A 57,671-nucleotide genomic window follows, 5' to 3' on the forward strand; every position below is an offset into this window, starting at 1 on the left:
AGTCAACTTTATTTTTTAGCATTCTGAATCAGCAAAAATCCACACAAGTTGTTCTTTAGTTATGCTTTTAAATAGTGCTCAATCACTGTCGTCCAGTAACTGATATATAGGGTATTGCTTTCACTGTTTGTCTTAAACCGTTGCCAGTTAAGCCATCTAGCGAGCCGACTATCTTATCATAATGATTTGAATTGTCAAGCTTTTTTATAATTTGTTTCTTCAAGTTAACTGCGTTATTTATGTGTAATCTACACACCAATCACTGCCAGCTCGTCTTGTGTGGGCGTATTATAGACGCTTTAAATCTTGAGTCAACCGCTTTTTAAAAGGTTTTTTGATTTATTTTAGTGCGCATAAAAAACTGTATTTTTTTCAATGGGTTAGGTTTCTGTTGCTTTAGCAGGTCTAGAGAGGGAATAGAAGTATGCTCTTCATTATATTTTATCCTAGCAAAAATATTTAGTTCCAGTAGGTATGTGTTCTTTACTATCTTTTAGCTTTATTCCTTATTACTACAGTCCCCTCTATACTTGTACTTTATAACTTACCCATTTTTTCAAAGAACGCTTTATACGCAGCGACTTTTTTATCTAAGGCTAAAGGATAAGCACGTGAGGTCGAAGGCAACCTATATAAAGTGAGATTATTCACATCTGCATTTTGATTATTATCATTTTGCCATTGGTAGGGATAATCCATACTTTGATTGGTTTTAGGGTATTTTGACTTAGCTGGTGGCTTAGCTAGTAAGTTGAGTAATACCTCAGTTGCCTTACCGCCCGTGGTAAATAAGGTTTGAACTTTGGGTACTTGTGACAAGATATTATCTAGATCAACTGGTGTGACGACTGTTAAGTTTTTATCTGAGGCATTACCGGTTTCACGAATCGCTTGTTTTACTGTCGGACAAGAAGCTATACCACGCTCAAACATAAAGGTGCGAATATGCTCAGGATCAAAGCGCTTTTCTTCCCCTACCCGAAAGTAATTTACATCGTCAAAAAATACACTGCCATAAATACGCCACATATCATTATAAAAATTTGGGTAGTGAAATGGCATTGCCCATTTATCAGCGGTCGGTGGAAAAGTGCCCATCATCATTACCGTAGCATTAGGCGGTAAAACTGGGGCAAACGGATGAGTTTCTACTGCTTGGACTTCGGATAATACTAAGCTGTTATCCGTTTTATGAGTATTATTATGGGTGTAAGATGGTTGTGTAGTCATAAGATTCTTCATCAGAAAAGCGGTTTTTTTGCTATCATAGCAAGCCTAAACACGACTTCATTTATTAGAACGCTATTATAGTCAAACATAGTCGGCTTAAATAAAACTAACCCTGTTATAAATATATTTGGCTTACTTTATTATCAAAGCATTAAGCTTACTATTTGTGAGATAGATATAGGGTTGAAGTGCAGTAAGTGTTTGTAACTTTTATACTAATGGCAACCGCAGTAACTGCGCAAGCATCAGACAAAAAACCAAGAGAATATTTATGAGCGACTTAAAAATTACCGTCATCGACCACCCGTTAGTCCGTCATAAACTCAGCCTCATGCGCGAAAAAGACTGTAGCACTTATAAGTTTCGCACCTTGACCAAAGAGCTTGCACGCTTGATGGCATATGAAGCAAGTCGCGATTTCGAAATCGAAACCTTCCCAATGCAAGGCTGGTGTGGTGAAATCACTGGTGAGCAAATCATCGGTAAGACCGCAACGATTGTACCTATTTTACGGGCAGGTATTGGCATGTTAGACGGGGTACTCGATTTGATTCCTACAGCAAAAATCTCTGTCGTGGGTTTGCAACGTGATGAAGAAACCTTACAACCTGTGCCGTTCTTTGAAAAGTTTGTTAGCCACATGGACAAACGCCCAGCCCTTATCATTGACCCAATGTTAGCCACTGGCGGTTCTATGGTTGCGACCATCGAGATGCTAAAGAAAAATGGCTGTACCAATATTAAAGCATTGGTATTGGTTGCCGCACCTGAAGGCGTCCGTGTCGTTAATGAAGCACATCCTGATGTGACTATCTATACTGCCGCACTAGACAGCCATTTGGATGAGCACGGCTATATCATCCCAGGTCTTGGCGATGCGGGCGATAAAATCTTTGGTAAGCAATTATTAAACAAGTAAGAAAAAGCAGATAAATCAAGACAAGCCTTCGTCGTCGTAAAACCCATGACACATGTACAAAACATCAATGATAAGGATATAAGATGAACGTATTGATTACAGGAGCAAGCGCTGGTTTCGGTAAAGCGCTAGCCGAGCGTTTGGTTGCCAACGGTCATCAAGTGATTGGTTGTGCCAGACGCCTCGATAAGCTCAATGCTTTGGCAGAAACTTTGGGCGAGGCATTTTTGCCCGTGGTTATGGATGTGAGTGACACGGCGGCGATCCCGCAAATCATTGCGGACTTGCCTGACAACTTTAAGCAAATCGATGTCTTGGTAAATAATGCTGGATTGGCACTCGGTACAGAACCTGCGCACAAGGCCAATCTTGATGACTGGATGCGTATGACTGATACCAATGTGAAAGGGCTGATGGCGCTAACCCATGCGGTCTTGCCAGCGATGGTGGCGCGCGATAGCGGTTATGTCATCAACGTTGGTTCGATTGCTGGCAGTTGGCCTTACTACGGTGGTAACGTTTACGGTGCGACCAAGGCCTTTGTAAAACAATTTAGCTTAAATCTACGCGCGGATCTCATCGGTACGCAAGTGCGCGTGACTAATTTAGAACCGGGTAATGTCGCGGGTACTGAGTTTTCAAACGTGCGTTATCATGGCGATGACGATAAAGCCGCCAAAGTTTACGACGGCTTTAAAACCATGACCGGCGATGATATTGGCGATATTTTATTATGGCTGATTGAGTCGCCTGCTCATATTAACGTCAATCGTTTGGAGGTTATGCCGGTTGCGCAAACTTATAACGGGTTGACGATTGCTAAGCAAGATTCGTAGATGTTTATTAGCTTATTAACGTAACTCATAAAACCGAAGCAATATAGTCTCATCTATATTGCTTCTTTTTTTGCTTTTAACATGCATCTCATTGACCAAGCGCAAATCCTGAAAGTCCAAAATCAATACTTCATTACGCAAACGCTCGCTGGTACGTTTATTGTGACGTATCGGAAATCCTAAAACTTGCTTACCCCTAATCACTATCTGATTAATAATCATAGTCGGATTATTAGTGGTAGATTTTACACTTAATTTTTGAGCATTAATGATTACGGTTGCAGGATTAATAGTTGTGCTTAAAACCTTTGTTTGACGCACGCTTTTTAGTAAATCGCCTGCAAAAAACAATACTTGCTCTAGCGGTAAATACTGGGCATGACGCATTAACTCCTGACGAAATAATGCTGGCATATCACTATTAAAACTGTCTTCTGTTTGCTGAGAGAACGCCGTAAAGTTACGATGTAAGTAACGTCCAAACACGCTGCTATTAATCCATTCTTGATAAATATCATTAGCTAGTAACTGCCTAGTGAAAGCATCGGCATCTGGCGTAATATCTGCTATCAGCATTGCCATCAATAGCGCCTGCGGATTGGTAAATGTTTGCTGCTGCCAAAGTTGTGGATATAGGCTGCTATCAAGCAGTGGTAACGTCAGCTTGCCCATAGACTGATATCCTTATATTTTATCTACTTGCCAGTAAATCTAATGGTTACAGCGCATCATAGTAGATAGTCTTACTGCTACGCTACTTTCACCGCTAAGCAAATTCTATGCTATGTTCAATTACCTACTTTAATATAGTAGGCTTTTATTATTGAAATATAAACTTTTGCTACGATGCGTTTTGGCTAAATCGACTTTATAAAACCGCTTGATAAAAACAAGGGACATCACTTCATGCAGTCAAACTTACTTGCTTTGCTTGCTAACTACCAGTTGAAAACGATTGATATTGCTTTAACTGACGGTACGCTGCTACCAGTGTCAGTCATAGGCAGCGGCAAGCCTGTAATATTACTGCATGCTTATGGCATGGATGCGCGTGAGTTTTTGCCATTTATTTTACCCTTGGTTGGCAAATATGCATTTTACCTGCCGCACTTACGAGGATTTGGCGCCGCAAAAGATATCGACCTCACCCAGTTTGATTTTGTGCGCCAGTATGCCGATGATATCAGCGTCGTTATTGAGCAAATTTGCTTGGCGCGTAATATATCATCGTTGCCAGTTGCTGCTATTTCGATGGGGGCGCAAGTGATGTGGGCGTATTTTGAGCGTTATGGCTGCACGAAAGTCAGCCGTTATTTGAATATTGACCAAAGTCCTGCTATCCATAATCAGGCTAATTGGCAAGGTGGATTGTTTGGTGCGCGGCAGCAAGAAGTATTCGATATCTTTCACGACGTAATTAATAGGACTTTGCCTTACGCTGAAACAAAAAGCTTTGCCCACCTGCCCTTTTATCTTAAACGTCATGCAACGGATGTTGAACGACTGTTTTCTCTCTTATCCGTCAATCGCACGCGCTCGAAAGCGTTTATACAAGTGATGACTTATAAAAATGACCCCAAACTTGCGCTTTATAAACACAGTATTTGGCATCATAAAATGCGCTGCTTACAAGCCTATTTGACATTACCCTATGACTTTCGCGGCGCGATAGAGCATGTCACTATTCCAGTGGTCAATCTGATTGGCGGGCGCTCCAAACTCTACGATGCTAAGTGGCAGCAACAAGTCACCCAAATACTACCCAATGCTCGCGAAGTTGTGTTGCCGCGTTCAGGTCATGCGGTACCAATGGATGAGCCAATTGGGTTTTATAAAGTATTAAAAGGGTTTTTGCAGAGTTAGTTGTTCATTTATATAAAAAAAGCGACCCGTTGAGGTCGCTTTTTATTTGAGCAAAAAATTTTAAGCATTTTAAGCATTTTAAGCATTAATCAGCTAATGCTTTGGTCAGCTCAAATCGTGGCACTTGCTTACCCTCAACTTCAACCGTTTCAGAAAACATAGATAACGGTCGTACCCATACGCCATACTCACCGTATAGACAACGGTAAACGACTAGCATTTCTTCCGTTTCGGAGTGCTGCGCGGTATGCAAAACTTGGTATAGGTTGCCTTTATAATGGCGGTAAATACCTTGAGGGATGTTTTTTTCTGTCATGATTCACTCCTAATTTATACCTTAAGTACATAAGCTAAATGCTGTCTTGCTGTATTCAAATAACAGAAATAAATAAGGTCGACCATCAATGTCGACCCTATTTTTATTCTCGATAGCTTATCCCAATAACCTATTAAGCTATCGTCACTTTTGCATAAGCCTTCTTACCTGCTTGGATAACGACAGTCTGACCAGAACTTAAGCTAAAGCCCGCATCGACTACTTCTCCATCTACTTTGACCGCGCCACGCTTGATCATATCTTTAGCAGATGAGCTGTTTTTGGCAAGCTCTGCTTGGTTTAAGATTTGGGTGATAAATAACGCATCAGCGCCTTCTAAATCTAGCGTCACTTCTGGTAAATCGACTGGTAATTCGCCATCGGCTAATACGTTGCCTGCTGATTTGTGCGCATTGGCGGCAGCATCAGCATCGTGAAAACGCTCAATTAATTCTTCAGCAAGGATACGTTTGATTTCTTGTGGATTGCGACCGTTTTCCATCTCGGCCATTAACGCTTCGACTTCTTCCATCGGCTTAAAGCTTAGAAACTCAAAGTAGCGACGGATTAAGGTATCAGGCATCGACAATAATTTTTGGTACATAGTGCCCGGTGCATCATAAATACCAACATAGTTATTCAGCGATTTAGACATTTTATTAACGCCATCTAAACCTTCCAAAATCGGCACAGTGATACAAACTTGTGGCTCTTGACCGTAGCGACCTTGTAGGGTGCGACCCATCAATAAGTTAAAAGTTTGATCCGTACCGCCAAGCTCGACGTCAGCTTTTAGCGCGATAGAGTCATAGCCTTGCACCAATGGGTAGAGAAACTCATGGATAGCAATTGGCGTTTGCGCCGCGTAGCGTTTAGAGAAATCATCGCGCTCAAGCATACGTGAGACAGTCAATTGGCTAGAAAGCTGAATCATATCGCCCGCTGACATATCTTTAAACCATTCAGAGTTAAAGACGATGCGGGTTTTTTCTTTATCCAAAATTTTAAATACTTGCTCAGCATACGTTTGAGCGTTGACTTTGATTTGCTCATCGGTCAATGGCGGACGCGTGCTATTTTTGCCAGAAGGATCACCAATCTTGGCAGTATAGTCGCCGATTAGAAAATAAATCTCATGACCCAAATCTTGAAAATGCTTCAGCTTATTAATCAGCACAGTATGACCCAAATGCAAGTCAGGCGCAGTGGGATCAAAGCCTGCCTTGATACGTAGCGGGCGATTCAGTTTTAACTTCTTAACCAAATCTTCTTCAGATAGGATTTCTTGCGTACCGCGTTGGATCAGAGCAAGCTGTTCTTCTAGGGTGTAGGTTTGCGTGGTCATGATGATCTCTTTATTGTCTTTATTAAAAGGGTAATACGTTTGGACTATTTATCCCAAGCCCCAAAATACAATTAGCGGCGTCAAACTCGTTTAGTCTACTAGATGTAATACTTGCTCTATCTAGTACTTGCACTCGTTTTCCTTGCTACTCTGATTTTTGGGAACGGGATTAAAGTTTCGTAGCCAGTAAAAGATGTTAGAATTTGAGAGATATACTAGCGTTTTTTAAGGTAAATTGCCATGACCAAGCCCGTATCGATTGACGATATTCAGAATAATCCTGACTCAGATTTAAGTTTAGATATGAGCTTAGATAGCCGTCTAGATAATATTGACGATTTAAACTATGCCACCTTGACCGATGCGCTGGAGCAAACCGTGTTTGAAAACTTCGATGATGGTTTATATATCGGCATGATGTCTGGCACCAGCTTAGACGGGATGGATGCGGTTCTTTGTCAATTCGCTGGTGAAGAAGATAACCAACAACCGATGCGACTGTTAGCGACTCATAGCCAAGAGTTCCCGCCACGACTACGTAAAGTGTTATTAGCCTTATGTCAGCCTAATGGTGTTCAAGAATTAGTACCCGAAGAGGGTGAACCAAATAGTGAGCTAGACTGGTTCGGTTGGGCAAGTAAAGAGTATGCTGAATTTGCCAGCGACGTGGTCAATAATTTATTACAGCAATCACATACTGATGTAGAATCGGTGTTGGCGATTGGCTGTCACGGTCAAACGGTACGCCATCGTCCGCAAATGGGTTTTAGCTTGCAATTAGTCGATGCCAATATCATTGCTGAACGTACTGGCATTAGCGTCGTCAGCGATTTTCGCCGCCGCGATATGGCCGTTGGTGGTCAAGGAGCGCCTTTGGTTCCTGCTTTTCATCAAGCATTATTTGCCACCCCTGATAGCACACGCATATTATTAAACTTGGGCGGTATTGCCAATATCACTGTCTTGCCAGCCAATGATAGTCCTGTGATTGGTTATGATACCGGTCCTGCCAATTTATTGTTAGATGCGTGGACGGCATTACATACTGATAAAGATTATGACGCTGGTGGCACTTGGGCGCAGTCTGGACAAGTGGTTGAGCCGCTATTGAATCAGCTGATAGAACATCCGTTTTTTGCGCGAACGTATCCAAAAAGCACAGGGCGTGAAGATTTTAATTTAGCATGGCTACAGGATGAGCTGCAAAAGTTCGATCAGGCATCTGCCCATATCCGCTATTCGTCAGCGGGTGTGCAGGCAACGCTCACTGAACTGACAGCGATGAGTGCAAGTATGCAAATTAATATGTTTATTAATCCTCATGAAAATAGCTCGGTTTACGTCTGCGGTGGCGGTGCATTAAACGATTATTTAATGACACGCTTGCAAGCCCATCTGCCCCATTGCACGGTAGAAACCACCGCCAGTTTAGGACTGAATCCAGCGTGGGTCGAAGCCGTCGCCTTTGCATGGTTAGCAAGACAAACATTAATAGGTAAAACGGGTAATTTGCCAGCTGTAACTGGCGCTAATAAAGGCGTAGTCTTGGGTCAGGTTTGTTTTGCCTGACTGGTCAAATTTTAGTTTACACACGTGCACTTATGTGTTTTATAATGAATTCTGAAATACCCTCCTCTTAGGACTCGTAAGTATAGGATCTATCGCATGAGCCAACACAGCAGTTCACTTACTGATCAAGCTACCAATGATGCTAGCGCAATACCAAAGCATCAACCGCGTCAGAAACCACCGCACTATGAGCGTACTGATGATATGCGCGTCGTAGTTACAGGTATGGGTGCTATTACACCACTTGGTTTAGACGTTGATAGCTCATGGACAAGCCTACTTAATGGTGAGAGCGGTATCGCAACTATCAATCATTTTGATGCTTCGGACTATCGTGCTCAAATTGCAGGCGTTGTCAAAAATTTCGATGCCAAACAATACATGAGTGCCAAAGACGCACGCCGCTATGATGAATTCATTCATTATGGTATTGCTGCCTCTGCCATGGCATTAAAGGACGCCGGCTTTATCGATGAGGTAAATGCTGCTGACGCGCCTGTGCAAGGTGTCGACCAAGAGCGCTTTGGTATTATTTTGGGTTCAGGTATTGGCGGTATTCAGACCATTGAAAACAGCCGCGATATGCTGCGTGAAAAAGGCGCTACAAAAGTTTCTCCTTTTATTATCCCAGGTTCTATTGTAAATATGGCGGCAGGACTGGTGGCGATTAAACATACCTTAAAAGGTCCAAACCTCGCGACATCGACTGCCTGTACCACTTCTACACATGCTATGGGTCTAGCCGCACGTTTGATTGCTTATGGTGACGCCGATGTCATGCTGGCTGGGGGTAGTGAAAAAGGTTCAAGCCCACTTGGCATGTCAGGTTTCGGTGCCATGCACGCACTCTCAACTCGTAATGACGAGCCAACCAAAGCCTCGCGTCCATTTGACAAAGACCGTGATGGTTTTGTACTCGGTGATGGCGCTGGGATGGTGGTACTAGAAAGCCTCGCTCATGCCAAAGCACGCGGTGCAACCATACTCGCTGAACTGGTTGGCTTTGGCATGAGTGATGATGCCAGCCACATCACGGCACCGCCTGAAGATGGCAGCGGGGCGGCACGAGCGATGCGTAATGCACTAAATGATGCAGGCATTGAGCCATCGAGTGTTGGTTATGTCAATGCTCATGGCACCAGCACCCCTGCGGGTGATGTCGCTGAATCGATTGCTATTGAGACCGTTTTTGCGCCAGTCAAAGACCGCATTTTGGTCAGCTCAACCAAATCCATGACTGGCCATTTGCTTGGTGCCGCGGGTGGTGTTGAAGCCATATTCACCGTCCTTGCCCTACAGCATCAGCATGTGCCACCCACCATTAACTTAGATAATGTGGAAGACAACTGTAACCTAGACTATGTCGCCAACCAATCGCGCAAAGTTGAGAATCTACAGTATGCGGCATCCAATAGCTTTGGCTTTGGTGGTACTAATGGCTCGTTAATATTCGCGCGGTGGCCAGTGAATCGTTAAGGGCCACAACTCAGCACATCGGTCGTTGTAACCTTGGTGTCAGATTTGCTACGTTTGTCCACTTGCAGCCCCTTATCGTATTTGCGTATGATAAGGGGTAATTTTTGGAACATTTATGGACGATACCATGTCAAGCTACTCATTTTCTCATCAGTTTTATCAGCGCTGGACGTGTGCGCCTGAACCTATTCGCGCAGCAATTACCCAAGAGCTAAAAGACATCACCACCTTACTGCAAAACGATACACCGTTTGAAAGCTTTGTGTTTAATACTCATGACTTGGATGCCCATATCGATGAGCTCTATGAAAACCATGAAGCGGAGCAAGCCATCGCTAAAGCCATTACTGACAAAAAAGCCGAAGAGCAAGCAACTGCCGAAAAACAGCATCGAGAAGAACAGCAAAGAGTAAAAGCGGCAGAGGATGCCAGATTAAAAGAAGAAGCCAAACTTCGTGAAGCATCAGATACCGCGCAAAAAGAACAACAGAAAAATGAGCAAATAGCCACTGAGAAGAATAATCTTGCCGATAAAGTGACCGCTATGAATGCCAATGATGCGAACGATTCAGCATCACTAGGTATTGATAACAGTGTTGAAAAAAATCAAAGCGTTGAAAAATCAGCTGCTACACAACCTAATGCTGATAACAACTTTGTCACCAGCTCTGAGAACAAAACCATCAGTGAGCATGCTCATGTCGCTAATGACAAAAATAGCAATGATGAGCACAGCGTAAAAGCAGTCAACGACAAAGCCAGCGCCGCCATCAAACTGGCCCTGAAAGACGCAAAACTGAGTACCACGCATCAAGAGCTGATCCGTGAGCTGGAAATGCAAATTGATGATTATCTCAGTGAGCAAATGATGCTGATGTCTGAGAATTTAAAATCTTGGTTACGTGCTGAAGTGACCCAGAATCTAAGCGAAGATAAAGCAGGAACTAACAAAGAGTCGCAAAAAAGCTAAACGCTGCTTCCTTAGGAATAAGTTCTTAGTAATAAAAAATCCCCGTAAAGTTTACGGGGATTTTTTATTTTAGATTCGCAGATATAAGCATTTACTTTAGATAGCCTTAGTACGCTCAGTCAACCAGTCAAGTGCCGCGCCTTCAACACGGTCTTTTAGCTCCGCATAGACTTGGCTATGATAATCATTAAGCCAATCAATCTCGACTTGAGTTAATAATGCAGGCTCAATTAAACGGGTATCAATTGGGCAATAAGTGATGGTTTCAAAGTTTAAGAATTGACCGAATTCCGTCTCAGTAGGATTGGCAACTGGTGTGTTAACCACCAAATTCTCGATACGAATACCCCATTTGCCTTCGCGGTATAAACCTGGCTCATTACTGGATATCATACCTACTTTCATCGCGCGCTCTTTCGGCGTGCTGGCACTATAAGCAATCACTTGTGGACCTTCATGGACGTTCAAGAAATAACCAACGCCATGACCTGTACCATGACCATAATCCATCTGAGCTTGCCACAATGGCGCACGGCATATCGCATCGATTAACGGTGAGGCGATACCATCAGGGAAATGCGCTTTGGCCAACGCAATATGGGCTTTTAGCACGGTGGTGAAGTCACGCTTGTGCTCGCTGCTTACGTGTCCAATACCGACCACGCGCGTGATGTCGGTCGTACCGTTTTGGTACTGAGCGCCTGAGTCAATGAGTAGTAAACCACCTTCACCTTCGTTGACATCTAAGTAGCTAAACTTCTCTGGCGTTGCGCGGTAATGCGGTAATGCACCATTTTCATTAAAGCCTGCAATCGTTGGAAAACTTGGTGAGACATAATGCGGCTGCTGACTGCGCACGTCGATGAGCATACTATCGACGTCCAGCTCACTTAAGCGTTCACCGTCTGCTAAGCGCTGCTCAAATGCGGCAAAAAACTCACTTAATGCAGCACCATCTTGACGCATGGCTTCACGTACATGATCAATATCAGCATCAGATTTAACCGATTTTAACAAAGTGCTTGGCGCCATTTGCTCAATAAAACCTATTCCGTCTGCCATTTTAGATAGCGTACCCACTGCAACTTTACTAGGATCTAATAGCAATAAGTCATCAGCAGTCAATGTCCCCAATGCATCTTGCACAGCGTCATAATCAGCAAGGGTGATACCGCTGTCTTTCAAGCTTTGTACAATATCTGCGCTAACCTTATTATTATCGACAAACAAAGTCGCTATTTCAGCATCAATCAGCATATGTGCCAAAAATACAGGATTATAGTCAACATCAGCGCCGCGTAAATTGGTCAGCCAAGCAATATCGTCTAAGCTTGAAAGCAAGTGATGGGTTGCGCCTGCCTCAACCATACCTGCGCGTACAGCGGCAAGTTTTGAAGTAGCAGATTGCGCGACAAACTGCGCATCGTGTTGATATAAACTGGCAGTTGGTAGCGCTGGACGATCGCTCCATATTTCTGTCAATACGTCACGCTCAGTGATTAACGTAATGTCATTGGCATCAAAGGCATTTAACAATCTATCTTGTTCAGAGATAGACAATACATTGCCATCGACTGCCACGCTATCGCCCTCCGCCAAATGCTCGGCGAGCCAATCAATATGATTCGGCTGACCCGGTGCAAGCTTCTCTAAGCTAATACCTGTACCTTCTAATTGGTCAGCGGCGTGTACCCAATAGCGGCTGTCCGTCCATAACCCAGCAAAATCAGCGGTAACAACGAGCGTACCGACTGAGCCTGTGAATCCTGATAACCATAAACGCGCTTGCCAATATTCTGGCAGATACTCAGATAGATGAGGATCAGCAGACGGTACGATAATCGCGGTCAGGTCTTGTGCTACTAATGCCTGACGTAAACTGTCGATACGATCGTGGATGCTTTGTTTATTCATAAAAAGTGTCCTTATTGATTTTAAAAAAATGAGATTTGAAAAAATCATATTGTGAGGCGACTATGGATAGTCGTCTTATTTGAGCAAGTAAAACTGTTTTAAGCGTTTGTTATTTACCATTCATTGAATGCTCAGTATCTAAACCTAAGTAAGCGGTTCAATGTCTTAAAAACTAAAATGTTGTCAATGAGCAGATAAATGAGGCTAGCTATTTTTAATAGCCTTATAGGATTACAGCAGAGCATCATTAGATGTTTGGGCGGAAAGCGGACTTTCAATAGCGTGGGGGCAATAACTTACTAAGTACAACCATCAACGTGCCACCGATGAGGGTAACACGTCTCGCCATCTAACATTTTTGCTGGTATTAGTGTTGATACCAAATCATTTTAACCCTGTGTTTCAATTAGCTCAGCGTATCTGCATGCTCGCTTTTTTGTAGCATATTATTGATCGGTTTGGCTAATGCCAATAAGATAACGGCTGTGACCACCAAAAAGGTTGTCATCATCGTAAATAAGCCCGGTAACCCTTCGATTTTATCAGCAGAGACATGACCACCAAAGAAAGCCGCGACCAAGTTACCCATGGCGATAGAGGCAAAGAAAAGCCCCATCATCTGACCTTGCATGCCTTTTGGCGCAAGCTTAGTCATTGCAGAAAGACCAACAGGACTGAGCGCTAACTCACCAAGCGTCAGCAATAATAAACTACCGACTAACCATAAAGGTGAAGCCAAACCGCCATCGCTAGTCAAAATACTTTTTGAGGCAAAAATCATCAATGCAAAGCCTGCGGCAGCGAGCAACATACCAAGCGCAAACTTTACCATACTATTCGGCTCAAGGCCTCGATTTGCAAGCTTGACCCATACAATGCTGATGATCGGCGCTAATATGAGAATAAACAAAGGATTGAGCGACTGAAACCAAATACTAGGCACTTCAAAGCCTAAAACGTTAAGATCTGTATAGCGATCGGCGAATAAGTTAAACGACGTTGGCTGCTGCTCAAAACTCGACCAAAATAGCGTCGAGCCAATGATTAAGATAAAACAAATCAACAAACGCAGCTTATCGGTTTTGTCCAATCGCGGTGAAATAAACATGACAGCAAAGTACAGTATCACTACTGCTGCAATGATGTACGTCATATATTGGGCAACCATCTCAGGGTTAAATGGCATAATACCAGTCGCCACCAACAAAGTAATGACGACAAGTAACGCCAGAAACCCTGCCACCCAGCGACCTACATTTTTGAAAAGCCCAGTCGTTTGCTCCCATTCAGGAGTGATGTTTTTGGCACGAGCATAGCGATTTAACGTTTTTTTAGCTGAAAAACGATAAATCAATAATGAAGCCAGCATGCCTAGACCACCGACACCAAAGCCTACATGCCACATACCTTTTTCTTTAAATACGCCAACGATAAGGGCGGCCAATAGCGCACCGATATTGATACCCATATAGAATAAAGTAAAGCCGCTATCACGGCGTGCATCACCTTTGGGATACAAAGCTCCGACCATTACTGAAATACAAGTTTTAAATAAGCCTGAACCGAGAACGATACACATCAGGCCAACAAAAAATAGCGTCATACCAAACATAGCGGATAGCGCGATACACAAGTGACCTAGGGCGATAATAATACTGCCCCACCACAGTGCTCGCTCTTGTCCCAGCCAATTATCTGCCAGCCAACCACCCGGTACGGCCGCTAAATACAATGAGCCTGCAAAAATACCATAGATAGCAGAAGCTGTGACCTCATCGAAGCCAAAACCGCCACTACTGACCGTCGCTACCATAAATAATACTAATAGCGGACGAATACTATAATAAGAAAACCGTTCCCACATTTCTGTAAAAAACAACGGACGTAACGGTTTAGGATGCCCCATAAAACCATTATCTAGCGCTTCTAATTCAGCAGCACTAGCCTGCGATTGTGTTTCTGTGCCCATAACTTTATTCCTTTAAAGATCATATTTGTCATGACCAAAGCCCTGATAATTCAGACGAACGGTCATATAGGCGGAACATTGTTTCACTTGGTTATAATCAAGTAAAGAAAAAGTTGGCTAAAAATTACACAAATACCCACAAAAAAGCCCACTCTCATGGGCTGAAAGCGGGCTTTTCTTTTTAGCATTAATGTCAGTGATGACAATGCTATCGTACTTATCACATGACAATAATAGTGCCGTCCTACTTGAGATTTAAGCGAAACAGGTTTATCGAACCACGCTTGAAAAGCTAAGCATCTACCGGCTTATATTACTGTGCTGCTACCGCTTCATCAGTTGCATCAACCGCTTGTAGATCACCGTCTGCTTGCTCCGCAGTTAAATCAGCATCTGCAACCGCAGTTTGACTGACTGTGCCAGAAGCAGTTGCAGTACCAGATTCTGCGGTAACCACAGCGCTATCGGTCGCTGGCGTGACGCTTGCATCTGCAGCAGTATCAGTCGCTGTAGTATCCACCTCTACAGGTGCGGCATCTGTTTCAGCTGGCGCAGCATCTTCAGTAGCAATCGCTTCTGCTTCATCAGCCGCCGCTGACGCTTCGGTCGTCTCAGCAGTAATGTGCTCGCCTGCTGGACGCAAAAACGCAGAAACACCAATAAGTAAGACGATACCTAAAAATAAGGCAACACCGCCTAAAGCAAATAACAGCTCTTTCTTAGGGTTGTTTTCGACAATATGTTCTGACATACCTTATCCACCTTGCACAAAATATTTAAAATATTGACCTATTATATCGCAATTCGTACCGATTTGTTAAAACCCTTAAGTATTTAAAGGATTTATTATCGACAAACTTTGCCATTCTCTTTGACGCTCAATGAGCATTACTCATTCGAGCTATTTCTGATTGCTTCTAAGCACATACAATGGCTTTAGCTGCTTATTTTAGCGACTTGCCCAAACGCGGTTGTGGCATCCCACGCTTGCCAAAGTAGCTCAATACGAGTAACAGCGTCATGATAAATAGAATAGGATAATGACCAAAACTCATAAATGGGGTGTTGCCGACCCGCGCCTGAATATCACCACGCAATACCGTGCGCTCAAACTGCGGCGCACGCTCGACGATACGACCTTTATGATCGATAATAGCCGTGACACCCGTATTGGTCGCACGCATAAACCAGCGACCATTTTCTAGCGCGCGCATCTGTACCATTTGCAGATGTTGCAATGGGCCTGCCGACGTACCAAACCAAGCATCGTTTGAGATGGTTAATAAGAAATCCGTGCCAATCGCGTTTTTACGAGTGGTATCAGGATAAGCAACTTCATAACATACTGCTGAACCCAAATTATGACCACGTACACGCAGCGGTGACTGGTTGTCACTACCACGACTATAGCTCATGATTTCTTGGCTACCAGCAAGGTTTGGCAAGATATCTAACATGCCTTCGAAGGGAATATATTCACCAAATGGTACCAGACGCTGCTTTTTATACATCCCCTCAGCATCACTACCTAGCGCAACCACGCTATTATAAAATGGCGGATATTTATCCGTTTCTGGATCAAAGTTTTCTAAATCTCTATAAGGAATACCTGTTACCCATGTGGTATCGGTTTCTTTGGCCATTTTAACCATTTCATTGATAAAGCCAATCGCCTCATCTTGGAACATAGGAATCGAGGATTCAGGCCACACAACGATATCACGTCCCCATTCGGTACGTGTTAGCGTGGCATAAATTTTCAACGTTTCTATTTGATACTCAGTGAGCCATTTTAAATCTTGTGGAATATTACCTTGGATTAGAGACACGGACAAATCAGGCGTGCCTTTTGGTTTCGTCCATTGCGGATTAATCAACCATAATGCGCTGCTAATCACTAATAACGCTATCGAAGGAATCATATAACCACCGCGGCGGCGCAAAAGCTCCACCACACTGGCTGCCAATAATACAGCAACGAAGGAGACGGCAAAGACACCAGCGACTGGCGCTAATGACGATAACCAATACTGCTCCGTAAACGCATAACCGACGAATAACCACGGAAATCCAGTGAATAGCCACGTTTTCATCCACTCTTGGAGTATCCACAGAGCAGCAAAAGACAACGGCTGACGGCCGACCATGCGATTGAAAACCAAGGCTAAAAAGCCATGGAATAACCCCATACCTAGCCCCATCAAGGCAATCATAATCAGCGCAAGCCATGCTGGTGTATCGCCATAAACATGAATAGAGGTGTACAACCAAAATGCGCCAACACACCAAAGTCCCGTACCATAAGCCTGACCGATAAGAAAAGCTCGCTTGCCACTCATATCAGGCATCAGTAAGGCATATAAAATAGCCGGCGACACCAGAGCAAGCGGCCAAATGCCATAAGGCGCGAGTGCAAATATAAACACCGCCCCTGCCAGCAAAGCAATCAATACCGTCAGCGCTATAGGCAAACCCTTGGGCTTATCAGGGTTCAGGCGTTTTTGTAAATCAACAGTAGACAGGCGCATAGCAGTTATCCAAAACCATATTTTTCAAAATTTTAAGCGTCAATATTCAGATGTAAACCAAGCTGAAGCTGACTGTATTGTGTTTTGTACAATATCTAGAATTTAAACCCGCCCATGATAACAGTCTCAACCCATTAATAGGTAACATTGCGTAGCAAACATCTTATCGCAAACATAAAAAAACACGACCGCAATCGTGTTTTTTTTGAGTGTATCAAACAATTTTCAGGTCACTATCGACCCATCAATGACTGCCTATCAATATTTTCTGATCAGGATTGATTTTGGTGAGCTCAAGATTTTGAATAAAACGCCCTTCAACATCAGTGATAGTAATTCGCCAATCATCGATCACCACGCTTTCACCTTCCAAATCACCCACATGACCAAGCGCCTGCATGACAAGACCACCCATGGTGTCGACATCCGTATCATCAAAATGACTGCCAAGCTCATCATTACAGTCTTCAATCACGGTAGACGCTTGCACGCGCCACGTATTTGGTTTTTCAGGGTCAGCAACAATATTGTTGATATCACTGTCTTCATCGAAGTCATCATGCTCATCGACGATATCGCCGACAATCTCTTCAAGCAAGTCTTCCATAGTAACGACACCACCAAAGTTTCCAAATTCATCGACGACAATCGCCATATGTACTTGGGTACGCTGCAATGAGCGTAGCAAGGTATCAGAACGTGCCGTCTCACTGATATATAGAGGCTGACGTACCAGATCTCTTAAACGTTTACTGTCGATTTTATCTTCTTGATCGCGCACCATATGCACAAGAATAGGAATCAAATCTTTGGCCAACAAAATACCAATTACGGCATCATCATCTTGACTGTCAAAGACAGGATAGCGCGAGTGGGTGGTCTCAAGGATGATATCCATCACCTCAGCAAGGCTGGTGCTTTCGTGCAGACCAATCACTTGCGGACGCGGGGTCATGATTTCGCGCACTTGTGTCGCAGGCAGATCCAGCACGCCTTCTAACATATCGACGGTATCAGGCTCTAAGAACTGGCGCGAGTCTTGTACCAGACGAATCAATTCGTCACGGGTTTCGGGGGCGGTCGATAGCCAGCGTTTTAAGCCGCGCATCGACCAACTACTCGGGCTTGGAGCATCTTCAGACATGATGGTGTGAGTTAACCTCTTTAGTTAATAACAATTAAAATAACACGTAAGAACAAACGTAGATGGGGATGAAAACAGCAAATAAAACAGATCTTTGATCATTAACTAATAAATAGACCAAATCAAATTAGCTTCACTTTAGCGCAAGGCTCACCGACATTCAACGACAAATTCACGCAAATTGTATTGTCACTACGTTATAAACTTTGCTATGGTCAAAGCCTTTATTCACCAAAACACATCCTATGTCGCTACGTTCTCTCTTATCTCGCCTGCTCACGCCGCGCTCACATAGCCATCGCTCAGGTAACGGCTTGGACAGGCTTGAGCTAAATAATCATGGTTCAGATAGGCATGGCTTAAAAAAGAGCGCTACGAATGATCGCCAACCAACACCTACATGGCGATATTATCTTGTACAGTTTTTAATAATTACGACATTACTGCTGTCAGCCGTTTGGTTATTGATGGCGATTTGGTATCAATTTGGGGCAAGCTCAGCCATCACTTGGTTAACGGCTATTCTCATTGTTGGCGTACTGACAGCCTTACTGAGTATTCACTATTGGCCAAAAATGGCTAAGCGCTTTGACAATAAACAATGCAGCAACAAACAATGGGGCAACAAAACAACCATAAGCAGCAAGTCAGCAAATAAATGGCTAACCACTTTATATTGCGCTATTTGGTTGGTGGGCGTTGGCTGGTTCTTCTCTATCGAACCCCAGCAAGAGCGCGACTGGATGCCCGAGGTAAGTGAAAGGGTCACTTACGAGCGTGACGAAACCAATCCTGATTTGGTGACTCTAACCAATGTACGCAACTTTGATTGGCATACCGACACGGAGGCGACCGAACGCTGGGACACACGTACCATTGATATGTCCAAACTCTCTGGCGTCGATGTCACCAACTCTTACTGGATGGGGCCACTGATTGCTCATACTTTGGTCAGCTTTCGTTTTGAAGATGATAGACCGCTTGCTTTCTCGTTTGAGATTCGTAAAGAAGAAGGCGAATCATTTTCGGCATTGGCAGGGTTCTTTAGACGGTATGAGCTGAGCCTGATTGCCGCAGAAGAGCGCGATATTATCTATACACGGACGAATGCGCGCGGCGAGCAAGTTTATCTATTTCCCGTTAGTAACTTGCAGCAGCACGAGGTCAAATCATTATTTGAGTCTTACTTAACCGCTGCCGATGAATTGAATGCCAAGCCCGCTTGGTACAACACGTTACTCAGTAATTGCACCAATATCATTTTTTATATGGCGCGTATCGTCAGTGGCGATCGCCTGCCGTGGGATTATCGGATTTGGGTCTCTGGCTGGCTGCCAAATTATCTATATGATGTCGGCATGTTGGATGCTAATCCTAAAAAATACGGCAACCCGTGGTCAATGGATGAGTGGTATGAGCGCACGCATATCAACCCAAAGGTGCGCGGATTTGACAATCAAACCTCAGATCTGACCAATAATGCACGCAACTTTTCAATGCAGATTCGCCAAGGCATTCCCATACCGCCACTTGCAGACTCTCAAGCCACTGCTGAATCAAAAGCGCAATCAGCAGCATTGGTATCGCATCCTTAGCATCTGTTTACACCTGCACCCAATTCACCACGCGCGTTTCCATCTCTTCATCAGACATACCAGTCTCAGAAACACAACGTCCTGCTACCCCAACATTGGCAGCGCGCATTTGCTGCTGCGTTACGACTGCATCTTGGGTCAATAACAAATGCCAACTTGGCAAATTCTGTCCTTTATACAAACGCTTATAGGCACAGTGCGAAGGCAACCACATCATATTTGGTAGATTGTCCATGGTCAGCTGAATACAATCTGGCACATGCTCTTGGCGCGTGGCGTAATGCTGACAATAACCCGTCGCACAGTCCATTAGCTGGCAAGTCACATCGGTATACTCGACCAACTCTTCATCCACATCGCCATTCTCATCTTCGTCAATGTACTTAATCAAGCAGCAGCTACCACAGCCATCACACAACGCTTCCCATTCACTATGATTTAATTCTGATAGTGCAAAGCGTGACCAAAAATTCGGACGCAGTGTTTCATTAAGCTTACTGTCATTAGCGCTATTACTGCTGCTTTCATTGCCACTGTCAGGAAATAAGCTCGCAGCTGATTTTGCCGTGACTTTCACCTGCGAGGTTGCGTCAGAGTCTAGATGGGCTGCACAGTTGTTTAACAAGTTTAGTGTCATAAAGGTGCCGTAGCATTTTGATAAAGAGCGTTACAGTATTATAGCTGTTTTTGCCTAGGTTGAGCGTTAAGGTAGTAAAAGTAAGGAAAACGATATCGCAAAAACACAGACAACTAACTTCTATAACGTAAAACTCATCACATAAAAAAGGATAATAATATGTCAATTAAGACTTTTGAATTAATCAGTACGACCGAAGACGGTGTCCAGCTTATCAGCTATGTGGCACTGCCAGAAAATGCATCTGACGACCATCCTGTTGCGGGGATCTTAGTAGCACCAGAATGGTGGGGTATCGTTGATCATCCAAAATCAGTGGTGGAGCGCTTGGCAGAAGCAGGTTATGCTGCCGTCGCAATGGACGTTTATGGTGAAGGCAAACTGACCACCGATGCCGCACAAGCGAACATGTGGATGGAGCAAGTATTAGAAGATCAAGATATGCTGATGGCGCGCTGCCGTTTGATTCTCAATGACTTTAGCGATCAATTGGCCGTCGATGGTAATAATTTAGGTGCCATCGGTTACTGCTTCGGCGGTAAGGTCGTCCTTGATATGGCTCGCGAAGGTATGCCACTAAAAGCGGTCGCCACCTTCCATGGCAACCCATCAGCGAAACAACCAGCAGACAAAAACTTCACTGCAAAAGTATTAGTCGCTCATGGCCGCGATGACTCAATGGTATCAATGGATGCCATCGAAGGTCTAAAATCAGAGCTAGATGCAGCTGATGTTGACTACACTATCGATGTCTATGACAACGCTAAGCATGGCTTTACCAATCCACATGCCGATGAGCGCGCTGCTACAAACGATGTGGATCTTGGCTACAACGAAGCCGCTGCTAAGCAAAGCTGGGAAAATATGCTTGAGTTTATGAAAGCCAATTTGGCATAAAAAACGATTTGGTATAAAAATCTTCAGAAGAGCATTTTAAAACTCTCTGTGTAAGATGGGTTTATACAACAAGTAAAAAAACAGTCATTAATAACATTCATTAATAAAAGGAGCCGCTTAAATATTAAGCGGCCCCTTTTATTTTGAGTATCATTTTATCAACTGCCTCTTAGATGAGTTATCAGAGCAGTCTTGTACTTCTTACCAAATCACGTCATTATCACTTTATTATCAGCTGGATTGAGCGACGAAGATGTTATATCTATTGGTGACCCAGTTGGGTTGGCTGGCCTTTACAATTTTATTGATCGTGGTAGTCGCGTTATACACCAAGATAAAGCGGCAAATTGCGTATGTGCGCCGCGATGTGATAAAACTACAAGCTGAGCTTGAACAGCAAAAAGATCGCAGTATTAACTCTTCATCCGCTTATATAGCGGATGAAAGAGTTTATTTGCACAAGACTTCTAGTGAAGACAGCACTGATAAGGATACAATTTTTGACTCACAAACTCTGTCCATAGATGGCCTTTCAGCACTATCAACATCGTCAGCTGCCTCGTCGCCTCCACCACTTCCAACTGCTGCAAACTCGACCTCAAATGTAGCACCAACCGTCTTTGATAATAAATCCGTAGACAATTCCGCCTCAACAACTGTAAAAGATAAAATTACAACTGCACCGATTGAGCCGGATGAACGCTCATTGCCTATCGTCACTTCATTAATTCACTCCATCAAAAGCTGGTTTGTCGGTGGTAATCTCGTCGTGCGGGTCGGCGTATTGGTGCTGCTGGTAGGTGTGGTACTCCTGCTGCGTTTGCTTAGTGAATATATCGAGATTTCGATTGCTGCAAAGCTCATGGCAATTGGCATCGCAGGATTGGCGCTGGCAGCACTCGGGTTAAAGCTAACGGCAAAACGCTTCTCTTATGGGATTACCTTACAAGGCGCAGGCTTAGCGATTGCGTATTTGAGCACCTTTTTTGCTTATAGCGTCTATCAAATCATTCCGAGTATACCGAGCTTTATCGGGCTTGGGTTATTATCTGCGATTACTATTGCGCTCGCCGTACGTCAAAACGCCTTTCCTCTGGCTTTATTAGCGTTATCTGGTGGTTTTTTTGCGCCTATTTTGACCAGTGAAGACACTGGCAGTTTGGTAGTATTGTTTAGTTACTATTTACTATTGAACGTGACGATTGCGATTATCGCGCATTACCGCCCGTGGAAAATACTAAACCTATTCGGTGTCACCGTGACTTTTGGGTTGGCTTACTACTGGGGCATCAGCGAGAATTTGAGCGCGGTCATTGAGGCACAGCGCTGGTCTTTAGTCTTACTAGTCACCTTACACTTACTGCTATATCTGTTTGTCGTCATTCGCTACGCCCAACAAATTATCGCCTACAATACCCTCAATGAAAAAGACGTCATCCAGACAGGTAGCGCAGATAACGTAAAGCATTTAGATAACATTCATGCAGGAAATAATAGCTATGTATTTCCTATTGATACTGGCTTACTGTTTTCAGTGCCGATATTGGCCTTTGGCTTATTTGCGGCATTATTAGATAACATTCCTAACGCCTTAACCATCGCTAGTGCTATTTTAGCCACCGTTTATTTAGGACTCGGCTGGTTGTTTGTGCAGCGTAGTCAGCGTTATGCCTTAATCACCGAAGGCATGCTGGCTTTAGGGTTTGGCTTTTTGGCGCTAGTAATCCCGCTGGCATTAGATGCTGAATGGATTGCTTTTGGCTGGTCAGTACAAGGACTGGCGTTGGTCTGGTTTGGACGGCGTTCATTGCGAGCCTGGTCAGTACTATTCGGTCTTTTATTACAACTGCTTAGCATCGCCATGCTGATGTTAAAAGTGGTCTTCGCCATTCAAGATTACCCGACATTGGCATTAACCATTTCAGCTATCAGCTATCTAGCAACGATGTTTATCTTACGCGCCAGCAACTCGCCAACTATATTGAACGACAGCTTGGGTAGCAATTTAAATAGTAACTTAAATAGCAACTTAGCATTCTCTCAAGAGCAAAACGCCACGCCAGATTCAATAGCAACCTACGCCAACGCATTAGGTATTAGCACTCATGCCGCCGAGCAATGGCTAACCTCAATCAACAGCAAAAGCACCGTGTTTAATCTTGTTTGGCGCAGTCCTGTACTCATAAGGTTTTTGACCTTTACGGCTATAGCGTGGCTACTGCAAGTGCTGCTGCTTGATTTTAACCAGTGGTTTGCCAGTTGGACACTGGCAACGACGACCATGACTGCGCTCGCGGCACTGATCAGCCTTACCATTTATTGGACAATCAATCGTTATCGCTCGTGGATAGAAATCAGACAGCTTAGCCACGGCTTATCGATCGTCTTTTATCTTATGCTCGTCCTACAGTTACCGCAAAAATTCGAGTTTCATTTAGCATGGCAGACAGCAGATTGGCTACTATTGACTGGTCTAATGATTGGTTGGTTGGTTATTGGACAGTTATGGCTCAGGACATGGTACGACCATGCAGAGTTGTCACGCTACGATGGCGCAAGCTGGCTAGGAGCTAGTATTTTAATCATTGCTGCCGCAGCCCATTATGGACTCGCAGATTCCGCTGGCGTGATGGCTGTCTTGATTCCAGCCATTTTAATACTGGCTGGGTTATGCTGCTGTTATCGTTATGCTCGCGATCCTAAGCAAAATACGCGCACAAACAAAGCATTAAAACAAAGTCCACTGCACTGGTTTGATTGGCAACAAGCGCTATTAAGCTGCACGGCTATCTTTACCCCTATCGCCTTATTTTGGGTCGTCATTACCAACTGGTCTTATGATGGTGTGATTTGGGGGTTGTCTTATTTTCCGCTATTGAATTTATACGACATCACCTCATGGCTGACGTTACTGGTTGGTTTTAATCTGTACTACATAAGCAAACGCCGCCGCGATGAGAGTCTTATCGAATCGAGTGCAGCTGCCAAATCTAAGCGCATATTCACTACTGATAATTTACTGATTATGTTAGGGCTTATCAGCTTTTGGCTGATTTCCAGTATGTTGGTTAGAACGCTACACGCCTTTATCGGCACACCGCTTTGGGACAGTGCTCAGGTCGGCGCATGGAATAGTGAGCAAGTGCAGACAGGATTGACCATTTTATGGACACTCTTAGCATTAATCGCTACCATCATTGCTAGCCGTTACTGGCAAAGAGCACTTTGGTTTATGGGAATTGGGCTGTTAGGTATTGTCGTATTGAAACTGGTCTTAGTCGATTTGTCACAGACTGAAGCAATTTGGCGGGTTATTTCCTTCCTTGGCGCGGGTAGCTTAATACTATTGATTGGCTATCTCGCACCGTTACCTCCAGCCCGCGAAGAAATAGAAACTCAGGCTCAAGAGTAGCCGCACATCTGGTTGGGCGAAATTATGGCGTGAGCACTGTGGTTCTGTAGTAAACTGGACACCATGAAAAGTAAATGACGATCGTCTTACTTTGAGCATTTTTTATAAAAGGTTATGAAAGCAGATGGATAAGAGAGCAAGTATTCAGTGGTTCCCTGGGCACATGAACAAAGCCCGTAACGAAATCAAAGAAATCATGCCGCAGATGGATTTGGTCATCGAGGTGATCGATGCGCGTATCCCATATAGTAGTGAAAACCCAATGGTCGCGGCATTGCGCGGTGAAAAACCCGTCATCAAAATCCTTAACAAAGCCGATCTTGCCGATCCAGAACTAACCCAAGTATGGATGGACTACCTCGAACAACAAGATGGTGTGAAAGCCATTGCTTGCGATACTGATAAAGCCAATGATGTAAAACGTATCATCGCGATTTGTAAACAACTTGTGCCTAATAAAGTGGGTACGGGTCGCCAAATCAAAGCCATGATTATGGGAATTCCAAACGTTGGTAAATCAACATTGATTAACACTTTAGCAGGGCGCGCTGTCGCTAGAACTGGCGATGAGCCAGCGGTCACTAAGTCGCAGCAATTGATTAAACTTGACGATGACATCATGCTCTATGACACACCCGGTATGCTATGGCCAAAAGTCGAAAACGAAAACTCTGGCTATCGTCTGGCAGCAACGGGCGGTATTCGTGATACGGCTTTTGACTTCGCCGATGTTGCCAGCTATACCGCTGAATACTTGATGCAAGCCTATCCTGATCTGCTAAAAACCCGCTATAAAATTGAAGCGCTACCAAAGACTGATTGGGAGTTTTTTGAAGTCGCTGGACGCAATCGCGGCTGTGTACGTTCGGGCAATCAAGTCGATACGTACCGCATGTCTGAGATTCTAATTAACGAATTACGTAGTGCTAAGCTTGGGCGTATTACGCTTGAGACGCCAGCCATGTCTCAAGCTGAAGAACTCGTCGTCGCCGAGCAACGCTTAGCAGCAGAAGAAAAAAGAATCGCCAAAGAAGAAGAGAAGCGCTTACGTCGTTTGAAAACGCGGAAGAATCGAAAGTAATAAATCGACAGTCATTTTTGCTAATCATGTTAGCTGCATAAAATCATTCTAGCGCTCATGCAAAAAAAGCCCATAAGGGCTTTTTTTTATATCTATTGCTAGCGAGATCTAAGCCATTCACTATTTTTGTTTTGGCATGACTTTTTCGATAGCCTTTAACGCACAGCTTTCGTCTTGTACTGCACCGCCTGCGCCGCCCGCTGCAATAGCACCGATCACATCATTACCAAATTTTAACGGTACACCACCGCCGATCAACAGTAAATCATTTACCGTATTCAAGTTATTTGAGTCTGGGTTAGCGCGAGCATTATTCGCCAAAGTGCGTGAAGGCGTTTTGGTAGATAATGCCGTAAATGCCTTACGAACAGCAGCATCAGTATTATGTGGGCCAACGTTATCATCGCGCTGTAGTGCAATAAGATTACCACCACGATCAACAACTGCGACAACGGCAGATTTGCCCTCTGCGTGACAGGCTGCCATGGTGGCATCGATTAATTCATTGGCCAACTCTAAAGAAACATTGGGCTGCTGTAGTACTAGGTTTGGTTTAGCGGCCAAAACGTTGGCTGAACAGCCGACGACTGCTAGCGCCAATAATGCTTTAGATAAGTAGTTCGAAATTAACTTCATAAAGAGTCCTAAATATTACTCATACATGTGAGCGTTTGTTTGAAATGATGCTTAGTAAGCTTTAATAAACTTAGTTGATGAAACCAGACAATGAGTTATCGTTAACTCAAAAATGCTCTTGCGACCCTAGCGAGAATGAGAATCATAATCTTGCAAAAAGCACAACAATAATAAGTTAATTTTTCTACAAAATTCACTGAATTTTGTAAGATTTACTTTATAAATTTGCAACTCTAAATTAAGGTTTCTGTTACATACTCTGTTTTTAGCACTTATAATTAAAAGACGCTTACGTCATGGTGATCTCAAGCAGCGCACAACAGCAATATCGACTCACCTCTCTCAAAAATCGGTTATAATTCATGCACTAATAAGCCAAAAATTGATGCTATGACTCAGCTTACCCCCACTGCAAACCTTACAACGATAGAAAATGATTTTACTCAACTCGGTACTTCTCTCGATTCATTCGCCCCGCGCCTACTCAATTGGTTCAGTGAGAATGGTCGCCACGATTTACCATGGCAACAACACCAAACTGACGCGCCCAATCCTTATATCGTTTGGCTATCCGAAGTCATGCTACAGCAGACCCAAGTAACGACAGTGCTGCCCTACTTTGCCCGTTTTATGGCATCGTTTCCGACGGTACAAAATTTAGCGGCCGCAGAATGGGATAGCGTAGCGGAGCATTGGGCGGGGCTTGGTTATTACGCGCGCGCACGTAATTTGCATAAAGGCGCAAAGCAACTGGTCGAAGTCATTGATGAGACTGGCAGTTTTCCGCAGACCTTAGCTGGTTGGGAAGCCATATCTGGCGTGGGGCCATCGACCGCTGGCGCAATTATGGCGATGGGCTTACATCGTTATGGCGTCATCTGCGATGGTAACGTTAAACGGTTACTGACACGCTGGGCAGCAGTTGATGGCGATATCACTAAGTCTGCCACCACCAAAGAACTATGGGCATTGGCAGAGCGTTTGACCCCAATAGAGAATTCAGGGTTATTCGCGCAAGCGATGATGGATATGGGCGCGACGTTATGCACGCGTAGCAAACCTGCCTGCCTACTATGTCCACTTCAAGATGACTGTCTAGCACATGCTGAGGGGCGCGAAACGGATTACCCAGTCAAAGCAAAAAAGCAGCCCAAACCCAGCAAGTTTAGCAATGCGTTATTGATTGAAGATATTGATGGCAAAATACTGTGGCTACAACGCCCTGACAATGGCATTTGGGGCGGACTGTGGAGTTTGCCTTTACAGTTTGTTGAAAAAATTGCAGGCAAAGTTATTAAGAAGACGACTGCTAAAAAACCAGACGCTAGCGATGATAGACTATTAGAAGTTGCTAGTAATGAAAAAGTCTATGAGGCAGAATTTACCACTGCCGAACAAATTATCAACGAGTGGTTAGATAAGCATAAATTGGCAGCAAAAGCAGCCAGTAACACTTTATTAGACGATGCCCCTATTAAGCATTCACTGACCCATTTTCATTGGTATTTGACTCCGCAATCGCTGACTTTAACGGCTAAACAAACGGCTGAAATAACTGAAGCCTTACAGGCAGCACAAATTAATATTAATTGGCTAAATGCTATTGACGCTCAGGCAATGCTTGGATTGCCACGCGCGATGGTAAAGATTTTAGAATAGTATATTAACCTACTTGCCTAAACCAACTGCTTAGAAAAGCGATTTATATGATATAAAAAAGCGACTCACTATTGATAGTGAATCGCTTTTTTATGGTGATGGTAAATATGTAGAAAACTAAGACTTCGGCACTCGCAAACGCATCAGACCTTCTTGCTGTACCGTAGCAACCAGCTTACCATCTTGCCAAAACTGTCCATGGTTCAAGCCTTTAGCATTAGACGTGGTATCACTCCACATGTCGTATAGCATCCAACCGTTTAAATCAAAATTACGATGAAAATGCATCGAGTGGTCGATACTAGCCGCTTGCAAGCCGCTGGTCATAAAGCTAACACCATGTGACATCAGCCCTGTACCAACCAGATAAAAATCGGACGAAAATGCCAATAGCGCTTGTTGAATCGCAACAGGTTGATTACCCAATTCGCGGATACGCAACCAGTTCGCCTGCTTAGGTTTCATTGGCTCCGGATGAATCGGATCACGCGGTTTAACCGGTTTAATTTCGACATGGCGACGGCGCATAAAGCGGGCTTTGAGCGCGTCTGGAACTTTTCCGACATACTCTTCTTTTAAATCTTGCTCAGCCAGTAAATCCTCCGGTGGCGGATAGACAGGCATGTCTTCTTGATACTCTAAACCCTCTTCCATCGGCGAAAACGAGGCTATCATTGAAAATATTACTTGCTCAATAGGTGCTTTACCGCGCACCTCTTTATACTGAATCGCCGTCACTTCACGCGCAGACAGACTACGACCATCACGCAAGCGGCGTACCTGATAAATCACTGGCTGCGTGATATCACCACCGCGTAAAAAATACCCGTGCAATGAATGACAGGGTTTGTCTTTATCCAGCGTATGCGCCGCCGCCATGATGGCTTGGGCGAGCACTTGTCCACCAAAAATACGACTGCCAACATAGTCATGGCTCTTACCCTCAAAGACATCGGGGGTCACTTCAATAAGTGCTACAGTAGCTAGCAGCTCATCAATCAGTTGCGAATAATCGGACATGACGATATGTTTCCTTATTTTTATTAAAAACGCTAAGCATCTGAAAATACGCACCTAACGATATCAATATGATATAGCGAAAGACAAAAGACACTTTGCATTTGAATGTAAAATAATATGAAATCACTTGCTGAAAATGCACAAGAGAGATTTAACACGAAAATTTTAGAACAAAAAATACAGTCATAGCAGCGCTATCACCAGCATTTATTATATAGTTGTTCCAGCTTAAAAGAAGTACAAAGCAATCGAGTGCAAATGTATATGTGATACTTCACACGAGACGCGGTCACCCTTTTATAGCGAATGGGCTATAAATAGAAAAGATAAACATCTTACCCAATATCGATGGCTTTGACTAGAGAGCGACGCTCACTTGGCGATATCATGTTGATAATTTTGCTTAACACACCTTAGGACACGCCCTAATATAAACGATATTAGTCATAAAAAAACGAGATGTTTGATAGCATCTCGTTCTTTTAATCATTTACATTTATGGCTTCACTGCCACTAACACACGAATAGAGTCTGGGACTAAGGATAGACTACCTAGCGCTTGCTCACCTTGGGCTTTTAGCTGCTCCAAGCGCTCAATCTCAGCAGGACGTACGTTAGGATTAATCGTTTGTAGATGCTTTAGACGTTTGATTTCACGTGACCACTGCTGGCTAAAACGGGCACTGGCTTGTTCGCCAATCTCCGCTAACTGCTGACGGGCAATCTCTTCCGCTTCATAATAACGCTGCTCAATCACATCACCGCGTACTTTAATGACTTGGCGAGCACGGTTTTTATCCAGACGCTCAATATGCGGCATAATCATCTCAGCACTGATACGTGAGGATAAATCACTGCCTTGCTCACTGATAAACACGCGGATATTTTGCGTGGTCAGCGTCGCTGGTAAATTCAACAATCTTGGCGCAATGGCTTCAACGCGGAAATTCACTTCGAGCAGCACCATACCTTGTGGTACAGCAGAACTTTTTAGCATCGCCACCGTGGTATTACCAAAGGTGCTGGTACTCGCCAACTCATAAATCGCGCGCATCAATGGATGTTCGTGAGTGATAAATTCGATATCTTCACGCTGCAGTGCTTGCTCACGCTCGAATGTCAACGTCATACCGTCTTCGTCACCGAGTGGCAGACCATCGATATAATCACTAATTTCAGTACTATCAATCGGAGCGATTACCCACGAACCATCACGCTGGATATTGTGATCGATATTGGCTGAGGCAAAAAAGCGCTCAATAAACTGCGGCAATAGATTATGACCATCAAAATCGCGCATGGCGTCAGCGATACGTTTAGCAACACGTGGGCGGCATGAGTTGTATTCTAATAGGCGATCACGACCCGCTTGCAGCTGTGCTTCTAGCCCCAAGCGCGTCTGTTTCGCTTCTTCGATAATATCTTGTAGTATCGCACGGTTCTCGTCAGTATCCGCACCCTCAAGCATGGGTTTTAGCTCTTGGATATACTGCTCTTGCACGCTCTGCGCCGTCGGTGAAATTTGATTAAACATATTCAGCGCATCGTGATACCAATGATACAGTCGCTCTTGTGCGGTGCCCTGTACATAAGGTACATGGAGCATAATTTGCTGCGTTTGTCCGATACGATCTAGGCGACCGATTCGCTGCTCTAAGGTATCAGGATTGGCTGGCAAATCCCACAATATCAGCTGGCTTGCAAACTGGAAGTTACGACCTTCTGAGCCAATCTCCGAGCACAACAATATCTGTGCGCCTTCGCTATCGGCAAAGAACGCCGCGGCTTGGTCACGCTCAAGTAAAGTCATTTGCTCGGTAAAGATAGCGGTTTTGATACCAGCATGTAAGCGTAATACCGCCTCCAAGCTCTCAACCGTCGCGCCACTACGGGCAATCAACAGCACTTTTTTATGCTTAAGCTCGCCGCGCAAAATATCAATCAACCAAGGCACACGTGGGTCATCTTCTAGCCAGCCACCATCAGGTTGGTTTTCTTCGCCCCATAGCTGCTCACGTAATTTACCATTGGTTTGGTAGCTGTCTTTCCATGCTGCAGGCAATGCCAGTGGATACGGCTGGCTGCTACGGCCATAAAACCCTTTAACGCTCTCACGGGTATTACGGAATAGAATACGACCTGTACCATGACGGTCAAGTAACTCATTAAGCGCATAGGTGCGCAATTTTTCGTCATCATTAATCGTTGCCAATTCATCAAGACTGATGTCTAACAAGCTGCTTAAAGCAGCAATTTGACTGTCGCTTAATGGCTTATCTTCGATCAATACACCAGCAACGGCAGCCGTTTCAGCAAAGGCTTCTTGACCATCAATAAACTCATCCAAATCATCAAAACGATCTGGATCGAGCAAACGCAAACGAGCAAAGTGACTTTGTGCCCCAAGCTGTTCAGGCGTTGCTGTCAATAGCATGACCCCTGGCGTTTCTTCGGCAAAGTCAGCAATCAAGTCATACTTATCATTGCCGCCTTGCGCCTCATCCCAATGCAGATGATGCGCCTCATCGACCACCAATAAATCAAACCCTGCATCCATCGCTTGGTCGTACAAATCAGGGTGATCGAGTAATAAATCCATACCCGCAATAATACATTGCTCAGTGGCAAAGACATTTTGCTCAGGATCGTGTTCTTTAATGGCTGCTGCACGTACCAAATCAAATAAGGCAAAATTTAGATTAAAACGACGACGCAGCTCAATCATCCACTGATATTGTAGACTGTCTGGTACAAGAATGAGCACACGCTCAGCTTTGCCCGTTAGCAGCTGTTGATGGATAATCAAACCTGCTTCGATGGTTTTACCCAAACCAACTTCGTCAGCGAGCAACACACGCGGTGCGATACGTTTGCCAACTTCATGAGCGATATAGAGCTGATGCTCAATGATATCGACACGCGCACCCATCAAACCTTTAAGCGGATGACCAGCCAGCGCCGACTGCATACGCAAGATATCTTGACGCAGCTCATACCAATCACCGCGCTCAATCCGACCAGCCAGCAGACGCTCGAGCGGCTTAGCCAAGGTGATATTGGCAGCCAAACGGGTTTCCATAATGCCGCGTTCATGCTCATCGACACTGTATTTGAGTACACCCATCACTTCTTCGACCGCGGTTACTGTGTAGCTCTTACCCGCTTGATCAGAAATACTATCGCCAACTTTGAACACCACGCGTGATAATGGCGCAGAGTTTTTGGCGTAGACGCGAGTCTCTTCACTTTGTGGAAATAGAATGTGCACACATCGGTCGTCTACATCGATGACTACACCCAAGCCCAGCTCGGACTCCGTATCAGATAAATAACGTTGACCAACGGCAAATTCAGTATTGTGCAATGAAGCGATAGAGGTAGTCATAGGGCGATGTCTTTTGTACTCAGATAATAGGAAAAAAATAGATAGCTCATAATGAGGTTTGCTAGCGTGAATCACTAGCGCGATGTCATTACTTAACAGTCTGAGAGGTCACCGGCCATACCGGCAGCGTCAGCTCATTAGCTAGGTCGCAAGATAAAGCCGACCATTATATAACGTTAGCAGCTAGATGAGTGCGCTAAGTTGACTTTTCAAGAGCAGATTCTTGCAAGATTATGTCAACGCCAAGCATAAGTTGGTCATATAAAACAATAAGATAACGACTCGCAAGTACAGAAAAAATATTGTCATTATAAAATTGCTTCTGTATTGTTAATAAATGCAATATAACGTTTCTTTTTTCTTACCGGAATTATTCAAACCCACGTCTACCCATACCCTTTTGCCGCCTAGTATTCATGCTTAATTATCTTTCAGGATTTATGGGCACAGTATGGCCTTTTATAGTCCTTTAAGTTATAAAAACACAGATAATAAAGTCGGTTAAGTTATAAGAGTAAAGTTAATACTTTTAATTTTTTGCCATTATGTACAGATCATTTCAACTAAAATTACGCATTACCACCTGCTTGATTGCCACCCATATATAGCATTGGCACTCTTCTTCGTGGTCACTATTACCCAAGGAATATCAACATCATGAGTGCCTCCAACAAAGTTGGCTTTTTTAATCAAGTCAGTACCCAAGTAACCACCATTCTATTTATTGCTTTTGCGGTCGTACTGGCCGTCGTCGTTTATGTTGTTGATAAAGAGGGCTATGAGAAAATCCGCCTTGAATCTGCAAAACTGGTGGCTGAACGTGGTAATACGGCAGTCAATAGTATCTCTGCTGATATCAATCGGGTGATGCGTAGTGCCTTGCTACTACAGCAAAGCGCGCAAACCTTGCCCACGGAAGAAGCAATTTTACAAACCAGTACTGCCAATGCCTTTGATAAGCGTGATTATAATCTTTTGGGTAGTGGCGGCATTTGGCCTGCAAAAGGCGCACTTGGGGCAAATACCGCGACCCATCCATTTTTGATGGTTCGTCAAAACGGCGACTATCAAGCGCTGTTGAGCGATCCAAATCCTAGCAACCCTTATTATCAAGAAGATTGGTTTAGCGTCTTAAAACTGCTCAAACCTGACAGCTGTATTTGGAACCATGTCCGCGCCAGCCAAACCAAAGGCGAGCTTGCGATGAGCTGTGGCGTGGCAATCGAGCGTGACAATCAGTTCTGGGGTGCCAGTACAGTTAACTTTACGCTGAACCAGCTACAAGAGAACATCGTCAAGTTAAGCGAAAGTTCAGGCTCAGGTTACATTCTATTGCTGGATAATAGTGACAAGGTGATCGCCTCTTCTAACCCTGAACGCTTAAGCTATATTGATGAGAAAACCGGTACGCCGCTTGATATCAAACAAGTCATCAACTCAGACCCTGCTTGGCAACCTGTGCTTGATTTCTTAGATGTCCAACGTAATGAGATTATCGAACAAGTCGCTGCTAACGTCTCACCTCAAATCCAGCAGGTACTGACCACGCTTGATAAAGCCGAAACTGGTACGGCAAAAGGCTATTATTTGGTTAACTACGCCGCTTACTTGAATAACGATGAAAACAAGCAAAATGCCATGGACAGCCGCTTATTACAGAGCTTTGAGTTGGCAAAAGATAGCTACTATAACGGCAGTCAAGCCTATGTCTTTGAGATTCCTGAGACTTATTGGAAGCTGATCGTTGTCCAGCCTGATGCTGAAATTAATGCCATTGCAGATAATCTCAGCGAAAACTTGATTAACTGGATTGCATTGGCGCTATTGATTACCGCTGGCGTCATTTACTTCATGCTGACTTTCTTAGCATTCAAACCCTTGAAAGAAACTACTGATAAAATCTCTGAAGCGGAAAACTTAATTAATAATAAGCAATACAATAAGCTGAGCGAGGTTAAATTCGCAGAAGGTCGCAACGAAATTGGACTGGTCAACGGCTCTATTAATGACCTACTAGACCGAATCCAATCCAACGAAGGTAAGCTTGCTAATATCAATCAGCAGCTAGAGATTAAAGTCGAAGAACGTACCGCTGAGCTGCAAGAGACGCTAAAAGAGCTGAAAAACTCTCAGCTACAATTGATTCGTTCAGAAAAAATGGCAACGTTAGGACAAATGGTGGCAGGCGTTGCTCACGAAGTAAATACACCCTTGTCTTATGTGCAAAATAACCTAGAGATTATCGGTCAGTTGACGGAGCAATACGAAGAGCTGATTGAATTGGTACAAGGGTTAAAAAGCGTTAAAACTGATGCGGCGACTGATGGCAAAATTGACAAGCTATTGTCAGATATTATCCATGCTTCTGATGAAATCCAAGAAGACGACCTGTCAGCTGAATTAAAGGAGCTGATTAAAGATTCGTTATTTGGCGTCGAGCAAATCACTGAGATGGTGTTAAACCTACGCAATTTTGCTCGTCTTGATGAGTCAAAAGTAAAAACTATCGATGTGCGCGAATGTATCGAAGCCTCACTTAAAATCGCTGGTAACTCTATCAGACATCAAGAGATTGTGACTGACTTTGCGCCCACGCCTGAAGTGAAATGCTCGCCGTCGCAAATCAACCAAGTCTTGGTCAACCTATTGAATAACGCCTCACAAGCCATGGGAGAAAAACAGGATGGCAAAATCGAAGTGCGGACGCGTGCCGATGATCACAATGTTTATATTGATGTCATCGACAACGGCAAAGGCATGAATTCAGAAGTGCTCAATCAAATCTTTGAGCCGTTCTTTACTACTAAAGGCGCAGGCGAAGGCACAGGACTGGGGATGGCAATCAGTCAGCAAATTATGGAGCAACATAATGGCGATATCAAAGTCGTATCGACCGAAGGCGTTGGTACCACATTCACCTTAATGCTACCGATTAATAATGACTTAACAGAACAAAACCTAGCCGCGTAAGCACTGGGTCAGCTGCCCTGTTACGTAGAACATATTCAGACATCTAACAATTATTATTATGCATTATAAGGATATCACTATGCATGAATTTGAAAATGACTTAACCACAGTTGAAACCAGCGCTGAGTCAAAGCCGAAGTTGGCATTTATCGACGATGAACAACGTATTTTACGGTCTATGAAACTGCTGTTTCGTAAGACCCATGACGTTTTTATCACCACTGACCCGACTGAGTATATTGACTATATCAAGCACAACCATGTACACGTAGCGGTCAGTGACCAACGTATGCCTGAGCGAGTCGGTGTGGATATCTTACGCGAAGTAAAAGACATTTCACCGTCCACTATGCGTATTTTATTGACGGGCTATGCCGATTTAAACGCCATTATTGGCTCTATTAACGATGGTGAGATTTATCGTTATTTGACCAAACCTTGTAAATCTGAAGAGCTGATCACCGTCGTCGGACGCGCTACCGAAATCGCCCTAACCTATAATCCAGACGAAGATGCCGACCAATTCGACAGTTCAGGTAATAAGCAAACGCTGCTAGTAATCGATGAAACCAATGAGTTGATTGAGCAAATACGTAAGCAATTTTCTCACAGTTATAAAGTACTGCACGCTGAGAGCTTAGAAGAAGCATACGATTATTTGGCAAACGAAGATATCGGTGTATGTATCACCGACATCAATGTCAGCGGCGAGAATATCGCGCCGATTATCTTTACCTTAAAGCAAGATGCGCCGCATTTGGTGGTTTTGGTACAGACTGAATTTCAAGACGCTGGCTTGCTGATTGACTTGATTAATAAAGGTCAAGTCTATCGCTGCTTACCGAAACCAATGCGCGCCAGCCTGCTTGAGATTAGTGTCAACCGTGCATTTCAGCACCACTCGAAACTCAAAGCCAGCCCTGACTTGGTGAAACGTTATGAAGTCGAGCATGACCCTGAAAACGACGTTCGTATTGATTTAAGCAGTCGCGTACGTAGCCTTATTGATAAATTGCGTAAGCGTTTCTCTTTATAATAAGTGGTTGTATAGCGCCTAATTTTTAAGCGTATCAATACCAAAAATTATCTTTACATAAAATAAAACCTCTATTTCAACATTGAAGTAGAGGTTTTTTACTTTGTGCTTTTTGACTAAAATCACCAACGTGCTACATTAAGTCGATAATTATTAAAATCATTTTAAAATAACTATTTAATAAGGAATAGCCATGCGCGCAGTTTTTTTAGATAAAGGCACTTTTTCTGATGGCATCGACTTACCAGCTCCAAACGGCATCAGTGACTACCTCACTTATGATGATACCCCAAAAGATGCTGCTGTTATTTTAGAGCGCTGCAAAGACGCCGATATTATTATCACCAATAAAGTGCAGATCAGCGCTGAAGTGATAAGCAAATTGCCCAAGCTCAAGCTGATACAATTGACCGCCACTGGTATGAATAACGTCGATCAAGACGCTTGTGTTGAGCACCATGTTGCGCTTTATAATGTCGCAGGTTACGCTGTCAAAAGTGTGCCCGAACATACCTTTATGCTCATGCTCAATGCCATGCGTGCGGGTGTTTATTATCATCAAAAAGCCGCTGATGGCACATGGCAGGCAAATGGTAATTTTTGCCTACTTGATGTTCCCTTGATAGACTTGGAAGATAAAACTTTAGGTATTATTGGGGTCGGCACTATCGGCAAACGCGTGACCGACATTGCTCGCGCTTTTGGTATGACGGTACTATGGGCCGAGCAGCAAGGACGCACACCACGCAATGACGACTACACAGCGTTTGACGACGTACTGGCACAATCTGATGTGCTGAGCTTGCATTGCCCGTTAAACGAGAAAACTCAGCACCTGATTAATGCAGAAACCTTGGCCAAAATGACTAAAAAACCTCTACTTGTCAACGTCGCTCGTGGCGGTATTGTTGATAGCCAAGCACTGACTGATGCCATTAATAATGAGCAAATCATCGGCTATGCTAGCGATGTGTTTGAGCAAGAACCCATCACCGCTGACGATCCTTTATTGACCATTGCCAAGCATCCGCGCGTTATATTTAGCCCGCACAATGCGTGGGGCAGTAAAAGTGCGCAAGAAACCTTGTGGCATATCTTAAGTAAACAAGTCGCTGACTTTATTGATAGTAGCGAAAATACTAACGGCTAAAGCGTAACCAATCGTCTTTTATTTTACGGTGTTTGAGCATGATGCGGTCGCTTAGATAGTTGTTTGTGACCCGCCAAGGATAGACATCTCCTTGTTTCGGTAGCTCGTGCTGAGCGCGCTTGACATAACCCGATGATAGCGCGCCCATCACCGTATCTGTCTGCATCAGAGCTTTGGCATCTTTAGTCTGTGCTTGTGGCAATACCACTTGATAGCGATGCTGATGCATATAGCCCAGCAGCCGCATCACATACTGACACGCCAAATCAATTTTTAGCGTCCACGATGCATTGGTATAACCAAAAAGTGCCACCATATTTGGTATATCTTCAATCATAACAGCTTTGTAAGTCATGCGTTTTCCGACATCTATCGCCTGCCCATCGATATATACTTTGGCGCCGCCGAGCATTTGTATTTTGAGCCCAGTCGCGGTGACAATGATATCAGCATCGAGAGGTTTACCCGATTCGAGCATGATGCCCGTCTTGGTAAAATGGCTGATTTGATCGGTCACTACTGCAGCGCGCTTGCCACGCAACGCTTTGAACAAATCACCGTCTGGCACCGCACATATCCGTTGATCCCAAGGATTATAGTCCGGTACGAAATGCGCCACATCGACACCGCTACCTTTCAGCTCTTTTTTGACGCCGCGTTTTAATAACGCTTTCATAAGCTTGGGTGCCAATATAGCCGCTCGGTAAGTACCTTGTTGAATCAATACATTGCGGGTACGCAGCAGCGTATAAGCCTGCTCTTTAGACAACGGTGAAAATTTGCCTGCTAGCCAATCAAGTGCATAATCATCGCCCGGTACACTTGCCACATACGTGGGAGAGCGCTGTAGCATAGTGACGTGCCGCGCGCATTGCTCACCCTTTTCATCCACCAAAGCTGGCAGCAACGTCATCGCTGTGGCACCGCTACCGATAATGACCATTCTTTTATCGTTATAATCAACATTCTGCCAATGCTGCGGATGAATGATCTCACCTTGAAAATCTGCTTGTTTATCAAAATGAGGTCGATAGCCTTGCTCATAATCGTAGTAGCCAGTGGCACCAACGACGAATTTTGCCGTTACCGTAAACACTTCACCGCTAGCATTATTTTTTACCATCGCCGTCCATTGTTGATTACTACTTGACCACGATAGCTGCTTTACCTCGTGTTGATAGCGAATATGTTCGCTGATGCCAAACTCAAGTGCTGTATCAGCGATGTAGCTTTTAATATCCCTGCCTTTTGCCAAAATCCTGTGGTTCAGCCATGGCTTGAAGCTATAGCCAAACGTCAAGGCATCAGAGTCAGAGCGGATGCCAGGATAGGTAAATAAATCCCATGTACCACCCAAATCTGCTCGTTTTTCTATTAGCAAAAATCGCTGTGCACTTTTCTGCTGTTGTTTTGCTGATTTGCGTTTTTGCTTACTTGGATTTTTATAACCAAACAGTCCTTTGTATTTTTGCTGCTGCAATTGGCACGCCATGCCGATACCGGCAATTCCTGCGCCGATAATCAGTACCTCATAATCCACTGGTGTGTCTGATCGTGCTGCCTTAGGTTTGAAGCATTTCTTAACCGCTTGTTTGGCCGCCGTCATATCAAGCATAATACGTTCCTTGTTTTTGCATGATGGGTTTTACAAGATTTTTTGACATAAATCCAATTAAAAAGGGCTTGGGCTTTCCCAATCCATCCAAGCACCAAGCGTAGGATGTTTGAGGCGCAATTGCTGGGCATGCAGATTAAGCCTTGGGGCAATCGTTAAGGCCGCGCCTTCTGCATAAATAGGATCGCCAATCATCACATGACCAACATGCACCATATGGACGCGCAGCTGATGACTACGGCCAGTGACAGGCTTGAGCATTACGCGCGTGACTGTCTGACCGTTGCATTGTTCATGGCTGATGACTTCATATAAAGTTAAGGCATGCTTTGACCAGTTAGGGTCGACGATATGGCGCGGTTTCGTCTCCGGTTCGTAGCGTACTGGTACTGATATCTCACCCGTTGCGCCGACACGCTCCCATTCTCCAAAGACGCGTGCCTGATATTTTTTTTGTGGCAAACGTTCAATGAATTGCTTACTAATATGGGTTTGTGCTTCGGCATTCTTGGCAAAAATAAGCAGTCCTGAGGTATCCATATCCAGACGATGTATCAGCTTGACCGCTGGATTGGCACGCTCAAGTCTTGCCAGCAAACTGACCTTGAGCGTTTTGCCATCGACACTCAACAGACCTACAGGCTTATCAACCACCCAAATATCATCGTCTTCATAGACGGTAATCTTTTGCGCAAATGCTTGGAAAAACTCAAGCGGATAGGCGTTTTCTTGAGCATTTAGGGCGTTGACTTCTTCAGCAGTAAAAGGCATAAAAATGGGCACTTATATGAATGGGCTTGAATGGTTAATGAGCTTTTATATGAAAGCTCTATTAAGCTGTAGATATTAGATTGTAGATATTGTGTTATAGATCGCTTAATTTTGGGTAAAAACTCACCATGCATTATGAATCAACAGTTCAGAACATCTGCTATCTTGAGCAAAAAATACAGACAGTAGTATCAAGTGACGGATAAAACCATGCCTGTGTCGTTATGTGTCGATTTATTGTGCTAATCGTAATTGTTAAACAATTTAACCAGCCTGCATCTGTTAACCCTGAGCAAACATGTTAATATAATGGCACATTTTAACCACTTCTAAACGCTTCTTTGGTCACTCATCATTCTATTATGCAACAAATATATAAGTTGATGGATGGCGATAGAAACAATAAAACAAGAGAGATAAAATTATGTCAGACCTTATTGTTAATACTACCGATGCAAACTTTGACCAAGATGTATTGCAATCAGATGTGCCAGTATTGGTAGATTTCTGGGCAACGTGGTGTGGTCCTTGTAAAGCAATCGCCCCTATTTTAGAAGATCTAGCCACTGAGTACCAAGGCAAAGTGAAAATTGTTAAAGTTGATGTGGATAACAACCCACAAGCAGCAAGCCGTTTTGGTATCCGTAACATCCCAACGCTATTTGTATTCAAAGGTGGTGAAAAAGTTGACTCAGTAATGGGTCTACAGCCAAAAGCTGAATTGGCAAAAGTGCTAGATAAGCATCTATAAGTTCTGACTTGCTCGCTTTACATGAGCATTATAAAAAGACGGTAACACTGTCGAAGAAGCCATTATCTCACGTAGATAATGGCTTTTTTGCTTGTTTTTTATGCAAAAAACTCAATTAGACAACTTTTTTGGCAAAATTTATTGACAATACTATTATGAAAACCGTATAGTCTGCTGACAACAGAAAACTAACGGTTTTCTTAAGTGTCTTATCGCTATTCTCCTCGTGTTTATCAACAAAAACACAATCGTCGTTATAAACACCATTGCTGAACGAAATGACTGAACACAATTACTGATATTGAGTTTTTGACGCAGACTCTTATGTAGCCTTCTTTATCCTTATTTCTTATTACCTTGCATAAACGAATGCAATTCGTATATAAGCTGACACGTAACATCCAAACTACATAAATCCAGCTCTGTGCACGCACCCTCTATCGCCACACTATCGTTGTTTTAATCACTGTCGTGACTTGTGCTGCTAATGGCATCTCTCATCTGATCAATTGCTAATGACCTATCTATGAATCTTACTGAATTAAAGAAAAAATCAATCGCTGAGCTATTGGCCATCGCCAAAGAAATGGGTCTTGATAATATGGCACGTAGCCGTAAACAAGACATCATCTTTGCCATCCTAAAAACCCATGCGCGTAACGGTGAAGCCATTTATGGTGACGGCGTACTTGAGGTTCTTCCGGATGGTTTTGGCTTTTTGCGCTCATCAGAAGGCTCATATTTAGCCGGTCCTGATGACATTTATGTCAGCCCTAGCCAAATTCGCCGCTTTAGCCTCAAGACGGGTGACAGTATCGCTGGTACGATTCGCCCACCAAAAGATTCTGAGCGTTATTTTGCGTTATTAAAAGTTGGTGAAATCAACTTTGACACCCCAGATCGTTCACGTCATAAGCTTATCTTTGAGAACCTGACACCCCTATTTCCAACTGAGCATTTAAAACTTGAGCTTGGTAATGGAACTACTGAGGATCTGACTGGTCGTATCATCGACCTAATCGCTCCGATTGGTAAAGGTCAGCGTTCTATCATCGTCGCACCGCCAAAAGCCGGTAAAACGATGCTGCTACAAACCATCGCACAATCGATTACCCGTAATAATCCTGAGTGCTATCTGATCGTATTACTGATTGACGAGCGTCCAGAAGAAGTCACCGAGATGGTACGTACGGTACGCGGTGAAGTGGTTGCATCAACCTTTGATGAGCCGCCACAGCGTCATGTACAAGTCGCTGAAATGGTCATCGAAAAAGCCAAACGTTTGGTCGAGCATAAGCAAGACGTGGTAATTTTACTGGATTCGATTACTCGTTTAGCACGTGCTTATAACACGGTTATTCCATCGTCGGGTAAAGTGTTGACCGGTGGTTTGGATGCCAATGCCCTTGAGCGTCCGAAGCGTTTCTTCGGTGCGGCACGTAATGTCGAAGAAGGCGGTAGTTTGACCATTATCGCCAGTGCTCTTATCGATACGGGTAGTAAAATGGACAGCGTTATCTTTGAAGAGTTCAAAGGTACGGGTAACCAAGAAATTACGCTTGAACGCGACTTGGCCGAAAAACGTGTCTTCCCTGCGATCAATATCAAAAAATCTGGTACACGCCGTGAAGAGCGTTTATTGGACGAAGATAAGCTGCGTAAAGTCTGGATTTTGCGTAAGCTACTACAGCCGATGGATGGCGTACAAGCCACTGAATTCTTACTGGATCGCTTAAAAGAAGCGAAAACCAATGATGAATTCTTTGAGCAAATGAAACGTAAATCACAGAACTAGTTCTAATTCCGTGCCGCTTTAACATGCTCAATAGCTATTCGACCTAAATAGAAAATACCGCACTCGTGCGGTATTTTTGTATTCGTTTTTGTATATGCTCAGGCATGTCCTCAATTTAAAAATGCTCATAAAAATGAGGATAAGCACTAAGCACTAAGCACTAAGCACTAAGCACTAAGCACTAAGCACTAAGCACTAAGCACTAAGCACTAAGCACTAAGCACTAACTATTAAACACCAAAAGTACGTTTATTAAAAACAGTTAGCCTACTATCAATATAAATACAATAACCCTAAGCAAAACCCCTACCAACGATACAGTAGAGAAACATCCTTTACAGGCTATTTGCAAAGCTTAGCGCTTTTACTACGCCTAGCAATGTTAGATAGGTTAGTATAGGAGCCAGTATAGATATACTCTGCTATCACGTATTGATAGTAGTCGGAGTTTTGAGATATTTAACCTACTTAATGTAATCCTTACTAATGCAGACCTTAATATGTCTTGCGGTAGCACAATAGATTATTCTAAGATAATTGCCCAAATGCTTTGATACCATTTATTTATTGTTATTAATATGAGCGGCAATAAAAATATCGTATTTTTATTTTGATAAACTAACTTGATAACCTAACAGGTGATACTATGAAATTTGCTAAAACTATCGCAATGACTGCCCTTACTAGCTCTGCCCTTATCATGGGTGGCTGTGCAACTAACGGATACAATAGTGGTCTAAGTAACACTGCTAAAGGTGCTGCTGCTGGCGCTGCTGCTGGTGCCCTTATTAGAAGTGGCGGCGATAGCAAAGACATCGCTCGTGGCGCACTTGGTGGTGCTGCAGTGGGCGGCGCTGGTGCTTATATCCTTAACAACAGCAGATAGTCATTAAACGATTATTTGTTGCTGATTAGAGCCTGTTTAAGCATTTCAAATGTGGGTATTTTAAACCCATTGGATTTGTTTAAAACGCCCTAAAATATAAAAAGCCTGCAATCGATATTGCAGGCTTTTTGTTGGATTGCATTTTTAGACGATATTTACAGCACTAAAATTATTATAGCGATATTGACTATAGTGCCCCACTAAAAGTATCACAAGACTGTACATTGCCACTTTCCAAACCGCGAGTGAACCACTGAACACGCTGCTGACTGGTGCCGTGAGTGAAATTATCCGGTACGACTGCCCCACCGCTAGCTCGCGCTAAACGATCATCACCGATTTGACCAGCGGCATTGATGGCTTCGTCGATATCTCCTGGTTCCAAAAACTGTACACGCTCTTGGTTGCGCTGTGCCCAAACTCCAGCAAAACAATCTGCCTGTAGCTCTTGCAGTACAGACAGTTTATTGGCTTCTGCGCGGGTGACTTGACGGCTGGCTTCATTAACTTGCTGACTGATGCCTAACAAAGTCTGCACGTGGTGCCCTACTTCGTGCGCGATAACATAAGCTTGCGCAAAATCACCCGCTTTACCTTGATTATCTTGGTCACCAGAGCCTTGCTTATCACCAGTTATACCAAGATTTTGGCGCATTTCTACAAAGAAAGATTTGTCTAGATAAACTGTCTGATCGCCCGGGCAATAAAACGGACCCGTTGCGGAGCTAGCACTGCCGCATGCTGAGGTAACTTGTCCATTAAAAAGAATTAATGATGGCTCCTGATAAGTACTGCCTGCTTCTTTAAATATCTGATGCCAAACTTCTTCAGTATCAGCCAATACTACTTTTACAAACTGCGTATCCCGATCATTACTTGTCGCAGGTTCGGTAGAGGCACTGCTATTGCCACCGCCTGCTACTACTTGACCAGTCTGTAAAGCCGTCATTGGGTTTACCCCAAATACCAGCCATAAAATACCAGCAATAATAATACCACCGATACCACCGCCTATCATTTTACCGCCACCACTGCTAGTGCGTACATTGGAACTGCCGCGTCTACCTTGCCATTTCATAGTGTCATTCCTCAAACATACGATATATACTGCCATTCGTATTGATGATTATTTATATAGTGTAATTTTTATCTTCATTCTTTATTTCTGGGACCAAATCTGATTGCTAACAAGTAAGTAATCCCAAAGTATTTTTGACAACCCACTACTTTACTAGACGCTTAATATCGCGCTAATGAATCCCTTTAATCACGATTAAACCCCTAAATAGTTACAATAGATCCTTAAAAAGCATAGTAGAAATCAAGACATCGAAAAACCACTAAAATAGGTTGATGTCATTGATTATACGTCTATTAATTTGGCTCGTTGTATTAAAAATTATAATAAATAAGCGATGTAAAACACTATTTACAATTTTATTGTTACTTAATTGTACAGCCTATTTCTATTTACATAGAAAACCTATAGAATGCGTGAAAGCTGAGTAGCTGTAACTAAGACTAGTTGAATTCTGAGAAATCTCAGCTTTCAACCTTTTTTGCTGCTGCTGATCATTTCATTTTCCCGGAGAAAACCATATGAAACTTAAATTACTTGCTCTAGCTGGTATCATGACTGCAACTATGGGCCTAACTGCCTGTGACAGCAACAAAGAAAACGCTGCTGAAGATTTATCTGACGCGCAAGAAGAAGTGCAAGACGCTTCACAAGAGCTAGATCAAGCTGCTGCTGAAGGCGAAGTAACTGCTGATGCTGACGCTGCTGTTGCTGAAGCTGAAGCTGACATCGCTGATGCTCAAGTTGCTACTGCTACTGACGAAATCGACGCTGAAGTTCCTGTAGACGGTACTACTACTAGCGTAGACGTAGCTAGCGAAACTCCTGCTGTTGATGCAGCTGACGAAGTTGTAGTTGTTGAAGAACCAGCTCAGTAATTTTATCGTTTATATGATGAAAGTACTGTAGTAAAAAAAAGAGAGCCTAAGCTCTCTTTTTTTGTGCGTGTCATTTATCATCGTTCATGGTCATTTATGATATTTAATACTTCTTGTCAAACATAGACAACCAATCCTAGATTGACAACAAATAGAAAACTTAAAAAACCATCATGAAGTCATGAAACCTTTATATGGTCAGTCTTGTACGGTCAATAATTAATACTACTCGTCAAATAAACGCTCATCAACTTGTTGACGGAATTTTTGCCCTGTTTTGAAGGTCACCACACGGCGTGCAGATACCGCAACAGGCTCTCCCGTCTTAGGGTTACGGCCTGGACGGCTATTTTTGTCTTTAAGCTCGAAGTTGCCAAAGCCTGAAAGCTTGACCTCTTTGCCATCAATCAAACTCTCTGACAACTCATCGAAGAAATTCTCTACCAAACAGCGGCCTTCTTGACGTGTTAGGTCAAGATGATTCATCAAATGCTCAATCATGTCAGATTTGGTTAAGGTGCTCACAGTACGACTCCTATGCTATGTCGTGATGTCGAATATCATGGTTTAGCGGTATGAGAGTTAATGTCAGTTATTATAAAGGTTTTCTGGCCACTTTTTAACAAAGACTGCTTTAAAATCCTTTATTAATAACCACTTAACTATTTTTATGGAAAAAACTTTTATAAAATCATAATTCTTACAAATAGCAATGCCCCATAGTCTCTTTAAGAGTGAGGCTACAGAGCATGGTCTATGATAAAAGCTATATGTTAGCTGTCACGCAACTTTGCAGCATGCTGCTCCGTTAACGCTTGTACCACTTTGTCAGTCGCGGTTTTAATCGCTTCATCAGATAGCGTTTGTGCATTATCTTGCCATATCAGAGCAAAAGCTAAAGAACGCTGGCCAGCTGGTACGTTGTCGCCTTGATACACATCAAACAGCCAGAGATCAGCCAATAGCTCACCAGCTGCCGCGCGTATCGTCGACTCTAATGTCTGTAAGCTGATCTCACTGTCTACTAAAATGGCAATATCACGGCGTACTTGCGGGAATTTGCTTGGCGTAGTGATAGCATGCTGCTCACGAGCAAGTGTCAATAGCGGCGCAAGTGATAATTGAGCAACCCACGTAGCTGGCAAATCTAACTGCTTAGCCGTGTTAGGATGCAATTGACCCAACCAACCGACATACTCATCATCAATATAGAGCTTGGCACTTTGACCCGGATGCAAGAAGGCAAGGCCACTACGCTCATAGCGAATACGAGCGCTATCCACTTGCGCAGGTAATAACTGCTCAATATCATGCTTAAGATCATAAAAGTCTAACGCACGATTTTGATACGCTTGCTCGTCCCAAACATCACCGACTGCTACCAACGCAATACTAGGCGTTTGTACTAAGTCACTAATACTCTGACCAACAAAGCTTAGACCAGTCTCAAAGAAACGTACGCGTGGCTGCTGTCGATTGAGGTTGTATTGTACGCAAGGCAATAAGCTTGATAGCAAAGTACGACGCATCACGGCTAAGTCGCTAGAGATAGGATTGGCCAATGCCAACACTTCTCCTAAGGCTTTATCATCAAGCAAGGCTTCTATTTTTGCATCACTAAAGCTAAAGCTAATCGCTTCCATATAGCCATTATCGACCAGCGCCAGCTTCATCTCATGCGTCAAGTCCGCCGTATCGTCATAATCCATGCTGACTTGCAAATGCGGCAATACGCTTGGGATATTGTCATAGCCATAGATACGCGCAATTTCTTCAATCAAATCTTCTTTGATACTCATGTCAAAGCGATAAGATGGCGGCGTGCAAATCAGGCTATCCGCTTGTTGCTCTACCTCAAAGCCCAATTGGGTTAAGATACGCACCATCTCTGACGGATCAATCTCAATACCGATGACATCACGAACTTTAGTGATTGGCAAGGTGATCGGTGCACGGGCTGGTAAATACTCACTGCTTTCCGCTTTCACTATTTGTCCGGCTTGCCCACCAGTAACACTGGTAATCAAATCAACAGCACGTGCCAGTGCCAGCTCTGGTAGCTCAAAGTCTACCCCACGCTCAAAGCGTTGTGAGGCATCGGTATGCAAACCAAAACGGCGTGCGCGAGCGGCAATAGCAAGCTGGCTAAAGAAAGCACTCTCTACAATAATATTGGTCGTGCTATCAGTGACACTACTACGCTGACCACCCATGATTCCGGCAAGTGCAAGTGCGCCTTTATCATCAGCAATGACCAATTCATCACCAGTTAAAGTAATGGTTTGCTCATTCAATAAAGTAATCGTTTCTTCAGGCTGTGCCAAACGCACAACGATATCGCCAACAATGGTATCGGCATCAAAAGCATGTAGCGGTTGACCCAATTCCATCAATACATAGTTGGTTACATCAACCAAAAAGTTATGCGAGCGTAGTCCTGATTGAACTAGCGCATCTTGCATCCACTTTGGGGTGTCGACACTACGATCAATGTTACTGATTGATTGTAGTAAATAACGTGGACACGCTTCAACTGCACTGACTGTTACAGCTGGCGTAGGAGTATCAGCACCTGCTACATTGGCAGGAATCTCAGGTGGCTGCATTGGTAAATCATTAATCACTGATATCTCGCGGGCAATACCACGCACACTAAAGCAATCACCGCGGTTTGGCGTGATAGAAATATCCAATATCTGGTTGTCTAAGCCTAAATATTCACGGATATCCATGCCGATTGGCGCATCAGCTGGCAGCTCAAGCAGACCATCAATGCTGTCAGTTAAATCAATTTCTGACGCACCGCAAAGCATGCCATTAGAAGCGACACCACGTAGGTTGCCATTTTTAATTTTAAAGCCTTTTGAGTCATCGCTGGGCAAAACGGCACCAACGGTGGCAACAGGTGCTTTCATACCAACAGTCACATTGGGTGCACCGCAAACGATTTGTAACGGCTCAGCTCCACCGATATTTACCTGTGTGACGCGTAGCTTATCAGCATCTGGATGTTGCTCGACGCTGATGACTTCACCGACGACCACACCGCTAAAGGCACGGGCGACCGCAAAGCGATCGTCAATCTCTAGCCCAGCCATGGTCAGCTGTTCGGCCAATTGCTCACTGGTATTGTTGGGATTTACCCATTGACGTAGCCACTGTTCGCTAATTTTCATAAATATCTCGGATCAGAATTTTATAATAAAGATTTTAGTATAAAGGGTGACGTATTAACCTGTCATATTAACAAAGGAAACGCTAGCCAAACTGTTTTAAGAAGCGTACGTCGTTTTGGAAAAATAGGCGCAAATCATCAATACCGTAATACAGCATCGCAAAGCGCTCAATACCCATACCAAAAGCAAAGCCAGTATATTTTTCTGCATCAATACCGCAGTTGGTTAGCACTTGTGGATGCACCATACCGCAGCCCATGACTTCAAGCCATTTGCCATTATCATCAAGGATATCGACTTCAGCAGAAGGCTCGGTAAACGGGAAAAATGACGGGCGGAAACGCACGGTTAATTCTTTGGCGAAAAACGCTTCTAAGAACTCACTAATCAAGCCTTTTAGCTCTGCAAAAGTGCTCGACTCTGTGACCATAAGCCCTTCTAGCTGATGAAACATCGGCGAATGCGTTTGATCCGAGTCATTGCGATAGACACGGCCTGGGCAAATAATACGAATCGGCGGCTCATTCTTTTCCATGGTGCGAATTTGCACTGGGCTGGTATGTGTACGCAGTAAATAATGCGCATCAAAATAGAATGTATCATGCATCGCACGTGCTGGATGATGCGACGGAATATTGAGCGCTTCAAAGTTATAGTAATCGCTCTCAACTTCAGGACCAGTAGCAACGTTGAAACCAGCTTGTATAAAATACTGCTGCATACGCTGGGTAATCATCGTCACGGGATGTAAGTGACCTTTTTGACCACCGCGAGCAGGCAAAGTGATATCAATGCTCTCACTTGCAAGCTTGGCATTTAACTCGGCGACTTCTAGCTGCTGCTGCTGCGCCGTCAATGCCTCTTGAATACGGCTACGGACTTGATGTAACCAGCCGCCGTAGGTTTTTTTATCGTCGCTACTGAGTTTACCCATCTGCTTTGACCAGCCAGTTAATGGGCTCTTTTTACCGGTCAATTGCACACGCAAATCTTGCAACGCACGCAAATCGGTTACTTGTAAAATCAAGGCTTCAGCGGCACTGGCCAACTCATTTAGCTGAGCTTCACTAAGCTCGCTTAGCTCTGTGGACAAGGTCGGTAGCGCCGACAAATCGGTGGTAGCAGCAGGGGTAGTCATAAGATGCATTCTTCCTGATTTAAACGGACTATTAATAATAGTGATTGGTAATTGTAGGGGTTTGTCCAAATATTGCAAACCATTTACCCAATCATTTTCAAATACAGGCTAGTGATATGAATGGCTTGAATATTTAGACGATGATAAAAGCTATCACAACAAAGTATATTTAGCTCTGGTGCTAAAAAAATGCTGTAACATTAGGTATTAAGATAATGTGATATAAAAAAAGCCACCGACCAGCGGTAGCTTTTATTAATATCGTACTATTAATCAATATTATTCCTATCCATGTAGATAACTACTTATCAATAACGACTTAAAAAGCAGCGTACCTAATTAGGAAGGTTAATATTTATGCTAGTTCCGCTTTAGCTTTTTCGACCAACGCTGTGAAAGTCGCTGCATCATGCATAGCGATGTCAGCAAGTACGCGACGATCGATTGCAATGTTAGCTTTTTTCATGCCATTGATAAAGCGGCTATAGCTTAAGCCGTTTAAGCGTGCACCAGCATTGATACGTGCAATCCAAAGACGACGGAAAGTACGTTTTTTGTTGCGACGGTCACGATAAGCATATTGACCAGCTTTGGTCACTGCCTGTACCGCTACGCGGTAAACACGTGAACGGGCACCGTAGTAGCCTTTTGCGCGTTTTAGGATTTTTTTGTGACGACGATTCGCCTGTACACCACGTTTTACACGGGCCATAAATTACTCCAAGATATTTTTAATCATTATTAAACGAATCACGATGTCATCGGATAATAGACATCGTTATCAAATTGCAAAGTCATATATTTTTAATTCAATAGCTATTAATTAAACAGCGCTTAATTAAAGATAAATGACGATAGCCTACTAGATGTATGGGCACATGCGACGAACTGCTGCTTCGTCAGACTTGTGCACCAACTTAAGACCACGCAACTGGCGAATACGCTTAGGTGATTTCTTGGTCAAAATATGGCTTTTGAATGCTTGCTTACGCTTAAAGCCGTTCGCTGTTTTTTTGAAGCGTTTAGCTGCACCGCTTCTGGTTTTCATCTTATTTTTCATGATGATTTGCCTCTTTTTCTGTTTTAGAACCTGGTCGTCAAATAGTCAATAATGATTAGTGGCTGTAAAAACAGGCACCAAACCTCTATTTGCCTCGAGGTGGGAGGCGGTATTTTAGCAGATACTGCGCTGTTTTGCCAAGGAAACTTTTACTCCTAACCTGGTAGGCATGACAGTGGATAACGAGTATGAGCCGATTTATAAATATTTTAGTCAAAACACTCATAAAACTACGGATTTACCACCAAATAGATTGAATGTCAGCTTAAGCTGTGCTTAAGTAGAGACTGAACCTTAGTATAAGCTTCGTGCTCATAAGACAAGGCTATTGATCACACTTATCGAGCGTATATCATACGGTTACAACGATTATGACGCTACCAACCTACACCATGATTAGCAGAACTCATAGACTGCAATCAATCTAGGAGATAACGTGTCAAAAAAAGAATTAGACCTTGATAACAACATATTTGTCTTTGAAACAGTGATGCGCGTGCGTCATATTGAGCTTGATATGGCTCAATACCTGACACTCGAATCATTGACGGCATTGTTATGTGAGGCGCGACAGAGATTTTTTTACTCTAAAGGCATTAAAGAGATCGATGCAGATTATCACGGTTTAATTATCGATGAGTTACAGCTGATTATTGTCAGTCGCATACGGGCGCGCGAAGAGCTATTATTTGAAGTAGGCGTTGAGCCAATATATGATAATGGCGGCAATATAGTGATAAAAGTTACACGGATGTATACTGGTGAAACCGTAGCCAAAGCGCGGCAGCATTTTGTCAACTATGACTTTCGCCTCAATAAGTCGATTGCACTTGATAAAACGATGAAAGAAGCTCTATACCCACATCTATACAGGATTTAATATTGATGATTAGGGCGGGTCTTCATTTTAAAAATGGTGATAAAAATGAGATAAATTGCCGTCAAACAAGGAAAGTAGCGCAAATAATATCGAGATATTGATAAGCTATTTGAGGATGTTTGGCAAAATTTAGCCATTTTTAGCCCATTTAGAGGATAATCGATTGAATGGAGGACAAGCCCTAACGCCAATCGCTTTTTTACTCAGACCATAGATAGAATCAGTTACGATTCCTTTATTACCCTTTGATTTCTATATAAATAAGAAGACAGATATATTATGACGTTACCTGCTTGGCTGGCTGCCATAAAATTTAATGATGATGGTTTGATTCCTGCAATTGCTCAAGATCATAAGTCTGGGCGTATCTTGATGATGGCTTGGATGAACGCCGAAGCACTACAATTGACCGCGCAAACGCAGACAGCGGTTTATTTTTCGCGCTCACGTGCTAAATTATGGCATAAAGGCGAGTCGTCAGGTCATACTCAGACCGTACATGATATTCGCTTGGACTGCGATGCAGACGTGATTGTCCTTAGTGTCACTCAGGCTGGCGGTATCGCCTGCCATACTGGTCGCGAGTCTTGCTTTTATCAGCGTTTAGATTTATCTGGTCAAACGCCTGAATGGCAAACCGTCGATAAGGTATTAAAAGATCCTGCTGATATTTATCATTCAAGCGATGCAGAAAAAGCCACTCCTAAAACTAATGAGACGCAGGCTCACGATGTAATCCCTTCAGATGCCAATACCAATGACACTACTAATCGCTCTATTTTGCAACAGCTTGACGGTGTATTGGCAGAACGTAAACTCGCTGATGCCGACAGCTCTTATGTAGCCAGCTTATACGCAAAGGGTTTGAATAAAATCTTAGAGAAAGTGGGCGAAGAAAGTACTGAAAGCATCATCGCCGCCAAAGATTTTGCCAATTGCGACGAAAATAAAAACAAAGCCCAATACGATGATGCTCGTCATGAGCTCATCTATGAGGTGGCCGATGTCTGGTTTCATACATTGGTTGGACTGGCGTGGTTCGATATAGAGTCGGATGCGGTGTTAAATGAGCTAGGAAGACGTTTTGGGTTATCAGGTATCGATGAAAAAGCTGCTAGATAGTTTTTATAAGCCTACCAATTGCCCTGTTTGATTATTGTTGCTTTCACCTTTTTGTCACAAGTGCAGGTTATAATATAGCTCTGTTTCACTTCGCATTGTATGTCGAGGCTTTTTATTGGGTATAACGATATTCGATAAACCCAAAGTAGGCGTACAAAGACTGAAAACCAAGACACAAGGATACCTCTATGGGTAGTTTTTCTATTACACATTGGCTGATACTATTGGTCGTTGTCGTTGTCGTGTTTGGCACTTCAAAACTCAGAAATGCTGGCAAAGATTTGGGCGGTGCAGTCAAAGGCTTCAAAGAAGCGGTCAAAGACGAAAATACTGAGCATGCTAAAAAGCAGGTGGTGCTCGATCATGATGGCAACGCACACACTGAAGAGCGCCCAACAACCACTAAGGTTGATGACAAGCATAATGTATAGCATCTAGACAGTGACATCGGAACATTATGTTTGATATCGGATTTTCTGAACTACTCCTCTTTGGCGTTATTGCCCTAATCGTCTTGGGCCCAGAAAAACTGCCACAGGCAGCGCGTACAGCTGGGCAATGGTATGCCAAAATTCGCCGCACGGTATCCACCCTGCAATCTGAAATCGAAGCTGAGCTTGATTTGGCAGAGACCCGCCAGCTTATGCAAAAAGAGCTTGCCAAAATTCGCCAGACTGAAGCAGATATGAGGCGCGAGATGGCGGAGATGCGCGGCAGTATGCAAGAGTTTGAATCCTCGCAAAACCAGCATCTAAAATCATCACGTGCCCCAATCGATGACAATAAGCCTAGACAAAGTAGCCAAGGCAGTAGTGAGAATGATGATAATCGACCAGTGAGGCCAAAAGCCTTTGACTACGCCTACGATAGTAATAGGCAGGATGAAAAATCAGAAAGCTCTGAGCAGTCACCGGCACAAGGTGATAACGACAGTCTAAAAACTGACTTTAGTGATAACGCCAATCAAGTGATTCAAACCATCACAACTAGACCGTGGGAAAATATGTGGTTTCGTCTTGGTGCTTATGATAAAGCGCGTCGTTTGCCGCAACCGCCCTACTTACCAAATTATAAAGCCGATATCTTACTAAACAGCCATCTAGACAGTCCTTTACCTAAACAGGCTTCTGTTAATAAGCAGGAGAGTAATTAGTGGGCTTATTTAAACGTAAAAAAAGCCGTCAAGAAAAAGTCGCGGATTCAGATATCGATACCTCAACAGCTACCATTGATGGTAATGTCGACAGCAATACTGACGACTCTGGTGATATCCTAAGCTCACTGGGCGATATGCCGATTACCGAGCATTTGATTGAGCTACGTCGTCATCTGATTAAGATATGCGTTGCCGTACTGGTCATATTCTTAGCATTGGTCGGATTTTCACGCGAGCTCTATGACTTTTTATCCGACCCATTGGTTGCCCAGTTGCCTGCCAACTCAACGATGATCGCGACGGATATCACCTCCAACTTTATGGCACCGATACGCCTGACTGTTTTTGTCGCAGCATTCTTTGCAATGCCCTATATTCTTTATCAAATCTGGTCGTTTGTCGCACCCGGTTTATATAAAAAAGAGAAAAAAATCGCGATTCCCGTTTTGATGTCTTCTATATTTCTATTTTATGCGGGTGTGGCTTTCTCTTATTTTATTGTCCTTAAAGGGGTTCTAAAATTCTTTATTATGTTCGCGCCGCAGAACGTCTTGCCGATGACTGACATCGACAGTTATTTAAGTTTTGCACTCAAACTCTTTATGGTCTTTGGTTTAACTTTTGAGATTCCAGTCGTCACCTTGCTATTGATATTGACTGGTGTCGTCTCCATTCAGAGCTTAGAAGATAAACGCCGTTATATTATCGTCGGCTGTTTTGCCGTTGCTGCGGTCGTTACACCCCCTGATGGGGTATCGATGTTGATGCTCGCCGTTCCGATGTGGTTGTTGTTTGAGCTAGGATTATTTTTAGCAAAAATTTTAATTAAAGAAGAGCGCAATCCTACCTTAGCAAGCGATATAGGGTTAAATAAAGAATAGCATCACTTGTCAGACACTTATTCCAAAAACAGCCAACGCGCTAATCTGTTAATATAACCTGCTTATTTCCATCTTTATTTTCTATCAGTTTTTTTATTATTGTCATGTGTGCTTGCAAGTATTTTGCAATTTCATATGACGAGTCAGCCATTGTCTATGCAGTGGCTTTTTTTACCTCCGTCATTTTTGACCCGTCTTACTCTTTTAGGTAATTTTTTATGTCCGCATCTATGCCAGCTTATATGAGCGATCCCACTGATGAGCAGCTGAGCGCGCTCAACATGGCGATGGATCACAAGTCATTTAAAGTGGTGGCTTATGCGGGTGCTGGTAAGACGACGACCTTAAAACTGATTGGTGAGCGTTTGCGTGGACGCGGCTTATATTTAGCCTTTAACAAAGCGATTGCCAATGATGCACGCTCAAAATTTCCACCGCATGTAGAGTGTCGTACTTTTCACTCACTTGCTTATCGGCATGTCGCCCGTGATATCACTGCTAAGCTGTCGTTGCCGCGTTTTTCACCCAAACGTCTGGGTGATGATTTGGGTTTGCAGCCCGTCCAAGTACGTCGGCAAATGGATGGTATAAACAAATATATTACCCTTACGCCAGCACGATTATCGCGTTTTGTCAGTGATGCCGTCAGCAATTTTTGTAGTACGCATGCCAGTTATCCTGCACCCAGACATATATTGTTTCCCAGCTGGCTCGATGAGTCAGATGCTGAGCAATTGCGTGAAATGCTCTACCCTGCCGTTGAGCAGCGCTGGCTACAGTCGATCGATGCGCGTCATCCTGCGGGTATTGGGCATGATATTTACCTCAAACTGTGGGCATTGTCTAAACCCAGTATTCCCGCGGACTTTATCTTATTTGATGAAGCCCAAGATGCCGATCCTTTAATGATGGGGATTTTGACCCAGCAGCCACGGCAGGTCATCTATGTGGGCGATGCGCATCAGCAGATTTATGAATGGCGCGGCGCGGTCAATGCAATGAAAAAATTGCCATTGCCACAAACCTTATTGACCCAGTCGTTTCGTTTTGGCGAACCGATTGCTGAAATTGCCAATACCTTACTCAAAGCATTGCAAGAAGATGTCCCGTTAAAAGGCAATCCGAATAAGCAATCTTCTACCGATAAAGGCATGGTACATAGTAAAAAAGATGCCATCCTTTGTCGCACCAATGCGGCAGCAATGTCGCAATTGCTAACAGGTTTGAAGCTCGGTCACCGTGTGGCACTACAAGCGGATACCGATCGTATGCTTAAATTCTGTCAGGCAGCCGAAAATTTAAAAAACGGTAAGTCGGCGTACGGCGTACCCGAACTGGCGTATTTTTATAATTGGGGTGATGTGCAAGAGTATTCTGAAACCAATGAAGGCAGTGATCTAAAAACACTGGTCAAGTTGGTCGATGATCATGGCACCAATGTCCTGAGCCAAGCGGTCAATAGTCTCACCAGTATCGAAAATGCTGACTATGTTATCTCTACTGCCCATAAGGCGAAAGGGCTTGAATGGGGAAAGGTACAGCTCGATGATGATTTCTATTATGATGTGACGACCAATGCGGTCAAGATAAGCCCTGAAGAGTTGCGCTTGCTCTACGTCGCTTGCACACGTGCCCAGAGCAATTTGGACATCCATAATATTAAAGACTTGATATCAGGCTTGCAGACGGGCAAAAAAGTGATTTTTGGTAATACATAATTTTCTTCAGTTAATCACTCTTTGTATTTGCCACTCTAAACCTCTAACCTACCTTTCTTTATGGCAACCTTTAATAGCACCCTTTTAGCAGTGAACAATAAGCATGAATACTAATCAGCAACTTCAAATACGTCAAAATACCATCCGTCAGTTATTCGCCAATCCCGTCCGCCTCCTTGCACCAATGGAAGGTTTGACCGATCCCTTAATGCGGCAAATCCTCACGCAAATTGCATCAGACTTGGGTCGCCCTTATGATTGGTCGGTTAGCGAATTTATCCGTGTGACCCAGCATGTCTTGCCTGCGCATGTATTTTATAAATACGTTCCAGAATTGCATCATGATGCTAAGACTGCCTGTGGCACGCCTATTCATGTCCAGTTGCTCGGTAGTGAAGCGCAACTCATGGCAGAAAATGCCGCATACGCCTGTGAGCTTGGTGCGCCGGCGATTGACATCAACTTTGGTTGTCCTGCCAAGACGGTCAATAGCCACCGTGGTGGCTCAGTATTATTGGATGAACCCGAAACCATGTATCAAATTATCAACGCGGTGCGGCAAGCTGTTCCCGCTCATATTCCAGTCTCAGCCAAAATTCGTTTAGGTTACACCGATACCAGTCGTATGGATGATATTCGTGGCGCGATTGACGACAGTGGTGCTGATTGGCTGACTATTCATGCACGGACAAAGACCCAAGGCTATAAGCCGCCAGCCTATTGGGACAAAATCCAACGTTTTAATGCGCTCGATATTCCAGTCATTGCCAATGGCGAAATATGGAACGTAGAGCACGCGCAAAATTGTATGGTACAAGCAGGTACAGAACATTTGATGTTAGGTCGCGGCGCGGTTACGCGTCCCGATTTGATTGCTCGTGTGGATTGCGGTTCAGATGATGCCATGCTAAGTGCGGCAACGTTGTCGTGGAAAGCGATGGTCACGCATCAAATTAAATTTTTGGAAGGTCAGGCTAAAACTGAAGTTATATTGGTTGGTCGTTACAAGCAGTGGTTAGCGATGCTCACCAAAGGCTATGGCGAAGCGAAAGTATTATGGGATGGCATGAAACGAGAAAAAAATAAAGCAGCTATCATTAGTGCACTGCAAGCCAGTGTGCGCTAATAATAGCTGCTTTTATCTTAAAGCCAATCTGTCTAACGAATAATATTAAATACTCACTCTAATCGCTAAATAGAATAACATCA

47 protein-coding genes (1 of these 47 running past the window's edge) are annotated in these 57,671 nt (G+C 43.7%); 25 read left to right on the forward strand and 22 right to left on the reverse strand.

Features of this window, described 5'->3' with window-relative positions; all coding sequences use genetic code 11:
• Positions 1–537: 537 nt before the first annotated feature.
• Positions 538–1,104: a DNA glycosylase gene (locus tag JMX93_RS11890; RefSeq protein WP_499204891.1), complete on the reverse strand. Its 567-nt coding sequence runs from the start codon at positions 1,102–1,104 to the stop codon at positions 538–540.
• A gap of 397 nt (positions 1,105–1,501) precedes the next feature.
• Here JMX93_RS11890 and upp point away from each other — a divergent pair, with 397 nt between their 5' ends.
• Together upp and JMX93_RS11900 are read left to right on the forward strand one after the other, a co-directional pair.
• Positions 1,502–2,149: a uracil phosphoribosyltransferase gene (gene upp / locus JMX93_RS11895; protein ID WP_193011157.1), complete on the forward strand. Its 648-nt coding sequence runs from the start codon at positions 1,502–1,504 to the stop codon at positions 2,147–2,149.
• 83 nt (positions 2,150–2,232) lie between these two features.
• On the forward strand, positions 2,233–2,985 hold the full coding sequence (locus tag JMX93_RS11900; RefSeq protein WP_499204838.1) for an SDR family NAD(P)-dependent oxidoreductase: 753 nt from the start codon (positions 2,233–2,235) through the stop codon (positions 2,983–2,985).
• A gap of 15 nt (positions 2,986–3,000) precedes the next feature.
• Here the strand turns inward: JMX93_RS11900 and JMX93_RS11905 are convergent, their stop codons facing one another.
• Positions 3,001–3,657 carry a hypothetical protein gene (locus JMX93_RS11905; RefSeq protein ID WP_499204839.1) on the reverse strand — a complete coding sequence of 219 codons (657 nt, stop codon included), beginning with the start codon at positions 3,655–3,657 and terminating at the stop codon, positions 3,001–3,003.
• 234 nt (positions 3,658–3,891) lie between these two features.
• Between JMX93_RS11905 and JMX93_RS11910 the strand changes: the two genes are divergently transcribed.
• The gene (locus JMX93_RS11910) at positions 3,892–4,848 is read left to right on the forward strand and encodes an alpha/beta fold hydrolase (RefSeq protein ID WP_499204840.1); all 957 of its coding nucleotides are present in this window, start codon (positions 3,892–3,894) and stop codon (positions 4,846–4,848) included.
• 85 nt (positions 4,849–4,933) lie between these two features.
• On the opposite strand, the gene JMX93_RS11915 is transcribed toward JMX93_RS11910, so the two are convergent.
• On the reverse strand, positions 4,934–5,164 hold the full coding sequence (locus JMX93_RS11915) for a DUF1653 domain-containing protein (RefSeq protein ID WP_499204841.1): 231 nt from the start codon (positions 5,162–5,164) through the stop codon (positions 4,934–4,936).
• A gap of 133 nt (positions 5,165–5,297) precedes the next feature.
• The gene (gene tyrS, locus JMX93_RS11920) at positions 5,298–6,509 is read right to left on the reverse strand and encodes a tyrosine--tRNA ligase (protein WP_499204842.1); all 1,212 of its coding nucleotides are present in this window, start codon (positions 6,507–6,509) and stop codon (positions 5,298–5,300) included.
• A 240-nt stretch (positions 6,510–6,749) separates the two neighbouring features.
• Here tyrS and JMX93_RS11925 point away from each other — a divergent pair, with 240 nt between their 5' ends.
• The 3 genes from JMX93_RS11925 to JMX93_RS11935 all read left to right on the forward strand — a co-directional run bounded on the left by JMX93_RS11925 (position 6,750) and on the right by JMX93_RS11935 (position 10,524).
• Positions 6,750–8,078 carry an anhydro-N-acetylmuramic acid kinase gene (locus tag JMX93_RS11925; RefSeq protein WP_499204843.1) on the forward strand — a complete coding sequence of 443 codons (1,329 nt, stop codon included), beginning with the start codon at positions 6,750–6,752 and terminating at the stop codon, positions 8,076–8,078.
• Positions 8,079–8,174: 96 nt separating this feature from the next.
• Positions 8,175–9,554: a beta-ketoacyl-ACP synthase II gene (gene fabF, locus JMX93_RS11930; protein WP_499204844.1), complete on the forward strand. Its 1,380-nt coding sequence runs from the start codon at positions 8,175–8,177 to the stop codon at positions 9,552–9,554.
• A 115-nt stretch (positions 9,555–9,669) separates the two neighbouring features.
• On the forward strand, positions 9,670–10,524 hold the full coding sequence (locus JMX93_RS11935) for a hypothetical protein (RefSeq protein ID WP_499204845.1): 855 nt from the start codon (positions 9,670–9,672) through the stop codon (positions 10,522–10,524).
• Between the two features lie 96 nt (positions 10,525–10,620).
• On the opposite strand, the gene JMX93_RS11940 is transcribed toward JMX93_RS11935, so the two are convergent.
• From JMX93_RS11940 to JMX93_RS11960, 5 genes are all read right to left on the reverse strand, one after another.
• The gene (locus JMX93_RS11940) at positions 10,621–12,438 is read right to left on the reverse strand and encodes an aminopeptidase P family protein (RefSeq protein ID WP_499204846.1); all 1,818 of its coding nucleotides are present in this window, start codon (positions 12,436–12,438) and stop codon (positions 10,621–10,623) included.
• Positions 12,439–12,844: 406 nt separating this feature from the next.
• Positions 12,845–14,407 (reverse strand): peptide MFS transporter, encoded by a 1,563-nt coding sequence (locus tag JMX93_RS11945; protein WP_198332669.1) that lies wholly within the window; start codon positions 14,405–14,407, stop codon positions 12,845–12,847.
• Between the two features lie 313 nt (positions 14,408–14,720).
• Positions 14,721–15,158: a hypothetical protein gene (locus JMX93_RS11950; protein ID WP_499204847.1), complete on the reverse strand. Its 438-nt coding sequence runs from the start codon at positions 15,156–15,158 to the stop codon at positions 14,721–14,723.
• 193 nt (positions 15,159–15,351) lie between these two features.
• The gene (lnt, locus tag JMX93_RS11955) at positions 15,352–16,935 is read right to left on the reverse strand and encodes an apolipoprotein N-acyltransferase (RefSeq protein WP_499204848.1); all 1,584 of its coding nucleotides are present in this window, start codon (positions 16,933–16,935) and stop codon (positions 15,352–15,354) included.
• Between the two features lie 244 nt (positions 16,936–17,179).
• Positions 17,180–18,079, reverse strand: a complete 900-nt coding sequence (locus tag JMX93_RS11960; protein WP_198332666.1) for a transporter associated domain-containing protein — start codon at positions 18,077–18,079, stop codon at positions 17,180–17,182.
• 245 nt (positions 18,080–18,324) lie between these two features.
• Between JMX93_RS11960 and JMX93_RS11965 the strand changes: the two genes are divergently transcribed.
• Positions 18,325–19,674, forward strand: coding sequence for an Lnb N-terminal periplasmic domain-containing protein (locus tag JMX93_RS11965; protein WP_499204849.1), 1,350 nt, complete (start codon positions 18,325–18,327; stop codon positions 19,672–19,674).
• Between the two features lie 7 nt (positions 19,675–19,681).
• Here JMX93_RS11965 and JMX93_RS11970 read toward each other — a convergent pair whose 3' ends face one another.
• The gene (locus tag JMX93_RS11970) at positions 19,682–20,155 is read right to left on the reverse strand and encodes a YcgN family cysteine cluster protein (RefSeq protein ID WP_499204892.1); all 474 of its coding nucleotides are present in this window, start codon (positions 20,153–20,155) and stop codon (positions 19,682–19,684) included.
• Between the two features lie 315 nt (positions 20,156–20,470).
• Between JMX93_RS11970 and JMX93_RS11975 the strand changes: the two genes are divergently transcribed.
• From JMX93_RS11975 to ylqF, 3 genes are all read left to right on the forward strand, one after another.
• The gene (locus JMX93_RS11975) at positions 20,471–21,208 is read left to right on the forward strand and encodes a dienelactone hydrolase family protein (protein WP_198332663.1); all 738 of its coding nucleotides are present in this window, start codon (positions 20,471–20,473) and stop codon (positions 21,206–21,208) included.
• A 253-nt stretch (positions 21,209–21,461) separates the two neighbouring features.
• Complete coding sequence (locus tag JMX93_RS11980) at positions 21,462–24,620, forward strand: DUF2339 domain-containing protein (protein WP_499204850.1); 3,159 nt, start codon at positions 21,462–21,464, stop codon at positions 24,618–24,620.
• A 124-nt stretch (positions 24,621–24,744) separates the two neighbouring features.
• Positions 24,745–25,701: a ribosome biogenesis GTPase YlqF gene (gene ylqF / locus JMX93_RS11985; protein WP_499204851.1), complete on the forward strand. Its 957-nt coding sequence runs from the start codon at positions 24,745–24,747 to the stop codon at positions 25,699–25,701.
• A gap of 120 nt (positions 25,702–25,821) precedes the next feature.
• On the opposite strand, the gene JMX93_RS11990 is transcribed toward ylqF, so the two are convergent.
• The gene (locus JMX93_RS11990; RefSeq protein ID WP_193011141.1) at positions 25,822–26,337 is read right to left on the reverse strand and encodes a GlcG/HbpS family heme-binding protein; all 516 of its coding nucleotides are present in this window, start codon (positions 26,335–26,337) and stop codon (positions 25,822–25,824) included.
• 390 nt (positions 26,338–26,727) lie between these two features.
• Here JMX93_RS11990 and mutY point away from each other — a divergent pair, with 390 nt between their 5' ends.
• A complete protein-coding gene (mutY, locus tag JMX93_RS11995; RefSeq protein ID WP_499204852.1) occupies positions 26,728–27,996 on the forward strand; it encodes an A/G-specific adenine glycosylase in 1,269 nt (422 codons plus the stop codon).
• A gap of 117 nt (positions 27,997–28,113) precedes the next feature.
• On the opposite strand, the gene JMX93_RS12000 is transcribed toward mutY, so the two are convergent.
• Both JMX93_RS12000 and rapA read right to left on the reverse strand, forming a co-directional pair.
• Entirely contained in the window at positions 28,114–29,016 is a 903-nt protein-coding gene (locus JMX93_RS12000) for an acyl-CoA thioesterase (RefSeq protein ID WP_045452453.1), read from the reverse strand.
• 496 nt (positions 29,017–29,512) lie between these two features.
• The gene (gene rapA, locus JMX93_RS12005) at positions 29,513–32,401 is read right to left on the reverse strand and encodes an RNA polymerase-associated protein RapA (RefSeq protein WP_198332658.1); all 2,889 of its coding nucleotides are present in this window, start codon (positions 32,399–32,401) and stop codon (positions 29,513–29,515) included.
• A gap of 657 nt (positions 32,402–33,058) precedes the next feature.
• Between rapA and JMX93_RS12010 the strand changes: the two genes are divergently transcribed.
• The 3 genes from JMX93_RS12010 to JMX93_RS12020 all read left to right on the forward strand — a co-directional run bounded on the left by JMX93_RS12010 (position 33,059) and on the right by JMX93_RS12020 (position 37,557).
• On the forward strand, positions 33,059–35,371 hold the full coding sequence (locus JMX93_RS12010) for an ATP-binding protein (protein ID WP_499204853.1): 2,313 nt from the start codon (positions 33,059–33,061) through the stop codon (positions 35,369–35,371).
• Positions 35,372–35,450: 79 nt separating this feature from the next.
• Entirely contained in the window at positions 35,451–36,407 is a 957-nt protein-coding gene (locus JMX93_RS12015) for a response regulator (RefSeq protein WP_499204854.1), read from the forward strand.
• A gap of 193 nt (positions 36,408–36,600) precedes the next feature.
• Positions 36,601–37,557, forward strand: a complete 957-nt coding sequence (locus JMX93_RS12020) for a D-2-hydroxyacid dehydrogenase (RefSeq protein WP_499204855.1) — start codon at positions 36,601–36,603, stop codon at positions 37,555–37,557.
• Here the strand turns inward: JMX93_RS12020 and JMX93_RS12025 are convergent.
• A complete protein-coding gene (locus JMX93_RS12025; RefSeq protein WP_499204856.1) occupies positions 37,547–39,172 on the reverse strand; it encodes a flavin-containing monooxygenase in 1,626 nt (541 codons plus the stop codon). The two genes, JMX93_RS12020 and JMX93_RS12025, sit on opposite strands and share 11 nt — an antisense overlap.
• A gap of 57 nt (positions 39,173–39,229) precedes the next feature.
• Positions 39,230–39,943: an RluA family pseudouridine synthase gene (locus JMX93_RS12030; protein ID WP_499204857.1), complete on the reverse strand. Its 714-nt coding sequence runs from the start codon at positions 39,941–39,943 to the stop codon at positions 39,230–39,232.
• A gap of 424 nt (positions 39,944–40,367) precedes the next feature.
• On the opposite strand from JMX93_RS12030, the gene trxA reads away from it, so the two are divergent.
• From trxA to JMX93_RS12045, 3 genes are all read left to right on the forward strand, one after another.
• Positions 40,368–40,694, forward strand: coding sequence for a thioredoxin (trxA, locus tag JMX93_RS12035; protein ID WP_020444406.1), 327 nt, complete (start codon positions 40,368–40,370; stop codon positions 40,692–40,694).
• A gap of 526 nt (positions 40,695–41,220) precedes the next feature.
• On the forward strand, positions 41,221–42,489 hold the full coding sequence (gene rho, locus JMX93_RS12040) for a transcription termination factor Rho (RefSeq protein WP_055125334.1): 1,269 nt from the start codon (positions 41,221–41,223) through the stop codon (positions 42,487–42,489).
• A gap of 646 nt (positions 42,490–43,135) precedes the next feature.
• Entirely contained in the window at positions 43,136–43,375 is a 240-nt protein-coding gene (locus JMX93_RS12045; RefSeq protein WP_055125335.1) for a YMGG-like glycine zipper-containing protein, read from the forward strand.
• 187 nt (positions 43,376–43,562) lie between these two features.
• Here JMX93_RS12045 and ypfJ read toward each other — a convergent pair whose 3' ends face one another.
• Complete coding sequence (ypfJ, locus tag JMX93_RS12050) at positions 43,563–44,453, reverse strand: KPN_02809 family neutral zinc metallopeptidase (protein ID WP_443215508.1); 891 nt, start codon at positions 44,451–44,453, stop codon at positions 43,563–43,565.
• Between the two features lie 521 nt (positions 44,454–44,974).
• Between ypfJ and JMX93_RS12055 the strand changes: the two genes are divergently transcribed.
• Entirely contained in the window at positions 44,975–45,331 is a 357-nt protein-coding gene (locus JMX93_RS12055; RefSeq protein ID WP_443510734.1) for a hypothetical protein, read from the forward strand.
• Positions 45,332–45,556: 225 nt separating this feature from the next.
• Here the strand turns inward: JMX93_RS12055 and JMX93_RS12060 are convergent, their stop codons facing one another.
• From JMX93_RS12060 to rpmI, 5 genes are all read right to left on the reverse strand, one after another.
• Positions 45,557–45,856: an integration host factor subunit alpha gene (locus JMX93_RS12060; RefSeq protein ID WP_193012104.1), complete on the reverse strand. Its 300-nt coding sequence runs from the start codon at positions 45,854–45,856 to the stop codon at positions 45,557–45,559.
• A gap of 248 nt (positions 45,857–46,104) precedes the next feature.
• The gene (gene pheT, locus JMX93_RS12065; RefSeq protein ID WP_499204858.1) at positions 46,105–48,507 is read right to left on the reverse strand and encodes a phenylalanine--tRNA ligase subunit beta; all 2,403 of its coding nucleotides are present in this window, start codon (positions 48,505–48,507) and stop codon (positions 46,105–46,107) included.
• Positions 48,508–48,589: 82 nt separating this feature from the next.
• Positions 48,590–49,645 carry a phenylalanine--tRNA ligase subunit alpha gene (pheS, locus tag JMX93_RS12070; protein WP_198332649.1) on the reverse strand — a complete coding sequence of 352 codons (1,056 nt, stop codon included), beginning with the start codon at positions 49,643–49,645 and terminating at the stop codon, positions 48,590–48,592.
• A 355-nt stretch (positions 49,646–50,000) separates the two neighbouring features.
• Entirely contained in the window at positions 50,001–50,357 is a 357-nt protein-coding gene (gene rplT, locus JMX93_RS12075) for a 50S ribosomal protein L20 (RefSeq protein WP_011281252.1), read from the reverse strand.
• 150 nt (positions 50,358–50,507) lie between these two features.
• The gene (gene rpmI / locus JMX93_RS12080) at positions 50,508–50,705 is read right to left on the reverse strand and encodes a 50S ribosomal protein L35 (protein ID WP_011514608.1); all 198 of its coding nucleotides are present in this window, start codon (positions 50,703–50,705) and stop codon (positions 50,508–50,510) included.
• Between the two features lie 436 nt (positions 50,706–51,141).
• Between rpmI and JMX93_RS12085 the strand changes: the two genes are divergently transcribed.
• The 7 genes from JMX93_RS12085 (at position 51,142) to JMX93_RS12115 (ending at position 57,588) form a co-directional block, all read left to right on the forward strand.
• Positions 51,142–51,585, forward strand: a complete 444-nt coding sequence (locus JMX93_RS12085) for an acyl-CoA thioesterase family protein (protein ID WP_499204859.1) — start codon at positions 51,142–51,144, stop codon at positions 51,583–51,585.
• A gap of 279 nt (positions 51,586–51,864) precedes the next feature.
• The gene (hisIE, locus tag JMX93_RS12090) at positions 51,865–52,707 is read left to right on the forward strand and encodes a bifunctional phosphoribosyl-AMP cyclohydrolase/phosphoribosyl-ATP diphosphatase HisIE (RefSeq protein ID WP_193012096.1); all 843 of its coding nucleotides are present in this window, start codon (positions 51,865–51,867) and stop codon (positions 52,705–52,707) included.
• 188 nt (positions 52,708–52,895) lie between these two features.
• Entirely contained in the window at positions 52,896–53,138 is a 243-nt protein-coding gene (gene tatA / locus JMX93_RS12095) for a Sec-independent protein translocase subunit TatA (RefSeq protein WP_198332646.1), read from the forward strand.
• Between the two features lie 26 nt (positions 53,139–53,164).
• Positions 53,165–53,860 (forward strand): Sec-independent protein translocase protein TatB, encoded by a 696-nt coding sequence (tatB, locus tag JMX93_RS12100; RefSeq protein WP_499204860.1) that lies wholly within the window; start codon positions 53,165–53,167, stop codon positions 53,858–53,860.
• Positions 53,860–54,744, forward strand: coding sequence for a twin-arginine translocase subunit TatC (tatC, locus tag JMX93_RS12105; RefSeq protein ID WP_499204861.1), 885 nt, complete (start codon positions 53,860–53,862; stop codon positions 54,742–54,744). Before tatB ends, tatC begins: the two co-directional genes overlap by 1 nt.
• A 218-nt stretch (positions 54,745–54,962) precedes the next feature.
• A complete protein-coding gene (locus tag JMX93_RS12110) occupies positions 54,963–56,462 on the forward strand; it encodes a UvrD-helicase domain-containing protein (RefSeq protein WP_198332643.1) in 1,500 nt (499 codons plus the stop codon).
• A gap of 103 nt (positions 56,463–56,565) precedes the next feature.
• Entirely contained in the window at positions 56,566–57,588 is a 1,023-nt protein-coding gene (locus tag JMX93_RS12115) for a tRNA dihydrouridine synthase (RefSeq protein WP_499204862.1), read from the forward strand.
• 45 nt (positions 57,589–57,633) lie between these two features.
• On the opposite strand, the gene JMX93_RS12120 is transcribed toward JMX93_RS12115, so the two are convergent.
• On the reverse strand, positions 57,634–57,671 hold the 3' end of the coding sequence (locus JMX93_RS12120; RefSeq protein WP_198332641.1) for an MAPEG family protein. Its footprint extends 388 nt past the window's final position; only the last 38 of its 426 coding nucleotides appear in the window; the start codon falls outside the window, past its right edge; the stop codon is at positions 57,634–57,636.

The sequence above is a fragment of the Psychrobacter muriicola 2pS genome, assembly GCF_904846535.1.
Taxonomy (GTDB): domain Bacteria; phylum Pseudomonadota; class Gammaproteobacteria; order Pseudomonadales; family Moraxellaceae; genus Psychrobacter; species Psychrobacter aquimaris.

Excerpts from the sequence above, each read along its gene's own strand:
- JMX93_RS11890 (WP_499204891.1), bottom strand. The coding sequence starts at position 1,104 with ATGATGATGGGCACTTTTCCACCGACCGCTGATAAATGGGCAATGCCA.
- upp (WP_193011157.1), top strand. The coding sequence starts at position 1,502 with ATGAGCGACTTAAAAATTACCGTCATCGACCACCCGTTAGTCCGTCAT.
- JMX93_RS11900 (WP_499204838.1), top strand. The coding sequence starts at position 2,233 with ATGAACGTATTGATTACAGGAGCAAGCGCTGGTTTCGGTAAAGCGCTA.
- JMX93_RS11905 (WP_499204839.1), bottom strand. The coding sequence starts at position 3,657 with ATGGGCAAGCTGACGTTACCACTGCTTGATAGCAGCCTATATCCACAA.
- JMX93_RS11910 (WP_499204840.1), top strand. The coding sequence starts at position 3,892 with ATGCAGTCAAACTTACTTGCTTTGCTTGCTAACTACCAGTTGAAAACG.
- JMX93_RS11915 (WP_499204841.1), bottom strand. The coding sequence starts at position 5,164 with ATGACAGAAAAAAACATCCCTCAAGGTATTTACCGCCATTATAAAGGC.
- tyrS (WP_499204842.1), bottom strand. The coding sequence starts at position 6,509 with ATGACCACGCAAACCTACACCCTAGAAGAACAGCTTGCTCTGATCCAA.
- JMX93_RS11925 (WP_499204843.1), top strand. The coding sequence starts at position 6,750 with ATGACCAAGCCCGTATCGATTGACGATATTCAGAATAATCCTGACTCA.
- fabF (WP_499204844.1), top strand. The coding sequence starts at position 8,175 with ATGAGCCAACACAGCAGTTCACTTACTGATCAAGCTACCAATGATGCT.
- JMX93_RS11935 (WP_499204845.1), top strand. The coding sequence starts at position 9,670 with ATGGACGATACCATGTCAAGCTACTCATTTTCTCATCAGTTTTATCAG.
- JMX93_RS11940 (WP_499204846.1), bottom strand. The coding sequence starts at position 12,438 with ATGAATAAACAAAGCATCCACGATCGTATCGACAGTTTACGTCAGGCA.
- JMX93_RS11945 (WP_198332669.1), bottom strand. The coding sequence starts at position 14,407 with ATGGGCACAGAAACACAATCGCAGGCTAGTGCTGCTGAATTAGAAGCG.
- JMX93_RS11950 (WP_499204847.1), bottom strand. The coding sequence starts at position 15,158 with ATGTCAGAACATATTGTCGAAAACAACCCTAAGAAAGAGCTGTTATTT.
- lnt (WP_499204848.1), bottom strand. The coding sequence starts at position 16,935 with ATGCGCCTGTCTACTGTTGATTTACAAAAACGCCTGAACCCTGATAAG.
- JMX93_RS11960 (WP_198332666.1), bottom strand. The coding sequence starts at position 18,079 with ATGTCTGAAGATGCTCCAAGCCCGAGTAGTTGGTCGATGCGCGGCTTA.
- JMX93_RS11965 (WP_499204849.1), top strand. The coding sequence starts at position 18,325 with ATGTCGCTACGTTCTCTCTTATCTCGCCTGCTCACGCCGCGCTCACAT.
- JMX93_RS11975 (WP_198332663.1), top strand. The coding sequence starts at position 20,471 with ATGTCAATTAAGACTTTTGAATTAATCAGTACGACCGAAGACGGTGTC.
- JMX93_RS11980 (WP_499204850.1), top strand. The coding sequence starts at position 21,462 with ATGTTATATCTATTGGTGACCCAGTTGGGTTGGCTGGCCTTTACAATT.
- ylqF (WP_499204851.1), top strand. The coding sequence starts at position 24,745 with ATGGATAAGAGAGCAAGTATTCAGTGGTTCCCTGGGCACATGAACAAA.
- JMX93_RS11990 (WP_193011141.1), bottom strand. The coding sequence starts at position 26,337 with ATGAAGTTAATTTCGAACTACTTATCTAAAGCATTATTGGCGCTAGCA.
- mutY (WP_499204852.1), top strand. The coding sequence starts at position 26,728 with ATGACTCAGCTTACCCCCACTGCAAACCTTACAACGATAGAAAATGAT.
- JMX93_RS12000 (WP_045452453.1), bottom strand. The coding sequence starts at position 29,016 with ATGTCCGATTATTCGCAACTGATTGATGAGCTGCTAGCTACTGTAGCA.
- rapA (WP_198332658.1), bottom strand. The coding sequence starts at position 32,401 with ATGACTACCTCTATCGCTTCATTGCACAATACTGAATTTGCCGTTGGT.
- JMX93_RS12010 (WP_499204853.1), top strand. The coding sequence starts at position 33,059 with ATGAGTGCCTCCAACAAAGTTGGCTTTTTTAATCAAGTCAGTACCCAA.
- JMX93_RS12015 (WP_499204854.1), top strand. The coding sequence starts at position 35,451 with ATGCATGAATTTGAAAATGACTTAACCACAGTTGAAACCAGCGCTGAG.
- JMX93_RS12020 (WP_499204855.1), top strand. The coding sequence starts at position 36,601 with ATGCGCGCAGTTTTTTTAGATAAAGGCACTTTTTCTGATGGCATCGAC.
- JMX93_RS12025 (WP_499204856.1), bottom strand. The coding sequence starts at position 39,172 with ATGCTTGATATGACGGCGGCCAAACAAGCGGTTAAGAAATGCTTCAAA.
- JMX93_RS12030 (WP_499204857.1), bottom strand. The coding sequence starts at position 39,943 with ATGCCTTTTACTGCTGAAGAAGTCAACGCCCTAAATGCTCAAGAAAAC.
- trxA (WP_020444406.1), top strand. The coding sequence starts at position 40,368 with ATGTCAGACCTTATTGTTAATACTACCGATGCAAACTTTGACCAAGAT.
- rho (WP_055125334.1), top strand. The coding sequence starts at position 41,221 with ATGAATCTTACTGAATTAAAGAAAAAATCAATCGCTGAGCTATTGGCC.
- JMX93_RS12045 (WP_055125335.1), top strand. The coding sequence starts at position 43,136 with ATGAAATTTGCTAAAACTATCGCAATGACTGCCCTTACTAGCTCTGCC.
- ypfJ (WP_443215508.1), bottom strand. The coding sequence starts at position 44,453 with ATGAAATGGCAAGGTAGACGCGGCAGTTCCAATGTACGCACTAGCAGT.
- JMX93_RS12055 (WP_443510734.1), top strand. The coding sequence starts at position 44,975 with ATGAAACTTAAATTACTTGCTCTAGCTGGTATCATGACTGCAACTATG.
- pheT (WP_499204858.1), bottom strand. The coding sequence starts at position 48,507 with ATGAAAATTAGCGAACAGTGGCTACGTCAATGGGTAAATCCCAACAAT.
- pheS (WP_198332649.1), bottom strand. The coding sequence starts at position 49,645 with ATGACTACCCCTGCTGCTACCACCGATTTGTCGGCGCTACCGACCTTG.
- rplT (WP_011281252.1), bottom strand. The coding sequence starts at position 50,357 with ATGGCCCGTGTAAAACGTGGTGTACAGGCGAATCGTCGTCACAAAAAA.
- rpmI (WP_011514608.1), bottom strand. The coding sequence starts at position 50,705 with ATGAAAAATAAGATGAAAACCAGAAGCGGTGCAGCTAAACGCTTCAAA.
- hisIE (WP_193012096.1), top strand. The coding sequence starts at position 51,865 with ATGACGTTACCTGCTTGGCTGGCTGCCATAAAATTTAATGATGATGGT.
- tatA (WP_198332646.1), top strand. The coding sequence starts at position 52,896 with ATGGGTAGTTTTTCTATTACACATTGGCTGATACTATTGGTCGTTGTC.
- tatB (WP_499204860.1), top strand. The coding sequence starts at position 53,165 with ATGTTTGATATCGGATTTTCTGAACTACTCCTCTTTGGCGTTATTGCC.
- JMX93_RS12110 (WP_198332643.1), top strand. The coding sequence starts at position 54,963 with ATGTCCGCATCTATGCCAGCTTATATGAGCGATCCCACTGATGAGCAG.
- JMX93_RS12115 (WP_499204862.1), top strand. The coding sequence starts at position 56,566 with ATGAATACTAATCAGCAACTTCAAATACGTCAAAATACCATCCGTCAG.